Here is a 57,671-nt window from a genome sequence, read left to right as displayed (position 1 = left end):
GCCGGCTAGACCCACTTCACCAAATACCACGACATCTTTTGGCAATGGTCGGTCACGGAAACTGGACAGCAGTGCCATAACCAAAGCAAGGTCGGCGCTGGTTTCTGTTACCTTCACGCCCCCCACTACATTAACGAATACGTCTTGATCCGCCATTTGTAATCCGCCGTGCTTATGCAGCACTGCTAATAACAAGGACAAACGGTTTTGCTCGAGGCCAACCGCCACTCGGCGCGGGTTCGCCAGTTGGCTATAATCCACCAGCGCTTGGATTTCAACAAGCAGCGGACGAGTCCCTTCCCAAACCACCATGACTGAGCTGCCCGAGGTTTCTTCTTCACCACGAGATAAGAAGATAGCCGACGGATTGCTCACTTCTTTTAAGCCCTGCCCTGTCATTGCGAATACACCCAGCTCATTCACCGCGCCAAAACGGTTCTTGTGGCTACGAAGTGTTCTAAAGCGGCTATCAGTACCCCCATCCAGAAGTACGGAACAGTCAATAATGTGTTCGAGAACTTTAGGGCCCGCCAACGTACCATCTTTGGTTACGTGGCCAACAATAAATATCGCCACGTTGTTTTGCTTGGCGTAGCGCGTTAACGCAGTCGCAGACTCACGAACTTGAGCCACACTACCTGGGGACGATTGAACATCGGCCACATGCATAACTTGAATCGAGTCGATGACCATCAGCTTTGGCTGTTCTTTTTCAGCGATTTGGCAAATACGATCAACATTGGTTTCAGACAGCATTTTGAGATGCTCTTTAGGTAGCCCTAAACGAGAAGCTCGCATCGCTACCTGCTGAAGCGACTCTTCGCCAGTGACATAAAGCGTCGGCATTTGCGAAGACAACCAACACATCGCCTGCAAGAGCAACGTCGACTTACCCGCACCAGGGTTACCACCAATCAGAATCGCAGCGCCTGGTACAACGCCTCCACCTAGCACTCTGTCTAGCTCCTTGAAGCCACTGGTAAAACGAGGGACTTCTTGCAAGTCTATCTCAGACAAGGTTTGGATCGTCGATTCGTTTGCACCACCAGCATAGCCCGTTAGTCGCTCGTTGCGCGCCACTTGAGGAGATGCCGCTAAACGTACCTCACTGATGGTATTCCAACTGCCACAAGCATTACATTGCCCCTGCCAGCGTGGAAAATCTGCGCCACAATCGTTACACACATAAGCTCTTTTCGCTTTTGCCATATTTTAAACTAACCTACTTACTCTGGTGCTCTAAATGCACTGGTTTGCATTAATGATTGATTAACCTATTAGTTTTGAGCTTCCAAACGCTCAAAGTATTGTCAAGATATGACAATACACAAAGAATAAGGTGAAAGAATACCTTATCTTTCTTGTACATACCGTTAAGGTTTTCGGCATGGTAGCCGATATAAGGCATTACGCTGTACTTATTTTGATGACATCCATCATCGCAGGGACACTTTAACAAAACTCATGCAGCAAACAGAAATACTTTCCATCACAGAGCGCTTGATCACAGCCTATCACGCAGAAGACTTCGATCTGGTGCTGAATCAAGTCACCGAAGGTGAATCTCCTTCTACCAAATTATTGGTAAAGATGGAGCTCAATCGTCTTATGGCCCCTTGTCATAAGCGCATCGATCTACGTGGCCGCGTATCGACTAACTGTCACGAATATCAATTGGACGGACTGTCTCACTGGCTCGACGATCGTGCATTTGACTCCTATCATCGACTAACCCGAAAATATGGCAGTTATACCGAAGGCGTGTGGGAGCTTTTGGTCGACAAAAAAACACTCAGTAACTTGGGTGATGAGCAGCGCAACGCCAACCGAGGCGATCTCACCGATCCTCAAAGCCCATATGCGGCGAGCCCAATAAACTTAGGTTATGACCTGAAGCGTAAAGAGTGTCGATTAAAAGTTGAATCGCAAGTTTCAATCACGCTAGAAAATGGAGAAAACGTTATTGGTCTGAGCGTTGACCTATCGAGCTCCGGAGCCAAGTTCAAAGTCCCAGGTACCTTTGACTACGATTTGGGCCAGATCATTAGCGTGAGTTTCGATGAACTTGCCGAAACCAGTCAGCTAAAAGAGATCACCAAGCCAATAGAGTATCGCGTACTCGGTGTCGATGGACTGCATGGCATCTCACCTGTGAAGTACTTACGTACCTTGAGACTGACTCGTACTAACGCCGTTGAGCTCGTGGTCAACAAAATGCTCAACACTGAGTCTAAAAAAGTTCGCCACGACAACCAAGACCGTATTACTCGTGCCCGAACACGCGGCTTTGAACACACCTACCTTAAGCACGCCTGCAATCTACCGCTATTTTTCAGCGGCAACGATCTTAAGGTCGCCCTGCTTACCGAAAACAACCAAGATATCTGGCGTTATTGGAACGACGAGCGTAACCAGCAATCACTAGCCTCATTATTCTCCACTGAGCGTATGGAAATGTTGGTAAAAGCCGGAATCAAAGGTTGTAGCAACGTTCTTTATACCTTTACTCATGAGCACAACGGCATGAAGCTGTTTTACTCAATGATGATGCCAGAAGCCGAGCGCCAAGAACGGCAACTGTTCTGGCATGTCGGTGGACGACGAGCTAGTTGGCGCGCATTCCGTCTATCGGTGTTTGAACTTTCCACCGATGACATGCTGACTATTTCGAAACATTACGGCGAACTGGTCGGGCACGATGAAAAACTGACCCATTTTGGCATTTTGCAAGAAATCAGTGACGATAAGTCGGCCAGCGACTACCTGTTTACAGAAAAGCCGCGTCTACCAGCGAGTACCCTGAACCGATTTAGGCACCCAAGAAATGTTAGATCTCAGCCACGCGGACTTTATTTTGATGCCAAATCTCGCCGCAAAGAGCCTAGATATCAGTTTCGTTCTCCATTAGTCATGACAACGCCGGAAGGTAGCACTCTATCTGGTGCCACAGTCGACTTATCCAAACATGGCGCCAGCATTCAGCTAAGTGAACCGCTCAACATCCCCTCGGGCTCGATTATCTCTGTCGACTATCTAGAGCTAAAGCGATACAACCAACGCATTCCGCTTAACCAAGTGCCATATGAAATCGTTCGCTTTTCGGCAGATCGAAAAACGGCGCACTTAAAGCTCGTCGAGTCCGGTAAGACCTTCAAAACCATCGCATTTTTCCGCGGCATTATTGAAAGTAATCAGGACAAACTGGTCGCTCAACAAGAGATATTACCAAGCTCATCGCTACTTGAAGCGCTGCATAATGTGCTGCTTGGAAAAATGGTGTCGACACCGGTTTATGTCGACAAACGAGGTACGTCTGTAAAATGCCGATCGGTTGGTGTTAACTTCCCACTACCTGGTTACTTGCAGTTTTTTGAACGCATTGGTCACGATCAAAAGCTCGCGCTCGAGCCTATTTTTAAAGGTCGCAGCAATTCACTATTAGCGGAACCACTGAAACGCAAACCGGGCGCCAAGCCTGTCGCATTCGAACTTTACATAGGTGTACTTAAGCTTGGAGACAGGATCCAATCGATTCACACCAAGGTACGCGACGAGTTTGAATCTACTCAGCAACGCATCAAGTTCATTAAAGATGCCCTCAATATGGGCGAACTCTATATTCTGCGTGTGACTTCTGGTCCCGTGTATGATGCGTTGACTACGCTGATGAAGAAAGACATTAATGAACTCTTGTCACTGAGTCTCAGTCACGCACGAAATCTCGAAAATGAAATGACTTCTATTATCGGCTACTGCGAGTTGGTGGATATCACGGAAGAAGTGTTGATTCGTTTAGAAATGAATAATAGCTAACTAAGAAGACGAATAGCTGTCAGAAAAACGGCCCTTACTCTAAGGGCCGTTTTTTATAATCGCTTCTATTTAAACTCAGCCTACCAGCCAATTTTTTTCTGCCTTGCCAGCAGTCCCGACAAGATACAAACAATCCCGCCCAAACCAGCATGCTTAATCGCAACTTGTGCCTGCGCTTCCACTTTCGGTTTCGCGTGATAAGCGATACCAAGTCCAGCAGCACCCATCATCACTAAGTCATTGGCGCCATCTCCAACCGCGATAGTGTTATGCGGCTCTATGTCATACTCTTCCGCAAGTTCTAGCAAGATGTCTGCTTTAGTTTGTGCCGATACCACATCACCTAAAACTTCACCTAACAGCTTACCGTCTTTGATTGCTAGTGTATTTGACTGGGCAAAATCCAAGCTCAACATCTCTTTGAGATGATCCGAGAAGTACGTGAAGCCACCGGAGGCAATCGCCGTCTTCCAGCCATAGCTTTGCAGCGTTTTTATCATCTCTTGCAGCTCTGGCATCAATGGCAGCGACTCACGTACCTCAGCCAAAATCGACTCATCCGCACCTTTGAGCGCAGCAACGCGTTGACGTAAGCTTTGCTCAAAGTCCAACTCCCCCTGCATCGCGCGCTCTGTCACTTCAGAGACCTGCTCACCAACGCCAGCGAGTATGGCGATCTCGTCAATACACTCAATTTGAATCGCAGTAGAATCCATATCCAGCACGATGACGCCAGGCTTGTTAAGATCGGGGACATCACACAAGCGCGCATAATCGACATTCAACTCATCCAATATTTGGCTATGCTCGGCGGTTAAGTTGCCTTCCATCAGTGCAACCTCATAACGACCGACTTGCCAAATATCTAAAATGCGTGTGGTTTCTCCAACGTAAAAGTCCAAATCGTTGAACACGTCTGTCGACAAGTACGGTGCGTACACAATCCATGTTGCTGTGCGTCGCTCTAAAGAATGAGCGAGAAGCGTCTCTGGGAATCGTTGTTTAAGTGGAATACGCTTACTGATTGCAAGCGGCTTAATAGCATCCATGGCTAATCCTTCCTTTAAATGTGCTCCCAAAACGTTACCTATTGCAATTTAGTTGTGCAAGCATCAATATGAACCAATTCGTCATTTCTTAGTACTTTTGCACTTTTATGGATGGTTCACTGTTTTCGTTTAGAAACTTTTTACGCTTAGTCGCGCTTTGTCTGATTGGTGCCATGGTGTTTTTTATCACCACCAACAGTGTGCTGATCAGTAAAGGCAACGAGCGTATTCAAGCCAATCAGCTCGAAGTTCTCTCTAAAGTTCTGATTTCTCAAGCCTCGCAATCGGCAAGACAGATGCTGATCGACCAAGATCAAGAGCGGCTTGGTGCTTTGACCAACCAGCTTGCTAGCGAACGCCTAGTACTTGATGCGACCGTGTATGATTCGGAAGGGGTCAAAGTTGCAGCCAGTGATGCAGAAAAAACGGTTCGTGACGTGTTAGGGCTCGATACCCCGCTGTCCACTGCGAGCATCGGCCGCCAGCAACTCGTCGAGCCAATCATTAACGACCACACTATCATTGGCTTCGTGCGCATTACCTTTGAAACCGGTAAAGTGACCGCCATCTCTGATCATCACTACCGCAAGAGTGATCGCTTTATGTACATGATGATCTTAATGAGTTTCTTATGTGGGCTACTGCTGATGGTACTGCTTCGCAAGCAGCCAAAGAACAAAGGCGAAAACCTACTGCTTAAGCAGCCCTAACGAAACAGTTAGCCAAAACTAAAAAAGCCTCGCATTCGCGAGGCTTTGTCTATTCACAAGGAGCGCTAAATTACTCAGCGTCACCCAGAAGAACAGAATCCAGTGCAATTTCCATCATTTCATTGAACGTAGTTGCACGCTCGTCAGATGTGGTTTGCTCACCCGTTTTAATGTGGTCTGAAACCGTACAGATAGCCAGAGCTTTCGCGCCGTACTCTGCTGCAACACCGTAGATGCCTGCCGCTTCCATTTCCACGCCAACAATGCCGTATTTGTCCATCACGTCGAACATCTCTGGATCTGGCGTGTAGAACAGCTCTGCTGAGAACAGGTTACCCACTTTTACGTCGATACCACGAGCTTTTGCTGCTTCTTCCGCATTTTTCACCATTTTGTAGTCAGCGATTGCTGCAAAGTCATGGTTCTTGAAGCGAATACGGTTCACTTTTGAGTCGGTACATGCGCCCATGCCGATAACAACGTCGCGTACTTTAATGTCTTCGTTTACCGCGCCACAGCTGCCCACACGAATGATCTTTTTCACGCCAAAGTCTTTGATAAGTTCAGTCACATAGATTGAGCACGAAGGAATACCCATGCCGTGACCCATTACAGAGATACGACGACCTTTGTAAGTACCTGTGTAACCGTACATATTACGAACATCACACACTTGTACAGCGTCATCTAAGAAGGTATCCGCGATGTATTTTGCACGTAGTGGGTCACCCGGCATCAATACTACGTCAGCAAAATCACCCATTTCCGCGTTAATGTGAGGAGTTGCCATTATTTTTTCCTTTATGTTGTTCGTGTAAATTTTAGGATTGGAGCAAGATACAGCTGAGTACCTAAGGTGCTCAGATGCTATTAATTATAGGAAGTTCTTCCCGTAATCCATTGAGGATGTACCAAAGTAGCTTGCAAGGCTTTGACCAATATCAGCAAAGCTGTCACGAAGGCCCAAAGAACCTGCTGGTACTTTCTGACCGTAGACGATAACAGGGATATGCTCACGAGTATGGTCAGTACCCTGCCATGTTGGATCGCAGCCGTGGTCAGCCGTCAGAATCAGTACGTCATCTTCTTGCATCAGTTCAATCACTTCATGAATACGAGAATCGAAGTATTCAAGCGCCGCAGCGTAGCCCGCCACATCACGGCGGTGGCCGTATGCTGAATCAAAGTCTACAAAGTTGGTGAAAACGATGGTGTTATCACCCGCTTTTTGGATTTGCTCTTTCGTCGCCTCGAAAAGCGCAGGAATACCGGTTGCTTTTACTTTTTGAGTGATACCGCAGTTAGCGTAGATATCGGCAATCTTACCGATGGACACCACTTCACCTTGCTTCTCTTCAACAAGCTTAGACAGCACAGTCGGTGCTGGCGGCTCAACAGACAGGTCGCGACGGTTACCAGTACGCTCAAATTGACCTTTACCTGCACCAATAAATGGACGCGCAATCACGCGGCCAATGTTGTAATCCTCTAGCTCTTCACGTGCAATCTGGCAAAGCTCTAGTAAGCGGTCAAGGCCGAAAGTCTCTTCATGACACGCAATTTGGAATACCGAATCTGCAGAGGTATAGAAGATAGGTTGACCTGTTTTCATGTGCTCTTCACCTAGGTCATCCAGTACTTGCGTACCTGACGCATGGCAGTTACCAAGGAAACCATCAAGGCCTGCACGCTCTAGAATACGGTCAGTCAGCTCTTTCGGGAAGCTGTTCTCTTTGTCAGTGAAGTAACCCCAATCAAACAGAACCGGAACACCAGCAATTTCCCAGTGACCTGACGGAGTATCTTTACCAGAAGATAGCTCAGCCGCGTGACCGTAAGCGCCGATGATCTCAACGTCGTCACGAAGACCCAAAGCTAGCTTACCTGTTGATTCTTTATGAGCCATCGCTAGACCTAACTTAGATAGGTTTGGTAGCTTCAATTCGCCGCTACGCTGGTCGTTGTCTGCCAGACCTTTCGCGCACTGCTCTGCAATGTGACCCATAGTGTCTGAGCCAACATCACCAAATTTGTCCGCATCCGCGGTAGCGCCAATGCCAAAAGAATCCAACACTAAAATAAATGCACGTTTCATAACTTCTCTCCGTCCTTATGCCAAGTCTTCCGCACGAATATGGCGGTACACACAAGGAGTTTCTGTATAAGATTCATCTGAGACAGTAATCGCTGCTTTCAGCGCATTTGCCGCCTCTTGCCACTGAGCTTCACTGCGAGCATGAATCATCGCAAGTGGCTTGTCTTGATTTGCCGTTTCGCCAAGTCTAATGAACTGGTCGAAACCAACTGCGTAATCGATAGCATCGGTAGCGACACGACGACCACCGCCCATACCTACTACAGCCATACCGATTGCGCGCGTATCCATAGCAGAAACGATGCCCTCAGCATCCGCAAACACCGGTTTAATGATTTCTGCTTTTTCTAAGTAGTTGTCGTAGTTTTCAACAAAATCAGCCGGGCCACCAAGACCTTTGACCATTTTGCCAAAACACTCAGCCGCTTTGCCGTTATCAAGTGCTTCGTTAAGCATAGCTTCTGCTTGCTCTGTATCTTCTGCAAGCTTAGCCAGCACTAACATTTCGCTACATAGCGCCATGGTCACTGCGTACAAACGTGGGTTACGGTATTCACCGGTTAAAAACTGCACCGCTTCGCGCACTTCAACAGCATTACCCGCAGACGATGCCAGTACCTGGTTCATATCGGTCAAGATAGCCGTCGTCTTAGTGCCCGCACCGTTAGCAACAGCAACAATAGAATTCGCCAGCTCTTCCGATGCTTCATAAGTTGGCATAAACGCGCCTGAACCCACTTTGACATCCATAACCAGAGACTCTAGGCCTGCGGCAAGCTTCTTCGACAAGATAGACGCTGTGATTAGCGAAATGTTATCCACTGTCGCAGTAATATCGCGAGTCGCGTAAACGCGCTTATCTGCTGGTGCAAGATCGCCAGTTTGGCCAATGATCGCCACGCCCGCATCCTTGGTCACTTCACCAAACACGTCGTTGGTAGGCGTAATGTTGTAACCCGGAATAGATTCCAGTTTATCCAACGTGCCACCAGTGTGGCCGAGACCACGACCAGAAATCATAGGGACAAAACCACCGCAAGCGGCAATCATAGGGCCAAGCATTAGCGAGGTCACATCACCAACACCACCGGTTGAGTGCTTATCGACAACCGGACCGCCAAAGTTCATATGGCTCCAGTCGATAACCATGCCAGAGTCACGCATAGCACAAGTCAGTGCAATACGCTCTGGCATGGTCATTTCATTGAAGAAGATAGTCATCGCAAATGCTGCAATTTGACCTTCCGATACCGTGTCTTTCGCAACACCTTGAATGAAGAAGTTGATCTCTTCTGCGCTTAGTTCATGACCGTCGCGTTTTTTACGAATTATCTCTTGTGGTAAATACATTAGTGCCTCCACAGCGAAGTGCTGAAGTACAGAATAAGTGTAGGGTAGATGTAGCGGAGGCTAGGAGTGGTGGGTTTTACCCCTCCTAGCCTCCCCTTATCAAGGGGAGCTAGAGGGGGTGAAGCGCAGAACCAACGACCTACACTCCCGCAAAGTAACTTAGTAAGCGCTTGGGTCCGCTGTTTCGTCAGTTACTTCTAATGTATTCAGTAGGTTCGTCAGTAGGCTTGATGCACCAAAGCGGTAGTGCATGTTGTCTGCCCAGTCTGCGCCTAGGATCTCGTCTGCCATTGCTAGGTATGCAGCTGCATCTTCTGCAGTACGTACGCCGCCAGCTGGTTTGAAACCCACTGTTTTTGCAACGTCCATATCACGGATAACTTCTAGCATCATGCGAGCGTATTCTGGCGTTGCGTTAACTGACACTTTACCTGTAGAGGTTTTGATGAAATCTGCGCCTGCTTTGATACAGATTTCTGATGCTTTCTTGATCAGTGCTTCTTCTTTTAGCTCACCGGTTTCGATGATCACTTTCAAAAGAATGTCGCCGCACGCTTCTTTACACTGTTTCACAAGCTCAAAGCCCAGTTCTTCGTTGCCAGCGATAAGTGCGCGGTATGGGAATACTACGTCTACTTCGTCTGCGCCGTAAGCAACTGCTGCTTTGGTTTCTGCTACAGCAATTTCGATGTCATCGTTGCCGTGTGGGAAGTTAGTTACCGTCGCGATACGCACTTCTGGTGTACCTTGTTCGCGAAGGGTTTTCTTAGCAATAGGAATAAAGCGAGGGTAAATACAGATCGCTGCTGTGTTGCCCACAGCGGTTTTCGCGTCGTGACATAGTGCGATCACTTTTTCGTTTGTGTCGTCGTCATTTAGCGTGGTTAGATCCATAAGTTTAAGTGCACGTAGAGCTGCTGATTTTAAATCGCTCATTTCTATCTCCGGTCAATATATTCAATTAATTATCTGACAAACACGTCAGCAATAAATGAACGGACTTGGTTCCTTGAAGACTCGGTATGGCAAACTCAATGCCTTACCAATTGCTATCCTTGTCACCGCACAGTACCTGCTCGTTAATATCACCTGATTCCTATCTGGGTGAGAACTGGCTCTGGCTGCATAACCCATGAGTCTACAATAAAGAGAAAACATCACGAGTTACTGAGTAGCCTATACAGTATAGGAGCAATATCTAAAACGGTAGTACTGATTAAAACGCAAACGGTTTGTATCTCAAAAAAGTTCCGTTGTCTATTCATATCCCAGAGTCCTATCTGGGTCATTGGAAGGTTCACCCCTCCAAATAACAAAAAAGCCCCGCAGCAATCTCTTGCTACGGGGCGATTTATAATGGCGTCTATATACTGTTTAACCTAACGCGAGCAATTACATGCCAGCTAGGGTTAGACAGAAGCCTGCAATCGTTGCAGCCATCAAGTTAGATAGCGTACCAGCGATTACTGCTTTCACACCCATGCGAGCGATATCACCGCGACGCTTAGGCGCAAGGCTACCCAGACCACCTAGTAGGATTGCGATAGAAGATAGGTTCGCAAAACCACATAGAGCGAATGAGATGATTGCCTTAGTTTTCTCAGAAAGAACAACTGGCGCAGCTTCGCTTAGGTAAGGGGCAAACTGAGAGTATGCTACGAATTCGTTAGCAACGGTCTTCATACCGATGAACTCACCTGCGATAGTCGCTTCAGACCATGGCACACCTAGTAGGAATGCTAGTGGCGAGAACAACCAGCCTAGAATCATTTCTAGACGTAGTTCAGGCATACCAACCCAGCCACCGATGCCACCAAGCATACCGTTAACTAGTGCGATAAGGCCGATGAATGCGATGAGCATTGCACCAACGTTAAGTGCTAGTTGAAGACCTGCTGATGCACCGCCCGCTGCTGCGTCGATAACGTTAGCTGGCTTGTCTTCGCCTTCTGCGCTCATGTCGTGTAGCTGTTCAACTGGCTCATCAGTTTCTGGCTTGATGATTTTAGCAAATAGAAGACCACCAGGAGCTGCCATGAATGATGCTGCAACTAGGTACTCGATTGGCACACCCATTGATGCGTAACCTGCTAGTACACCACCAGCGATAGAAGCTAGACCACCACACATTACTGCGAATAGTTCAGATTGCGTCATCTTAGGTACGAAAGGACGTACAACTAGAGGTGCTTCTGTTTGACCTACGAAAATGTTAGCTGCTGCTGACATAGATTCCGCACGAGAAGTCCCTAGTGCTTTTTGCAGGCCGCCACCAAGAATCTTGATAACCCACTGCATAACACCTAGGTAGTAAAGTACAGAAATAAGCGCAGAGAAGAAGATTAGTGTAGGTAGTACACGGAAAGCGAAGATGAAACCGCCGCCGCCGAATACTTCAAACATTTTACCTGATACTAGGCCACCAAATAGGAATGACGTACCGTCATTACCGTAGTTGATCACGTTAGATACAGCGTCAGAGAAGCTGCGTAGTACTTCTTGTCCCCAAGGAACGTAAAGAACGAATGCACCTAGTGCGAATTGGATAGCAAATGCGCCACCCACAGTTCTGATATTAATAGCTTTGCGGTTGTCTGAAAGCAGTACTGCGATTGCAATAAGTGCGACCATACCAACCAGGCTCATAAACAGGCTCATAGTTTATGACTTCCTTATAATTAATAATTTGGCGTGTAACAAAATTTGAAGCTCAAAAGCGGGGGCGATTATACAAACCCACAGAAAAGAAAGTAGTACCCCTCTCACACTTTCGTCCTGAACACATGGGAGATACACTAAAGTTTGCGATCTAGATCACACAAAGCAAGTGCAAACGATTTCGAATTCACAATTTAACGCATTTTTAATCACAAAATTTAAACGTCAATTTGCCATTAATTGACAGTTGTGAGGCAACCGTTTGCCCAGATTCATTTCGCAACTCAATTAAAGACGTTAGCACCATGTTTACCATTTTTGGTTCGTTCGCAAGCCCTTGATAGCCACTTAATGGCATATCAGGGGCATCCGTTTCTATTAACAAACTTTCCAACGGCAGAGCGGCGATAGTAGCGCGTGTTTTCTTAGCTCTTGGGTACGAGATCACACCGCCGACACCGATTTTTAACCCCATTTTGATGAAGTCCATCGCCTGTTGAACGCTGCCGCTAAATCCATGAACCACGCCACCGTATTTGGGAGGGTTGCGTTTTAATAACACCACGAGATCCTGATGCGCTTTTCGGCAATGGAGTAAAATCGGCAATTGGCTCAGGTTAGCAATATCAATTTGAGCGTTGAGATACTGTTTTTGCAGTGTTTCATTTTCTCGGCCGTGATAAAAATCCAGACCGCACTCCCCAATGGCGACACACTTTTGAGGCACCGCAGAGCCAATTCTCGAAGCCAAATTATCCAGACTGTGTTCACTCAGCTCATCGAGAAACTGTGGATGAAAGCCGAGAGCGTAATAGATGTCATCATTCTGCTCACTGAGCATTTGAACCGTTGCCCAGTTACTTTCATTAATAGCAGGGACAATAATTTTCTCGACCCCTTGCTGTCTCGCATCGCTGAGCACTTGTTGCAAATCTTTTTGCTGTGCGAGCAAGTCAAGATGACAGTGACTATCTATCATCGTCTTGTGGCTCTTTCTTGTATGGCACACAACTGCGCTTATTTTCTGGCGTTAAGCCTAGTGACTCACACCATTGGTCATATTTAGCAAGCCATCTCTTGAACAACTTCAACATGATGCTCCGTTCCTTCGTCAAAAAACATTGTAATCGATTGCAATAACAAGATGTTGCGCACCGATATACAAAGAATAGCTGTAATAGTTAGTGTTTTGTCACTAAGTTGTGACTTACACCTCAATGCTGCCATGCAAGGCGTTTTTTTTGCACACGCAAACGATAAAATGTCGCACATTGTTTGTAAACTGAACGGTTTGCTATCAGCATGACTGTTCGGATATTTACAAGCGACTACTTTCTAGGCACGAGTAATTTGGACATCGCCTAGCCTATCGAAACGTCAATGATGCCCCATCATTCGACACTATAAGGGAATTGATCGTGAAAAAAACTATTCTAAAAATGTCTGCACTCGCAGTGGCAGTAACTTCTTTTGGTGCATTCGCAGCAAAACCAGCAGTGGTTTACGATACAGCCGGTAAATTCGACAAATCGTTTAACGAAGCTGTATTCCAAAACGGTGTTAAAGTTTTCAATGCAGACAAAGGCATCAAAGTACGTGAATTTGAACCGCAGAATGAAGCACAGCGCGAGCAAGGCCTACGTCGTCTAGCAAGCCGTGGTTTCACTCCAATCGTGGCGGTCGGCTTTAACATGGCATCTGCTGTTGAAAAAGTCGCGACTGAATTCCCAGACATTCAATTCACTATCATCGATATGGTAGTAGACAAGCCAAACGTTCAATCTATCGTCTTTAAAGAGCACGAAGGTTCATTCCTAGTGGGTGCGCTTGCCGCTAAAGCGTCTAAAACAGATAAAGTAGGCTTCGTTGGTGGTATGGATATCCCACTGATTCGTAAGTTCGAGTGTGGCTACCGCCAAGGTGCGAAATACGCAAACCCACAAATCGAAACCTTCCAAAACATGACTGGCTCTACGCCAGCAGCATTTGCTGACCCAGCAAAAGGCTCTGAGCTTGCAAAATCTCAGTTCTCTAAAGGCGCAGACGTTATCTACGCAGCAGCTGGCGGCACAGGTATGGGTGTTTACCAAGCAGCGAAAGATGCGGGCAACTTCGCTATCGGTGTTGACTCAAACCAAAACCACCTACAACCAGGCACTATGCTGACTTCAATGGTTAAGAAAGTAGGCGTTGCCGCTTACAACACATGGGAAGATGCAGAGCAAGGCAATTGGGAAGCTGGCATCAAGGTACTAGGTCTTAAAGAAGGTGCGGTTGAGTGGGCATACGATGACTACAACAAAGATCTGATCACACCAGAAATGAAGACTTACCTAGACGGTCTTAAAGCTGACATCGTATCAGGCAAAATCGCCGTTCACGACTACATGTCTGACAACACATGTAACATCTAACGACTTCTCATTCAGAATGAAGGCCTAGGATTGGTATTTTTATCAATAACCTAGGCAACCATAACAACGCCGTTGCCCTCAAGCAGCGGCGTATAATTATAAGGCAGTATCTAGTGACACATGGACAACCTATTGCCATCGAACTCAAGCAGATCGATAAGCGATTTGGCGCGGTGCACGCCAACAAAACTATCGACCTCAAAGTTCCGCAAGGCACGATTCACGGCATCATTGGTGAAAATGGTGCAGGCAAGTCCACTCTTATGAGTATTATTTACGGTTTTTACCACGCAGATGCAGGCGAGATGACCGTCAATGGCGAACGTTACAAGCCTGCGAACTCTCAAGAAGCCATCAAGGCAGGCATCGGCATGGTGCACCAACACTTTATGTTGGTGGAAACTTTTACCGTACTCGAGAACATTGTTCTCGGCGCTGAAGATGGATGGAAGCTACAAGAGAGTCTTGGCAAGGCTAAGAAGAAACTCAAAGCACTGGCCGAAGATTATGGTTTGGAAGTCCCTTTAGACGCCATTGTTGGCGAGCTTCCGGTAGGTCTTCAGCAGCGAGTGGAAATCTTAAAAGCGCTCTATCGCGGAGCAAAGATCTTGATCCTCGATGAGCCAACCGGCGTGCTTACTCCTCAAGAAGCGGATCACTTATTTAAGATCCTCGACAAACTGCGTCAGCAAGGCACCACTATTATGATCATCACGCACAAGCTGCGTGAAGTATTGGCGATCACCGATAACATCTCCGTTATGCGCCAAGGGGCGATGGTAGAGCATGTTGTTACCGCCGACACCAATAAAGAGCAACTGGCTGAGCTGATGGTGGGACGCAAAGTTCGCCTCAAAGTCGATAAGTCAGAAGCCACTCCAAAGAAAGAGCTGATCAAAGTCGACAACTTACAGTACTTCGATGACGCAGGCGTCGAGCGCGTGAAAAGCGTGAGCTTCGGAGTGCGTCAAGGCGAAGTCGTCGGTATCGCTGGTGTTTCTGGCAACGGGCAATCAGAAATACTCGCCCTGCTTTCCGGCATCCTCCAGCCTTATTCTGGGAGCATTGACATCAACGGCAGCCACATTGATAAGCACACCATGCTCGATCCGCAGCAAGTTCGCGCGATTGGTGTGGGGCATATTCCAGAGGATCGCCACAAGCAAGGGCTTATCAACAAGTTCGAAGCGCAGGAAGCCTATATCCTTGGCTACCATCACCTGCCGCAATACAACAAAGGTCTTTTGCAAGACAAGCAGGCCATCAAAGAGAGCTGTCAGGCGAGCATGGATAAGTGGGATGTGCGTCCTAACGACACCACTCTGAAAACCGCTAACTTCTCCGGTGGTAACCAGCAAAAACTGGTGATTGCCCGTGAAATGGAGCAAAACCCGGATGTGCTTTTGGTCGGACAGCCAACCCGTGGGGTTGATATCGGCGCCATTGAATACATCCACCAGCAAATCATTGCAGCGCGTGATGCCGATAAGGCAGTACTTTTAGTCTCGGTAGAGCTTGATGAAATCTTAAGCCTTTCTGACCGAATTCTGGTCGTGTTCGATGGCGCGATTGTCGGCGAAGTTTCGATTAAAGATGCCGATGAGAAAACCTTAGGTCTTATGATGGCAAACATCATGCCTGACCACCTTAAATCGGCAGCCGCCGATCAGCCACAAGGAGAAAGTGCATGAGCCAAGCAAAAGTTCCAGCTTGGGTAACCGTGGCTCTGCTACCAGCGATTAACGTGTTGGTGGCGTTCCTAGTGTCTGCCCTGCTGTTTATGTATATCGACATCAATCCGATTGATGCCGCAAAAGTGATGTGGACGGGTGCCTTTGGCTACGCCGAAGGCTTTGGCTACACCATGTATTACGCCACAGGCTTTATTTTTACCGGACTTGCTGTTGCCGTCGCGTTTCACGCGGGTCTGTTTAACATCGGTGGTGAAGGTCAAGCTTACATTGGTGGCCTCGGTGTCGGTCTTATCTGTCTCACCTTAGGCGAATATGCCCCTTGGTATATTGTGTTTCCGGTAGCGATTGTTGTCGGCGGCTTATTTGGCGCAGCTTGGGCATTTATCCCAGCTTACTTACAAGCCAAACGCGGCTCACACATCGTGATCACCACCATCATGTTTAACTTTATAGCCTCATCGCTGATGGCGTATTTGTTGGTCGATATCCTCAAGCCAGAAACGACAATGGCAACAGAAAGCCGTGTCTTTGCGGTTTCAAGTTGGCTACCAAAGATGCATGAGATCCTCGCGGTCGTTGGGATTGAGATGGCACCAAGCCCAATGAACCTGAGCTTTATCTTTGCTCTTTTATGCTGTGTGTTTGTGTGGCTACTGATGTGGCACTCACGCTGGGGTTACGAAATCCGCTCTGTGGGCTCTAACCCATCAGCTGCTGATTACGCAGGCATCAAGTATGTGAAAATCATCATCTTAACCATGCTTATCTCTGGTATGTTGGCAGGCTTCTTTGGCCTCAACGTACTTCAAGGTGAACTGCACCAAATCAAGCTGAACTTCGTTGAAGGCTTTGGCTTTACCGGTATCGCTGTCGCACTTATGGGTCGTAACCACCCGGTAGGTGTACTGCTGGCAAGCTTGCTGTTCGGCTTCTTATACCAAGGCGGTGCGGAGCTGAGCTTTGAGTACGGTGTTGACCGAAACATCGTTGTGGTACTGCAAGGTTTGGTGATCCTATTCTCTGGCGCACTGGAGCACATGTTCCGTCCTTCTCTAGAGAGAACCTACCTCAAACTGTTCGGCAAAAAACAAGCTGAACAACAAGCAGAGAAAGGAGTCGCTTGATTATGTTTGAAACGATTATTCTCATGCTTGATGCCACAATGCGTGTGGCAACCCCGCTTATCCTTGCCTCACTTGCCGGTATGTTTTGTGAACGCTCGGGTATCGTTAACATCGCTCTAGAAGGCAAGTTGCTCGCGTCGGCGTTTGCTGGTGCAGCTATGGCACATATTACTGGCTCGGCTTGGCTTGGTCTGTTTGCAGGCATTGGCGTATCTGTGTTACTTGCCCTGCTCCACGGCTTTGCTTCGATCACCCACCGCGGCGATCAAGTGGTCAGTGGTATGGCAATCAACATCCTCGCTGCCGGTCTCACCATTACCCTTGGTCGTCACTGGTTCCAACAAGGTGGTCAAACACCAGCACTATCTGGCGACGCACGATTTGCGCCTATCACCTTCCCGGGTGCTGATGCGGTTGCGGATGTGCCTGTGCTTGGTCTGCTTTACTCAGAGCTTATCAGTGGTCACTCGATTCTGGTTTACATGGTGGTGTTCATCGTCCCAGCTTGCTGGTACCTGCTATTTAAGACGCGCTTTGGACTTCGTCTGCGCGCGGTAGGCGAGTCACCATCAGCCGTTGATACCGCGGGTATCTCAGTGGTTCGTATGCGTTATGCTGCGGTCGCTATTTGTGGCGTACTGGTGGGTATCGGTGGCGTTTATTTGTCTGTAGCACAAACGGCGCAGTTCATTCCTAACATGAGTGCAGGTAAGGGCTATATGGCTCTGGCGGCGCTTATCTTTGGTAAATGGCGACCGTTTACGGCAATGGCTGCGTGTTTGCTGTTTGGCTTCTTAGACGCATTAGCGATTCGTATGCAGGGTGTATCGATTGGTGATTTCCCAGTTCCTGTACAAGCGATTGAAGCGATTCCGTATGTGTTGACGGTGTTCTTGCTGGCTGGATTTATTGGTAAGGCGGTAGCGCCTAAGGCGATTGGGGTGCCTTATACTAAAGAGCGTGAATAGATAACGCTTCGCGTTGCCGTAAAATTCAAACACAAAAAAGCCGCTCTCCTGAGCGGCTTTTTCATTCAATTAACCAGTATTAGTGCTCACGCGTCGCACGGAACTTAATATCTGGGAAACGCTCTTGCGCTAGATTCAGGTTCACCATAGTCGGCGCAACATAGCTTAGGTTGTCGCCACCATCCAGCGCTAGGTTGGTTTGGTTCTTACGCTTAAACTCTTCTAGTTTCTTATCGTCGTCACACTCAATCCAGCGTGCTGTCGCAACGTTCACGCTCTCGTAGATCGCTTCAACGTTATACTCAGACTTCAGACGCGCAACAACCACGTCAAACTGAAGCACACCAACCGCACCAACGATCAGGTCGTTGTTTTGTAGCGGACGGAATACCTGCACAGCGCCTTCTTCTGATAGCTGAACCAGACCTTTCAGTAGCTGCTTCTGCTTCAGTGGATCTTTTAGGCGAATACGACGGAATAGTTCTGGTGCGAAGTTTGGAATACCAGAGAACTTCAGTGATTCACCTTGAGTGAAGGTGTCACCAATCTGGATAGTGCCGTGGTTGTGAAGACCGATGATATCACCTGCGTACGCATTTTCTGCGCGCGCACGGTCACCCGCCATAAAGGTTACTGCGTCAGAGATGCTGACGTTTTTACCTGTACGAACGTGGTTCATCTTCATACCTTGCTTGTAGGTACCTGATACGATGCGCATGAAGGCAATACGGTCACGGTGTTTAGGGTCCATGTTTGCTTGGATCTTGAACACGAAGCCAGAGAACTTGTCTTCTGTCGCTTCAACGTCGCGCTCATTCGCTTGACGTGTTTGTGGCGCTGGGGCCCACTTAGTTAGACCATCTAACATGTGGTCAACACCGAAGTTACCAAGTGCAGTACCGAAGTAAACTGGCGTGAGTTCACCTTTTAGGAATGACTCAAGATCAAACTCAGGGCATGCGCCCATCACCAGTTCAAGCTCTTCACGTACGCTCTCTGCAAGATCAGCGCCTACAGCTTCATCAAGATCTGGGTTATCAAGACCTTTGATGATGCGTACTTCTTGGATTTCGTGACCGTGGCCAGATTCATAAAGAATCGTTTCGTCACGGTGGATGTGATACACACCCTTAAACTCTTTACCACAACCAATTGGCCAAGAGATTGGCGCACACATCATGCCAAGTTCGCTTTCTACTTCGTCCAATACTTCCATTGGGTCACGAACGTCACGGTCGAGTTTGTTCATGAAGGTAACGATAGGCGTATCGCGAAGGCGGGTAACTTCCATCAGTTTACGAGTACGATCCTCGACACCTTTTGCAGCGTCGATAACCATCAAGCAAGAGTCAACTGCCGTCAGTGTACGATAGGTATCTTCCGAGAAGTCTTCGTGTCCTGGGGTATCGAGAAGGTTAACCAAGCAGTCGTTGTATGGAAACTGCATCACGGAAGTTGTTACCGAGATACCACGCTCTTTTTCCATTTCCATCCAGTCCGATTTCGCGTGCTGTGCACTGCCACGGCCTTTTACTGTACCTGCTTTCTGAATCGCGTTTCCGAATAACAGTACTTTTTCAGTAATGGTGGTTTTACCCGCATCCGGGTGAGAGATGATCGCAAACGTTCTACGTTTAGAAACTTGTTGCAAAAATTGAGGATTTGACATGAATCTCGATCTTCTTGATTTGTAGAATAGCGTTTGAAGGCATTGACCCAACCACTACTCGAAGGCGTCGAAAAAATAATGGGCGCTATTTTCACCGATCTAGCTTCGATTCTCAATCACTAGTTTCTAATTACGCTTAACTCAAAAAACGGACCCTATAAAAGTAGACTGGATAACTCCAGTCTACTTTTGTTTAAATCACTGCTGCCAAGCATGACCAACGGTAATATAGTACGCCCACTCTTCCGGGCCTTTGGCTGCATCGACACCTACTCGCATGTTGAGTTGGCGCGCCACTAGATAACGAAAGCCGCCCCCAACAACACTTTGATAGTCGGCATCAGAAAAGCTTTGTCCATCCTCTACTGCTTTACCTGTTCCGGTAAATCCAACAATCGACCAACGCGGCGTCACATCATAACGAGCTTCAAGCTCAGCCAATGCCATATCTTGGCCTTGGTAGCGCATCGCGGCAATGCCACGCATGTTAATAAATGGCCGTGCATAGTATGGCGCATCATCGCTCACCGTTTGATAGTCGCCACGCACACCGATAATGAGATCCTCTCGCACTGGCGCAAAGTAATTCACCTGAGCTCGCGCTTTTTGGTAATCCACATCGCCGCCAAAGGCTTTATTGTGAAAATCCGTACTGAATTTCGCTTTTAGACCATCATTGGGTGTGAAGATTGTGTCACGACTGTCGTAAGTCACTTTAAGCTCGACACCAGCGTCTTCGAGATCAAAATCAATCGGTGGAATACCTGAAATAGAGTTGCCAATATCAAACGTACTCTTTGAAGAAAGAAGTGAGTATTTCGCACCAACAAACCAATTACTGCCAGCAATCCGATAGTCGATGTCCTGCATAAAGTAGAGACCATCGATATTGAAATCGAACGGCACATCGCCAGCGTAATACTTTAAGTTAAACGAGCCGTAAAACAGGCCGCCTTGGTAGCGCCAAGTATCTTCCTGCCAAGAGCCAAAGTGAAACGCTCCGGTAAGCCACGAGCCATTTTCGGTGCCTGCGGCTGCGACCGCTGTTACGCTAGGTGGCAATCCAACCACTTCATCAGGGTTTTCTTCACGAAGCTGCTTGCGCTTTTCAGACTCATGAAAAAACATCAATGCGGCACCACCACCAACACCAACCGCAGGGTCCGTGATGATAATAGGCACAGGCATAAAGCCAATGGCATTGTCCAGCACCCATTGACTTGCATCAAACATACCATCTTTAGGATCGATGAATTGCTGCATCGCATCCGTAGCGTACGACACACTTAAAAGTGACAGCACCGTCAGTAACTTCTTACACCTTGCCTTTTCCATAACAATTCCTTTTGAAAAGCACATCAAAAAACCAATGCGCATATGGATAGTTACACAATAAGTATTTTTAGGTAACAAAAAAACTGCTAATGTGTAACTTTAAGTGGGTATTGTTAGCAAATTTTTTCAGGAGAAGGAACTTCAGATGACCACAACCATCCGTCTTACCACACCCTCACTTCACGCCGAGCACGTCCCTGAAGATATCTTAGCTATCCTAGACAAAATGAATGGTTGCCGCGGTTTTCGCTCCACTAAATGGCCAAGCAAGATCCTTAACTACCTGATAAATAGTTACTTCAACGATCCTACCCAAAAGATACAGCAGTACGATCTCGCTTTTGATGTGTTTGGTAAAAACGCCGATTTCGATCCATCTCATGATCCATTGGTTCGCATTCACATGGGTAGACTGCGTCGCACGTTAGAGGTGTATTATCAAAATGAAGGGCAAAACGATTCTCTTCGATTGAGAGTACCTACAGGTCAATACAATCTGCATATTGAAACTTCAACATCAGACAACTCTGACAATACCGATACCAATATCATTAAAAATGAAGCGACCCACACCAAGTCCTGCGTTCCTTCCGTTTCGGTTACTGTTAACAGTGAAAGCTACGAGTTCTTAGCGAAACTGCTCTGTACAACACTGCACCCCTTCGCCACCTTAAATGTGGCACCTTTCGGGCTGCGACAGAACACCCGCTACACGATTGATCTCACGCTGAACAAAACCAGCCTTGAACGCGGCATTTTGCTGGCAAGTCTGAATGACAATCTAAACCAACATCAGTTGTGGTCACAGAGTTTTCAGATCCAAATGAGTAACGTGTTCGATAATGTTGAACTTAAAATCAACAAGATTGCCAACCAAATCGCTGATGAGACGGGGGTAATTGCAACACTTGCCCATCGCCACTCACACCTGAATAGCGAAGTGTTTACACTAGGTATGTCACTGAGTCCTCTCATGGGCAACCCAAGAACCATTGAGCAATTTACCCAGCGTTTAAACCACTACATTCCCGCACCTGCCAATTGCTCTATCTCAAAGGCAAGGCAAAGCATTGTGGCACTAGATGCGTTTACCTTGAATACGCCACTAGCCGACAGCTACTATATTTTGGCCTACAACTTAGCGCAGCAAGCCATCAATGCCGATCCGCATTGCATCTACGCACAAATGGCGATGTGTTACTTGTCTTTGATCAACCGAGACATTGACGACTTACAAAGCAACGCTCGGCAGATCCTTGAAAGTAAACCTTACTCCGCCTTTGCCAACATGGTCTGTGGGTTTTGGCTCTATCTAAGTGGTGCAGTAAACGAAGGGTTAAGACTCATTGACCATGGTGCTACGCTCAATCCCCACTACCCATCATGGCTCAATATGGCTTACTTTATCGATAGCTATCGCAACGGTAATTACCGTAATGCTTATCAGATAGCCAAAACCATCGACAGCCAAAACCTCTACCTTGGCCCTATGATGCGAGCAATCAGCTGTACTAAGCTGAATAAGCGCCGCTTTGCTCTGATTGAAGTGCAAAAACTCCAATCCATCGACAAAAACTTAGCCACCAATATTGAACTGCTACTAAGCCAATACTTACTCGATGACGACTTAGTCCAGGCCATGAGCCAAGATTTACGCCAGGCATTAGAGCACTACAAACACAGCCAGCTGTCCAATGAACGCTTAATGCTAGTAAAGTGATAACTGGGCTAATCAAGCTAAGCTCTACTATAGTTAACAATAATAAGTGACTGGTTTTGAGTAGCATTTTCATAGCATACGTTACTATTCTCTACGCAAGTCAGCAACGAAGATGAGTTTTTAGCTAAGAAGTGAACTCGTTACTATTTTTCAATGTCCTAAAGTGGCAAAATACTCAGATCCTACAAAAAGAGAGTCAGAAACGGTGTCAGAACAAGCTCCATTAGATATTCGAATCGAAGAAAATCAAACACGTGTGAAAGATCAACTTAATCGTATTCTTTCCAGTAAAGCGTTCGATCAAAGCCCGAAGATGAAGCAGTTACTCTCTTTCGTCGTCGAACAGACTTTGGCGGGCAATGGAGACCGACTCAAGCAGTTCACCATCGCGACCGAAGTGTTTGATCGTGATGCCGACTTTGATCACCAAGCTGACCCTATTGTGCGTATTCAAGCGGGGCGTGTTCGCCGCACACTTGAAACCTATTACCTGACAGAAGGGGTAAACGACCCGTTAGTACTGTCGATCCCTAAAGGTCGTTATAGCCCGATTTTCACCCCTCAGGTCCCTCAAGCGGCTCGTCAATCAACCACGCTGGCACAAATCGTGGGTGACACCAATAAGGCACTAAACCCAACTCTGACTGTTCTACCTTTTTTGTCGCTCTCCGATGATGCCGAGAAGCGCTTCTTCGCCGAAGGTTTTGGTGAAGAGCTTGCCACTGAGCTCGCTCGTTTTGACATGCTTAAAGTGGTATCGATGCACGCGCTGGGTGACACCAATATCGACCCTCGCACCTCTGCTGACGTAAAAGGTCTGGGCGAAAAACTCAATGTCTCTTTTATCACCTCAGGCACTATGCAAGCCCTTGGCAACAAAGTACGCATTTACGCTAAGCTTTATCGCACTGACAGCGGTGAGCAGATCTGGGCTGAAAAGTACACCTGCGATTTAGCCACCGACGATCTGTTCTCTGTGCAAGATGACATCATCGCTGAAATCGTCGCTGAGCTTGCTTCGAGCTTTGGCATTATCCACCGTGAGATCTACGCCAGCTGCAATCAGAAAAAGATTGAACACCTGTCAACGTACGAGGCAACCTTACGCTATCGTCACTATCTTATGACGCTGACCGAAGATACCCACCTGCAAGCCATGCAGGCACTGCTAAGTGCAGTGCAGAATGAACCAGATATTGCCCTGATACATGCGATGCTCGCTGTGCTCTATTTCGATGCCGAGATGCTAGGCATGGGTCAGGTCGACAACGCGGTAGAAACTGGCCTGAATCACGCTCGTCGAGCCGTGGAACTTGAGCCAAGCAACCAAGAAGCACAAATGGCTATGCTGATGGCATATCAGCTAAAAGAAGATGTCAGCGGAATTATCGAAACCGTTGATAAAGTACTCGCCATCAACCCAAATGCAGCCTATCAAATTGGCCTGTGTGGCTGGGCGTTGTGCATGGCGGGAGAGTTTGAACGCGGCCTTGAGCTACTAGAAAACTCCAAAGCGCTTAACCCATTCCGCCCACCTTGGTTCTCATTGGTTTCTGTGGTGCACAAAATCATGCAAGACGACTTTGACGGCGCAGAAAAATCCATCAGTAAGCTGTCGCTACGCCGCCTATTCTGGGTACCGATGCTGAAAGCTGTGATTCAAGTTTACAAAGGCGAATTCAAACAAGCGCAAGCCAGCTACAAAGAGATGCTGCAGATCCGTCCTGACTTTGAGGGCAACGAAGAGCGCTACCTAGGTGCGTTTATCTCCAGCCCCGCGATTAAAAACAAGTTGCTTGAAGGGCTTGCTCGTTTGTAATCCAAAGGAAACAAATAGTAGATAGCAAAAGAGAGCCAAACGGCTCTCTTTTTAGTTTACGCTTCATTAGATGACAGTCAGTACAAACTAGTAATCGTAGATATCATCGTCATACGCCTCTTCAAGGTAGTCCTCTTCGATTTGCTCCTCGACTATTTCTTCTGCGATGTATTCTTCTTCGATGATCTCTTCCGCCACCACTTCCTCAGCAATGTACTCGTCTTCAATGATCACATCAGTTGCCACTTCACACTCAGCTTCATAGTAAGCGCCATCAATTGCACCGCCAACCGCGCCAGCGCCGCCGCCGATCAAGGCTCCAGTTTTTGCACCATCACTACCATCAACAATGCCGCCAACAATCGCACCGGTAACCGCACCATCGACGGCACCGACGACAGCACCTTCCGCTTCTTGATCGCAGTAGTAACCAAAGCTCATCGAGCTTAGCATCATCAAACAGGCACCAATAATTAGACTTAACTTGTTCATTCTACTCTCCTACTGCGCAAGCTGATTGTACGCATCGATACTCATGCCTGCGCTAAATCCGCCATCGACACCAATTGACTGACCGTTCACAAAACTGCTGTCTTCTGACGCTAAAAAGTGCACCACTGCCGCAACTTCTTCTGGCTTCGCAATGCGCCCGAGTGGTACCGCACGTTTTTCCATTCGCAGTTGAGGTTCACCGCCCGAAGCGTAAGCGCGCGGGGTATCAACAGAGGTTGGGCACACGGCATTAACACGAATTTGCTTCGTGCCAAGCTCAAGTGCCGCTGTTTGGGTAATGCCTAACACCGCCCATTTAGAGCTCGCAAGCGCGCCAAGATAGGGCACCCCTTGAGTTCCCGCCACCGAGGCAATATTGATAATGCTGCTGCCCTTTGGCATATATGGCACCGCATGCTTAATGGTGAGTGCGGTACCCAGCGCGTTGACTTCAAAGTTGGCGTTATATTCGGACTTTTTCGATTCCATTATGGTGCTGTAACCATTGGTCGAGCCCGCACAGTTCACCAGTACATCGATTTGCCCAAAACGTTCAAACGCAATCGCCATCAACTCACTTAATGAAAATTCATCGGTGACGTCGGCATAAACATAGTGTGCCTCTAGGGTTTGCAATGCAGGTTCATTGGCATTGATGCCAGCAATCATCAGTTTGGCGCCAGCATTGATTAAGCGTTTGGCTATCGCTTCGCCGATACCTGAAGTACCACCAATTAACACCACGACTTTATCTGTGAGCTGAAAAGGCATAGACATTGTTCTGCGTCCTCATCGATTAAACAGGGTTAGAATTTCACTGTGAACCAGTGTAACGATTGAGCGCATTAAGCAGCAGTTAGTAACTGGAAACGATCCAGTAACAGGCAGTAAATAAGTTGAAAAATAAAGGGATTTGATTAATGAAGGGATTTTTAGAATATGAGACTAAGGCATCCTTGCCTTAGAGTTGAGAGGAACTGTTTTGGCTACCGGGTTAGAAGAACCAAGTCGCACCAATGCGAACTTCACGGTTGCCATCAAGGTGTTTCATGCGTGACTCGCCACCCGCTTTGAAGAAGTGCTCAGAGTAAGTCAGGTTACCCCAAATACTACCGTCAGATGTTAGCGGCACACCACCTTCAAAGTTAAGCTCAAGCGACTGCTCGTTTTTACCAAATGCGTTGTTGTAGTTAGCATATTGTGGGTTTACCGTTACGTAGTGACCTTTCTCTGATAGGTAGAACGAGTTGAACCAGTTTGCTTGCCAACCGTTCTCTGAACGACCGTTGTCGTACTCGTTACGCATCACTGCCACATTTGGGTACGAAACCCAGTTTTCAAATGGGGTGATCACTTTCGCGACCGCACCGATTGCAGCTGTTTGCTCAGTACCGCTTTGTTTCGCTACCCAGTTAGAACCGTAGCTAATGTAATCAAGCGAGAAACCAATTTCAGGAAGCACTTCTAAGCCCGTCGCGTGTACTTGGAAGTAACGTGCGCGGATACGAGATAGACCAAAATCCTTCGACTTGCCTTCTTGTCCGTCTAGGTTGGTTTGAAAATCAGTTTCAAATTGACCTAGGTAACCGATGTCCTCGTTGTAAGAACCTGCCATGTTCAGTTGCAGGCGAGTCAGGCCATCTTTGCCTTTCGCGCCAGAATCGACTTTAAGGTAAGTTTGTGGGCGAGTCACGTCAGCTGGATCATTCGTTTGCTCTTCCGTCGCTTGCGCATTGAACGCTAGCGCGGCAAGAACTGCTGCAGAAAGAGTTGAAAAGTGCTTCATGTTTTTAATCCCATGATTATCAATAATTACTGGGAAGTATGAAGCACTGGTAGGGTAATCGAAGTAACTCTGGGTAATGTAACCTATATGCAAATCAAAAGGCTAAATACCCCTTCTATCGCTACATTTTATACAAGATGGACAATAGCACTACCTCGGCGTCCGACCGTCACTAAACTGAAAACATGAAGTGATAACACATGATGACGGCGTCTTCGCGCCCTTGCTCCGTTGGGTAATAATCTCGGCGTCTGTCTACTTCGTTGAAGCCTTCTGATAGATAAAGCGACACTGCGGTATTATTACTTTCACGCACTTCAAGCCACACACTGTCAGCTTGGCAAGATTCACAGTAGGCCAATAGGTGCTGAATTAATTGACGACCATAACCTTGCCCTTGATGACTCGGCGACACTGCAACATTAAGTAATGAAACTTCCCCTACCACATTCTGGGCGTAGAAGTAGCCCACCACTTTATCATCTTCAAGCATCACCACATTGTGGGCACCACGTCCATTTAGCTCAGTGAGCATAGACGTTTTCCAAGGGTGGCTGTGTGCTTGCTGCTCAATAGCGATAACATCATCAAGGTGTGTTTCGCTCATCTGAGTGAAGCTAATATTATTGTTTGGCACGGATTTGATTCCAAAGTTGACGCTTGTGGGCATCTTGACCTTCTATCTCTGCCAGCGGTGGCGAGATTAAAGTACGTGGCGATTGGTTTAGCTGATTGGCGTGTTGCTCTGTCCATTGTTCCAGTCGCTGTTGCGCCGATTCGACACCACAAAGCCAAATCCAATCCGGCATCGGCTTTGCGTCCAATTGACTCAGCATGTCCGGCGTAATATGCAGCGCCTGTGACAGTTCAAGCTTCATCGCTTTGAGGATCTTTTCAAAAAAGGCAACCTTGTCGTCCTGTGGTTTCATAGGCGAAACAAGTAACAACTGACAAGATTCGGGCAAAGAAAAGCGAGCTTGAGCACTGTGCGGTAGTCGCTCAGGGTGCGTCAATTCCCAGGTCTGGATCCCCATCAACTGTAACGTAGTGCGGTTATGCATAGATTGGCCTGTATCTCAGGTTTGAGCAAAGGTGTTGCGCCGTTTGAGGCAATTGAGCGAAGTGTAACAGAGCAGGTAGGGTTAGCCAAACGGCAAGCCATTCTAAAAACGGACGTAAGTCAAAAACGTATGTAGGCCATAAGGGTATGGCCTACGATAGACGACAAGTTTGAGCTGAGTTCAATTACAACTCTAAAAATTCAGGACTGTACTCAATGGTGCCAGTTTTGCCTTCCAATAAGCCTGGAATCGTCTGCTCGGTTAATGATTGCACTTGGAATGCGCCTTCTGGCACTTCCCACTGGCACTTTAGGCCAAACTCACTGGCTGAAGTAAAACCAAATTTCGAGTAGTAACTCGGGTCACCAAGCACTACACATGCGGGATAACCAAAATCGAGTAACGTTTCGAATGCCTCTTTAACCAACGCTTTCGCGATGCCCTGCCCTTGGTATGACGTCGCCACTGAAAGTGGTGCAAGCCCTTGCCAAGACAGCTCTTCGCCATCTATCGATACTGGTGTAAACAGTACATGACCAATCACCTCGCCTTCATCACTGCACGCAACCAAAGAGAGCGTTAATCGGCTGTTTTCACGCAGCACCATGACCAGATTGGCTTCGGCGTCGGTTTCAAACACCGACTTCAGTAGGCGGTCAATCGCCAATATGTCGGCAGGTGCCTCAGTTCGAATAAGCATTGGACACCTCTTTCACCTCAGAGTCGGGTTGCAACCCTTTATGTACAAATTCAGCTAAGTGCATGAGTGCAGATAGCATCGGCTTTGGCAGCGCATCAAGATCGACACTGTCCATCAAGTTTTTCACTTCTAAACCCAACTCAGTATCGCCCTCGATACTTAAGCGGCGTTGGAAGAATAGCGTATCCGGGTCTTCTTTACGACCGGCGATCAAAACTAAGTCATTGAGATTACCACTGAAGCTGACATCTTCTTGTGGCTCGAAATCGGCAATAATCAGCGATTCATCACTGTAGGAAATATACCAACTGAGGTTTAGATCACGAATATGGACTTTCAACCACTTATCTTCCAGAAACTCGAAGTCACCGTCCTCAAGTGCTTCTTTAAAAACGGTTTTTAGTCCTTCAAGCAAGGCTCGATTCTGAATTTTGTTCGGCAGAAAATGGACTGGAGATCGCAAAATTTGTGCTGCGTTTTTAACTAGTTGACTACGAATCTTGTCTAACACGCGGTTTTTCCGTTAGTTTGTACTTAAGAAACGCCATAATACGGTATTCGTACAAAAAAAATCCTGTTGTGCGTCAAAAACTTTTTGCTTTTGTCTTAACCCTTTCCTAACTGATAAATCACAGTTATAGTGTGTGGGTTACTGATATATAAGCGCTTCAGAGAACTGGTAGTACATTGATGTCATCCAAATTGTTAAAGGAATACTTTGCTAAGTTAACGTCTAATAGCCCCTTCTTTTTTGCTATTTTAGACGACGAGCACCGTTATTGGATGGTCAATGATCGCTACTGCGATGTGGCCGGTCTTACCCACAGCGACCTCGTTGGTATGAATGATCATGAGGTACTTGGCACCCGTTTGTACCACCAGCTCAAACCTTATTACGAACGCGCCTTTCTTGGTGAGTCGATTGAAGCTGAAGTGACTCTCGACGAATCCGACATCGAATCCAGCCTGCATTTTAGTGTCTCTCCCATTGAGCTCAATGGTGTGGTCGAGTATGTGGTTTTTCATGCCATTGATACTTCTGAAAAGCAGATCATTACCCGTTCACTCGAAGAGTCTGAAACTAAGTTTTTAAAGCTGACGGAACTGATTCCTGACGGACTATTATTGGTCGAAGACGGTTGTATTATCTCAGCTAACCCAGCTTCAGCGCGACTATTTGGTTATTCAAGCCAAAGTGATTTACTAGGCGAGTCACTCACGCGTTTGCTTCGCAGCGAAAGTGATAACCAACGAGTGCAGCTTGATCTGTATCAGGTCAACGCCAAAGAACCACTGCACTTTATGACCAGTGAGTATTGTGGCATCCAGCGACGCTTGGCGTTGCATGTCGACACTGCGAATTTATTTGGTGCCAATGCGCATTTGATCTTAGTGCAAGATCTCGATGAAAAGCCAAGCCCAGTAACACAAACCAGTCACGAAGATGCCAACATTGATGCGTTAACGAAACTCTATAATCGACTTGGTTTTACCCGCTGCCTTGACCATTTTATTGAGGCTGGCACACCGTTTGTCATGCTCTACCTGGACATAGACAACTTTAAGAATATCAACGATTCACTTGGTCACCACATTGGCGACCGAGTGATCCAAGAAGTGTCGGCACGCCTTAAGCGTTACTTACCACAAGAGGCGGTATTAGCTCACTTAGGCGGCGATGAATTTGGTATCATTTTACCTGAGCCCGATAGCAATATCGCTGCCGACGAACTGGCAGAAAAAATCATCGGCTTGATTAACCAGCCCTTCGATCTACACCACTTTAGCAAACGGCTCGCTTGCTCCATTGGTAGCGTACAATCACCGAACGATGGCAATGATGCGCGTATCCTGCTGCAAAATGCCGACACTGCGATGTACGAAGCCAAAGCGCGCGGTCGTAACCGATTAGTCAAGTTTAACGACCAGATGAACAAAGAGGCGCGAATGCGTCTATGGCTGGAAATTGAACTGCAAAAAGCGCTGCAACAAAATGGCCTCGAGGTTTGGTATCAGCCTAAAGTTAATGCGCGCGATTTCAGCATCAATGGCGCAGAAGCTCTGGTGCGATGGAAGCACCCTGTAGAAGGCTACATCAGTCCAGCCTCTTTCATCCCAGTTGCTGAGCAAGCGGGCTTAATTGAAAGCCTCGGTCGCGTGGTCATGCGCGATGTGTTCACCACGGTAAAACGCTGGAAGCTGCAAGGTATTCTACCTGGACGTGTCGCCATCAACCTATCTCCAGAGCAATTTGGCAACCCTAAGCTCATTGATTACATGGAGCGCTTACTGCGCAGCACTGGGCTCGATCCTAGCTGCATTACCTTCGAGCTGACCGAAAGTGCCGTTATGAGCAATAGCGAACACACGCTGCAGATGCTGAACTCCATTAAAAAGCTTGGCTTTGCACTGTCGATTGATGACTTCGGTACGGGTTATTCTTCGCTATCGTATCTGGCTCATTTCCCTATTGATGAACTTAAGATCGACCGCGCTTTCATCATGGATATTGATACCCTGCCCAAGCAGCTCACGGTGATTGAAAACATCATCAACTTGGGCAAATCACTCAACTTATCTGTGGTGGCCGAAGGGGTGGAGACGCGTCATCAGGCGACGCTGCTGTCAAATCTCAACTGTAACTCTATTCAGGGCTTCCACTTCCACCGTCCGCAGCCTAAACACGAAGTAGAAGCACTATTTGCCCAAAATCGTCGCCACCGAAACTAGTTATAATTGTTATCCAAAGAGGGCAGATGTTGACCTTCCAGTAAACTTACCTCTTTGGTGTTAATTCATTGCTTATTAAGCGAAACCTGCCTTATATCAAACTCGCCTACAGTAACTTTTCATAAAATGCGCTCTACTGACAGAATTATGGTATTGAGCATATGGAACTCTTATGCCCAGCGGGTAACTTACCTGCATTAAAAACGGCAATTGATTGCGGTGCCGACGCCGTCTATATCGGCTTTAAAGACGACACCAATGCCCGTCACTTTGCGGGTCTTAACTTTACAGGTAAGAAGCTTGAGCGCGCGGCTCAATATGTTCACGACCACAACAAGAAACTGCACATTGCACTGAACACGTTCGCTCACCCGAATGGATTCGAACGCTGGACTAACGCGGTTGACCAAGCCGCCGATCTCGGTGTGGATGCGTTGATCGTTGCCGATATCGCCGTGCTTGATTATGCAGCGAACAAATATCCGGACCTTGAACTGCACCTTTCAGTTCAAGCCTCTGCGACCAACGTGGCGGCCATCGACTTCTATCACAAGAACTTCAACGTCAAACGTGTGGTACTGCCGCGCGTGCTGTCGATCCATCAAGTAAAACAGCTCTCTCGAAACATGACATCTGATGTCGAGTTAGAAGTGTTTGCCTTCGGCAGCCTTTGTATTATGTCTGAAGGTCGCTGCTACCTTTCGTCTTACCTGACAGGCGAATCACCAAACACAGTAGGTGCATGTTCTCCGGCAAAATACGTTCGCTGGCAAGAAACAGAAACCGGTTTAGAATCACGTTTAAATGACATTCTGATTGACCGCTATGCACAAGGTGAAAACGCCGGCTACCCTACTTTGTGTAAAGGCCGATTTGAAGCGGAAGTCGATGGTGAGCGTAAGCGCTACCATGCTCTTGAAGAGCCAACCAGCCTGAACACCTTATCAATGCTACCTGAGCTGTTTGCTGCCAATGTTGCATCAGTGAAAATTGAAGGCCGTCAACGCAGCCCAGCCTACGTCGAGCAAGTAACTCGTACATGGCGTGAAGCGATTGATATGTACCAACGCAATCCAGAGCAATATCAAGTGAAACCAACTTGGGACAGTGCACTGGCGAACGTTTCTGAAGGTACGCAAACAACACTCGGTGCTTACCACCGCAAGTGGCAATAAGGAGCAAATCACATGAAATATGCATTAGGTCCGCTGCTGTACTTTTGGCCAAAGCAAGATGTAGAGAGCTTCTACGAACAAGCGAAATCAAGCTCTGCGGATATCATCTATCTGGGTGAGAGTGTTTGTTCTAAGCGCCGTGAGATGAAACCTGCTCATTGGTTTGATATTGCTAAAGAGCTCAGCGCATCTGGTAAGCAAGTGGTGCTGTCCACTATGGCATTGCTCGAAGCACCGAGTGAAGTGAATATCATGAAGAAGTACATCGACAACGGTGACTTTGCGATTGAAGCTAATGACGTGTCTGCTGTCCAACTTGCCAGTGAAAGTAAGGTGCCATTTGTCGTAGGACCTGCGGTCAACACCTACAACGCACGCACGCTGCAGCTGTTTGCTAAACAAGGCATGATCCGTTGGTGTATGCCGGTTGAGCTATCACGAGAGTGGCTTGAGAACGCGATGAACCAAGCCGAAGACTTAGGTATTCGCGGTCAATTCGAGGTAGAAGTGTTTAGCCACGGCTACCTGCCATTGGCTTACTCTGCACGCTGCTTCACTGCTCGCGCGGAAAACCGAGCAAAAGATGACTGCGAAACCTGCTGTATTAAATACCCAACAGGCCTTCAAGTAGAGAGCCAAGAAGGTCAGTCAGTATTTAATCTAAATGGAATCCAAACCCAGTCAGGTTATCAGTACAACCTAATCAACGATCTTAAATCGATGGAAGGCTTGGTCGACGTTGTGCGTCTTAGCCCACTTGGACTGGATACCTTTGCCGAAGTGGATCGTTTCAGAGCCAATGAAGACGGCAGCAATCCGCAAGCGTCGCTCGATCGTCAGTGCAACGGCTACTGGCATCAGATTGCTGGTCTCGATATCAAGCAAATCTAAACAAACGAGCCTCGCCAATCAGCGAGGCTCTTTTTTAATGGCAATGTTCGGATTCAGTGATGTTAAACCGTTGCCGTCTCATAGCCGTTCGCACGCAGCTTGCGAATGTCTTTCCACATCATGGCTCCAACCACCAAACTCAACGCGATGTTTGACAGAGGATACGCTATCCACACACCGTTCACTCCCCAAAGCTTTGGCATAACGTAGAGGAATGGCAGTTGGATCAGCATGTTTCCTAATGTCACGAACAGAGCTTTTCGGTTATGACTGATCGCTTGATAATATGCGGCTGCCACAACGATGAACCCATCAAGGAACATTGAGAACAAATGCAAGCGGATACCGACCACCGTATATTCGATAAGTTGTGGTTCACTGGAGTTAAACACTGAAACTGCCTGGTAAGGAAACAAGTTAAGGAGCCCCACAAAAACCGCACCACCAAGTACGGAACTGAACATAGCGACATTGAACAGCTTACGCATGTTGTCTTCACGACGAGCACCATAGTTGTAGCTCAATAGTGGCTGCATCGCATTAGCGATGCCTTCGGCAATTAGGTAATAGAAAGCAACGATATAACCTAAGATAGCGTAGGCGCCGACTAAGGTCATCGAGCCATACTCCGCAAACAGTGCGTTATGCAGTGCTACCATAAAAGAGCCGTAGGCGTACATGAAGAAGCTTGCGATACCAATGGAGAATATCTTAGGTAGCAGTGGCCATTGGAACCTAAAATCACGCAGTGATAGGCGCATTTTCGCTTTTGAGGTAAAGAAGTATCCTACCCCCAACACGGTCACCACAGCTTGAGCTATCGCTGTTGCAAGCGCTGCACCGGTGAGTTCCCAATCGAGAATTGCGATAAACCAGTAATCGAGGACGATGTTAATCACCGCGCCAAGTACCATCAAGATAGTCGCCATATTTGGGCTGTCGTCATTTCTCAATAAAAACGGCACTGCAATTGAGCCTAGAGTGAACACACCGCCTACGATCAAGATGTCGAGATACTGCATCGCGAGATCGTACATACGTCCCTGTGCACCTTGAATCAGGATCATCTTGTCGGCGTATTGCCAAAGTAGGACAGCAACGACTGGACTCAACGCTAGCAATGCCATTAAACCGGTTGCCAAAGCTTGCTTGGCACCAACAAGATCGCTCTCACCTTGTTTAATCGATGCCAGCGCTCCAGTACCGACACCAATCATCATGCCAAGGCCAAGAATGACACTAATCACTGGCCAGGCGACATTGATGCCCGCAAGGCCATCGCCTCCCATATACTGTCCAATAAAAATGCCGTCTACCACTTGGTATAAACCGTTGACCAGCATAGCGGCTACGGTAGGTACGGCATAACGCCAAAACTGTTGGTAAATTGATTTTTGATTCATCACGACGTTGCTACGATTATTTGTTATCAAATGACTCTTCAGAGTCTTACTGTTGATTAAGAACTAGCAGGAATTAAAGCTTTAGCGCTTTAGTCAGAAGGTGGTTGAGGGAGGTAAACTCGCTGTCTGTTAGGTTCACCTTTAATTTATCAGCAACCACACTATAAATTTCCAACTCTGACGCTAGAGGGATACGTGCCTTCTCTGTCAAAACTACCCGTTTAGCACGAGCGTCTTCTGGACACGCTAAACGTTCCACTAGCCCCTTCTTCTCCAACCGTTTGACCATATTGGTGGCTGACGGCTTGGACACCTCTAACTCTCGGGCCAAGTCAGTGAGCCTAATCGGCTCCTCGAAAGCTTGCACGGTTTTGAGATAGTCATATTCATTAAAGCTAAGGTGAGACAGTGGATCTTCTTTACTGTAACTGCGCCAAACCTTAGCAGTGAGGCGTTCCAATCTCTCTAAATTGACTTCTATAGACATTCACGTCACTTATTAATTAGCCTAGCTAACTATTTTAAGGGTATTGGAAGTAAACTGCAACGCATAAAAAAACACCAGCGTAACGCTGGTGTTTTAAAGTCTTGGATTTATTAAGAGAAACTATGCGTCGCTTGGTTCCGCGCTCGCTTGTTCTTCTTGCTGTTTCTTCGCTTCTTCTGCTTGCTGAGCGCGAACAATTTCAAAGATTTTGGTGAGCTCTAGGAATGCGTACTTATGCTCTGCAAAATCATACACATTTTGTGCGATAGCTAGCTTGTAGAGCGAGACGGCGGTTGGGTAGTCACCGTCGATTTGATGACGCTTAGCAAGGTAGAAGTACACCTCTGTCAGACGCTCTGCCAATACATTGTTATCTCGGCTGCTCGCTAGGATTGCTTGAAATGCTTGCTCTTCTGACACTTGTTCAAGCATCAATGCGACCAAAATCCAGCCCCAGTCGTTATTGCGAGCAAGATACTGTTTATTTAACGTAATCGCCGCTTCCGATGGGCTCGCTTGGCGAGAAATGATGTAAAGCCACAGCGCTCGGTACGGATCGGATGGATTCTCTTGGTAGTAACGCGTCATTCCTTCAATCGCTAGAGGAATACGGTCGCCGTAGTACAGTGCGATAGAACGGTTACGAAGTGCATAAGAGTTAGCTGGATCGAGCTCTAGGCTTGAATCAAACGCTTCATACGCAGAGTCAAAATCACCAATCTGAGTGAAGTATTGACCGACTTGGTTGAACACCACTGGCTGAGCAGGGTTTAATTGAAGCGACTGGTTGAAATCAAGCTGCGCCAAATCGCGCATACCTAGACTATTGAAATAAGAACCACGCTCGAAATGCATTTTGGCGCGCACATCGTTATCGAGATCGCTGCGCTGAAGTAGCTGAGTCAGTCTTGCAACCTGGACTTCATATTGAACGTTGGCTTGTAAAGGCACAGCCATCGGTGGATTCAACCACTGCTGATCTTGCGTTGATGAGTTGGATGCACAACCCGTCACGACGGCCACTAAACTCAATCCTAAGATTCGAAACCACTTCACTATATTCTTCTCCTTAATGCCTGCTATCGCTAAGCGTAACTGACGGCTTTTATTAAATTTTTTTGCCGTGCTGCTTTAATGGTATAGCAGGTAATTTCCTTCGCGCACTAAAAAAGGGGGCGATTGCCCCCTCTTTATAGCATGCTTTTAGACGCAATGGTCTAGAAATGCGAATTATTCTGCGTCAGGTGCCGCTTTTTCATTCGCAGCTTCAGCTGGCTGTTCTACCGCTTCTTTCATGCTTAGACGTACACGGCCTTGGCGGTCGATTTCAAGTACTTTAACTTGAACTTCTTGGCCTTCTTTCAGGTAGTCAGTCACTTTCTCAACACGCTCTTGAGCGATTTGAGAGATGTGTACTAGACCATCTTTACCTGGAAGAACCGTTACGAATGCACCAAAGTCTGCTAGACGAGCAACTTTACCCGTGTAGATCTTACCAACTTCAACTTCTGCAGTGATAGCTTCGATACGAGCAATCGCATCTTTCGCTTGGTCACCGTCAGTCGCAGCGATCTTGATAGTACCATCGTCTTCGATCTCGATAGTCGTACCCGTTTCTTCAGTTAGCTGACGGATAACTGCGCCACCTTTACCGATAACGTCTTTGATCTTGTCTGAGCTGATCTTCATTGTGTGGATACGAGGAGCGAACTCAGAGATATCTTCACGAGCACCAGAGATAGCTTCATCCATTACAGATAGGATGTGCTTACGTGCACCTTGCGCTTGGTTAAGAGCAATTTGCATGATCTCTTTAGTGATACCTTCGATCTTGATGTCCATTTGAAGTGCAGTGATACCAGTGTTAGTACCTGCTACTTTAAAGTCCATGTCACCTAGGTGGTCTTCGTCACCAAGGATGTCAGAAAGAACAACGAAGTCATCGCCTTCTTTCACAAGACCCATTGCGATACCCGCAACAGAAGACTTGATTGGAACACCCGCATCCATAAGTGCTAGAGACGTACCACATACAGAAGCCATTGAAGATGAACCGTTAGATTCAGTAATTTCCGATACAACACGTACTGTGTATGGGAATTCTTCAACAGAAGGCATTACTGCTGCGATGCCGCGCTTAGCCAGTTTACCGTGACCGATTTCACGACGCTTAGGAGAACCTACAAAACCTGTTTCGCCAACACAGTACGGAGGGAAGTTGTAGTGTAGTAGGAAGTGATCTTTACGCTCACCTGTTAGCTCATCGATGATTTGAGCATCACGCTGCGTACCAAGAGTCGCAGTTACGATTGCCTGAGTTTCACCACGAGTGAACAGTGAAGAACCGTGAGTACGTGGAAGAACGCCAGTGCGCACGTCTAGTGCACGAACCATGTCTTTTTCACGGCCATCGATACGTGGGTTACCCGCGATGATGCTGCGACGAACAACTGTCTTCTCTAGATCGTGGAAGATAGTGTGGATTTCTTTCGTGTTCGCTTCTGGATCTTCAGCAAGAAGAACATCGTTCACTTCTGCTGCAATCGCGTGAATGCGGTCGTAACGAGCCATCTTCTCAGTGATTTGGTACGCTTCAACAAGCTTAGCTTCTGCTAGTTCAGCGATGCGGTTGTTAAGAGCAGTGTTCTCTTCTGGAGCAACCCAATCCCAAGCTGGAGTAGCAACTTCTGCTGCAAACTCGTTGATTGCTTTGATAACAACTTGCTGTTGGTCGTGGCCGTAAACCACTGCTGATAGCATCTCTTCTTCTGTTAGGTTGTCTGCTTCAGACTCAACCATAAGAACAGCGCCTTCAGTACCCGCAACAACTAGGTCTAGTTTAGAGTTTTCTAGCTCAGTGTTGCTTGGGTTTAGTACTAGTTGACCGTCGATGTGACCAACACGTGCAGCACCGATAGGACCGTTGAACGGGATACCAGAGATAGCAAGAGCCGCTGAAGTACCGATCATTGTTACCATGTCTGGTTGAACGTTCGGGTTTACAGACATTACTGTCGCGATAACCTGAACTTCGTTTTTGAATGCGTCTGGGAATAGTGGACGAATTGGACGGTCGATTAGACGTGCAGTCAGTGTTTCGCCTTCAGAAGGACGACCTTCACGCTTGAAGAAACCACCTGGGATTTTACCTGCCGCGTAAGTACGCTCTTGGTAGTTTACTGTTAGTGGGAAGAAGTCTTGACCTTCTACCGCTTCTTTTTTACCAACAACAGAAACGAATACTGACGTATCGTCCATTGTTACCATTACAGCTGCAGTAGCTTGACGTGCGATAACGCCTGTTTCTAGCGTCACAGTGTGGTTGCCGTATTGGAACGACTTAACAACTGGTTTTTCGAACATTGTATTTCCTTTTTTCTGGAGCGAGTCCAGATCATTTGATTGTGCGCTCAATGCATTACAAATCGCGACTAGTTCAAACAAACTTAGCTCTTTGCTCTAAGCAGCTAGTTCTATGCCCCTAAAAGCGAGCAAATGTGCTTGGAATAGTCGCGACCCTGCGGTCGACAAAATGGACTGTAATGTACTGAGCAGATTGTGACTAAACGAATGTACTTTAGACAACTCTGTTTAGACGGGACGTAGTATAAACTACTTAGTGGAAGTTTTGCCATTAACTAAAGAATTTAGCTAACAAAAAAGGGGCATATAGCCCCTTTTAACAAACTTTCTATGCAGACGCTGATTAGCGACGTAGGCCTAGACGTTTGATTAGGTCTTGGTAGCGAGCTAGGTTTTTACCTTTTAGGTAATCTAGAAGCTTACGACGACGAGAAACCATACGTAGAAGACCACGACGGCTGTGGTGATCGCCTTTGTGTGCTTTGAAGTGACCTTGTAGGTGGTTGATAGAAGCTGTAAGTAGAGCTACTTGAACTTCTGGTGAACCAGTGTCGCCTTCGCCTTGTGCGTATTCTGCAACGATTGCTGCTTTAGTTTCTGCATTCAGAGACATAATTCTCTCCTAATAAGAGTAAGTTTAAAAATTGTAGCAGCCAATCTCTGATTCAGCCGCTACGCGAAGCGCGAATTATAGGGAATAATTCTAGCTAGAGCAAGAGGTATTCGTCGCTCTATTGAGCACTTTCTTCCTCACGAAAAACAACCAAACGCTTAGGCGCCAGCTTACCATCGTCATTCATAGCCCCAACACCAATAAACAAACGCTCTTCACCCATGGTCATACGCACCGGCGCATCCACTGGCAAACCTGAAACTTGCACAGGCTGGCCATGCTGAAGCAAATCACCAAGTTCAGGCGTGACATTCGCTTCTTGAAGATCTTGTACTGCACTGTCCATTGGCATCAGCAGTGGGTCAAGCAACTCACGTGGCTGGCGCTCTTCGCGCTTTGCCTGCTCAAATAGCTCGTTTAGCTGCTCAAGAGTCACCATGTTCTCATAAGGGTACTTAGCAACCGCAGTACGGCGAAGCATAGTCACGTGCGCGCCACAGCCTAGCATTTCACCGAGATCATCAACGATAGTTCGGATGTACGTGCCCTTAGAGCAGTGTACTTCCATCTCCACTTCATCACCTTCAAAGCGATGTAGAACGATTTCATATACGGTGATCTTACGGGCTTCACGCGGCACTTCGATACCTTGGCGAGCGTACTCATAAAGTGGCTTACCTTGATATTTCAATGCTGAAAACATTGACGGAACTTGATCAGACTCGCCGCGGAACTTATCGATGCACTCGTCAAGAAACTCTGGAGTTACGTTGATATCACGAGTTTCAACCACTTCACCATCAGAGTCAGAGGTATTGGTACGTTCACCAAGTTTAGCGATCACGCGGTAGCGCTTGTCTGAATCTAATAGGAATTGAGAGAACTTGGTAGCTTCGCCCAAGCAAATTGGCAGCATGCCAGTTGCTAATGGGTCAAGAGCACCTGTGTGCCCTGCTTTCTCAGCGAAGTAGATACGCTTTACTTTTTGCAGAGCATCATTCGATGAGATACCGGTAGGTTTATCTAGAAGGATAACGCCGTTGACTGGACGTCCCTTGCGACGTCTAGCCATTACTGCTCTTCTCCCTCAGTACCGTTTTCTTCGCTGCGACCCGCTTCGTCTTGCTTACGCTTGTCTTCGCTAACCACTTCGCTCACTAGATTAGACATACGCATACCTTCAACAAGTGTGTTGTCGTATTGGAAACGTACTTCTGGTGTTAGACGCAGGCGAATGCGTTTGCCTAGCATCATACGAATATGAGCTTCGTGCTCACGAAGTGCCGCAATGCTTGATTCAGGGGTTTGCTCACCCACACATAGGAAAGTCACGAATACTTTTGCGTATGCTAGGTCACGAGACACTTCTACGTCTGAAATCGTCACCATACCTAGGCGAGAATCGCGAACTTCGCGTTGAAGGATAAGAGCAAGCTCTTTTTGTAGTTGCTGCGCAACACGTTGTGTGCGGCTAAATTCTTTTGACATTTCTTTTCTCACTATAGAAAGAATGGGGGGATGGTAATAACCAGCCCCCCATGGCGTATTCAACAACCATCAATACTCAAGTTAGAAACTGAGTAGCGATTTTGTCAATTAGTCTAGAGTACGTTTGATTTCAACGATTTCGAATACTTCGATTTGGTCGCCAACGCGAACATCGTTGTAGTTCTTAACGCCGATACCACACTCGTAACCGTTCTTAACTTCTTGAACGTCATCTTTGAAGCGGCGTAGAGATTCTAGCTCACCTTCGTAGATTACAACGTTATCACGCAGTACGCGGATAGGGTTGTTACGCTTGATAGTACCTTCTGTCACCATACAACCCGCGATAGCGCCAAGTTTTGGAGACTTAAATACGTCACGTACTTCTGCAAGGCCGATGATTTCTTGCTTGAATTCAGGAGCAAGCATACCGCCCATTGCTTGTTTCACTTCGTCAATCAATTGGTAGATGATTGAGTAGTAGCGTAGGTCTAGGTTTTCAGTATCGACAGTACGGCGAGCAGAAGCATCAGCACGTACGTTGAAGCCTAGGATGATAGCGTTAGACGCTGCTGCTAGTACTGCATCAGTTTCTGTAATACCACCAACACCAGAACCAACAATGTTCACTTTAACTTCGTCAGTAGACAGTTTCAGTAGAGAATCAGAGATTGCTTCTACAGACCCCTGTACGTCCGCTTTCAGTACTACGTTAAGCTCAGCAACGTCACCAGCAGTCATATTAGAGAACATGTTTTCTAGTTTCGCTTTTTGCTGACGCGCAAGTTTCACGTCACGGAATTTACCTTGACGGTAGTTTGCTACTTCACGAGCTTTACGCTCATCACGTACAACTGTTGCTTCGTCACCTGATGATGGAACACCAGATAGACCTAGGATCTCAACTGGGATAGATGGACCTGCTTCAGTTACTTCTTTACCTAGTTCGTCACGCATCGCACGTACACGGCCGTATTCTTGACCACAAAGTACGATGTCGCCTTTACGTAGCGTACCAGATTGAACTAGAACTGTAGCAACTGGACCACGGCCTTTATCTAGGAATGATTCTACAACCACACCAGATGCCATGCCGTCAGCAACCGCTGTTAGCTCAAGTACTTCTGATTGAAGTAGGATAGCTTCTAGAAGACCGTCGATGTTAGTACCTTGTTTCGCAGAGATGTGAACGAACATGTTCTCACCGCCCCACTCTTCAGGGATAACGTCGTATTGCGCCAGCTCGTTCTTAACGTTGTCTGGGTTCGCGTCTTCTTTATCGATCTTGTTCACAGCAACAATCAGAGGTACGCCAGCCGCTTTCGCGTGTTGGATCGCTTCAATTGTTTGTGGCATTACGCCATCGTCCGCAGCTACAACTAGAACAACGATATCTGTCGCTTGAGCACCACGAGCACGCATTGCGGTAAACGCCGCGTGTCCAGGAGTATCAAGGAAAGTGATCATGCCGTTGTCAGTTTCTACGTGGTATGCACCGATGTGCTGGGTAATACCACCCGCTTCGCCTGATGCAACGTGAGTACGACGGATGTAGTCAAGTGTCGATGTCTTACCGTGGTCAACGTGACCCATGATAGTTACAACAGGAGCGCGAGAAACCGCTTCTGAAGTTGCATCACGGTCAGATAGTACTGCTTCTTCGAGCTCATTCTCTTTACGCAGAACAACTTTGTGACCCATTTCTTCAGCAACTAGCTGTGCAGTTTCTTGGTCGATAACTTGGTTGATAGTCGCCATTGCGCCCATCTTCATCATCACCTTGATAACTTCTGTTGCTTTAACAGACATTTTACTTGCTAGCTCAGAAACAACTACTGTTTCGCCAATAACAACGTCTTGCTTAGCAACTTGAGCTGTCTTATCGAAACCGTGCTGCATAGACGTTGGCTTAGCCAGCTTACCTTTTCTGCCACGTTGGTTACGACCGCCGCGACCACCACGGTTGTCTTCTTGTGGGCTCGCTTTCTTCTTACGACGACGAGGCGCTTTCTCTTCTTTACGATCTTGAGCATCTTCTGCTTCACGAGCGTACGTAGAGGTTGTCGTGTGGTAATCAGCTTTTTCGTTGTCTTTAGATTTTTTCTCTTCTTCAGACCAGCGTGCGGCATTCTCTTCCGCTAGTTTGCGAGCTTCTTCAGCTAGACGAGCCGCTTCAGCTTCCGCCTTACGTTGCGCCTCTTCTTCTTGACGACGTTTTAGTTCGTCCGCTTCTTTCTTCGCTTCAGCATTCTTTGCGTTCATTTCTTTCTTGGCCTTTTCCGCTTCTTCGCGCTTAGCAGCATCTGCTTCAGGTTGCTCAGCCTCACGTGTAGCTTTTTCCTCTGCTAGACGTTTTTCTTCGGCTTCGCGCTGAGCTTTCTCTTCTGCTTCACGCTGTGCTTTCTCTGCAGCTTCACGTTTGGCTAGCTCTTCGGCTTCACGTTGGGCACGCTCTTCCGCCTCACGATTTGCTGCTTCCTCAGCTTCACGTTTTGCTTGCTCGTCGATCGCACTGCGCTTGACATAAGTGCGCTTCTTGCGCACTTCTATTTGTACATCTTTGCTCTTACCGCCACCGGCAGAAACAGACAGAGTGCTACGAGTTTTACGCTGCAGCGTAAGACGAGTAGGCTCTGACTCACCAGATGTATCACCATGTTCTTTCTTCAGGTGAGTAAGAAGCGTTTGCTTCTCTTCATCATTCACCTGATCGCTTTCTGATTTTTTCAAACCAGCATCAGCAAGTTGTTCAATTAGGCGTTCAACTGGCGTACCAATCTCTTCGCTAAGTGCTTTAACCGTAAGTTTTGTCATGCAACTACCTCCTTGCTGATTATTATTCTTCGTCGCCGAACCAACAGATGTTACGTGCAGCCATGATTAGCTCACCTGCGCGCTCTTCTGTTAGCCCTTCAATGCCCTCTAGCTCATCGACACCTTGGTCTGCAAGGTCTTCAAGAGTAGCTACACCTTTTGCAGCCAGTTTAAATGCCATCTCACGCTCTAGACCTTCTAGTGCCAGTAGGTCTTCAGCTGGCTCAACACCTTCGAATGATTCTTCCTGAGCAAGAGCAAGTGTCGTTAGGGCATCTTTTGCACGGCTACGAAGCTCTTCTACAAGCTCTTCGTTTAGGCCGTCGACTTCTAGAAGTTCGTTAACTGGCACGTATGCCACTTCTTCTAGTGTTGAGAAGCCTTCCTCAACAAGCATTTCCGCGAAGTCTTGCTCGATGTCTAGGTGCTTCATAAAGTTTTCGATAGAAGCTGATGCTTCTTCTTGATGTTTCTTCTGAAGGTCTGCAACCGTCATAACGTTCAGTTCCCAACCAGTTAGTTGAGAAGCTAGACGTACGTTTTGACCGCTACGACCGATAGCTTGCGCTAGGTTGTCAGCTTCAACCGCGATGTCCATAGAGTGTGCATCTTCATCGACGATGATAGAAGCAACGTCTGCTGGCGCCATTGCGTTGATAACGAACTGAGCTGGGTTATCGTCCCAAAGTACGATATCGATACGCTCGCCGCCAAGTTCACCAGAAACCGCTTGTACACGTGCACCACGCATACCTACACACGCACCAACAGGGTCGATACGCTTGTCGTTAGTTTTCACCGCGATCTTCGCGCGAGAACCTGGATCACGTGCTGCGCCTTTCAGCTCGATAAGCTCTTCAGCAATCTCTGGCACTTCCACGCGGAATAGCTCAGCTAGCATTTCTGGCTTAGAACGAGTAATGAATAGCTGGAAGCCGCGAGCTTCTGGAGCCACTTTGTATAAAAGACCACGTACACGGTCGCCTGGACGGAAATTTTCACGAGGAAGCTGGTCATCACGTAGGATAACGGCTTCAGCGTTGTTACCAAGATCTAGGATGATGGTGTCACGGTTAACTTTCTTAACCACACCTGTCACTAGGTCGCCTTCGTTGTCGATGAACTGCTCAACGATTTGCGCGCGCTCAGCTTCACGTACTTTCTGTACGATAACTTGCTTAGCTGTTTGCGTGGTGATGCGGTCAAACGTTACTGACTCGATCTGCTCTTCAACGAAGTCACCCAATTGGATAGACTCGTCGTCGTATTGTGCCGCTTCGATAGAAATTTCTTTCGTTGGGAATTCAACTTCTTCTACTGCCATCCAGCGGCGGAAGGTTTCGAATTCACCTGTTTTGCGGTCAATGGCAACACGTACATCGATTTCGATTTCGTGTTTTTTCTTAGAAGAGGTTGCTAGTGCAATCTCTAGCGCTTCAAAAATACGCTCACGAGGAACAGCTTTCTCGTTAGAAACTGCTTCTACTACCGCTAAAATTTCTTTACTCATTTATCTAGCCTCTAAGCTTTTATTATTAGGGACCTAAAATTTAGGGATAAGGTTAGCTTTGGAAATGTTGCTTAGCGCCATTTCTTCTTCGTTACCATCGGCAAGGATGGTTACTGTCTCGCCATCAATAGATTGGATTACACCTTTCCACTTACGACGGTTGCCGACAGCCATTTTCAACACGATGCTGACCTCGTGACCAATAAACTGTTGGTAATGTGCTGCTTTGAAAAGTGGTCTTTCTAGGCCTGGTGAAGACACCTCTAGGTTATAAGCCACCGTAATTGGGTCTTCGACGTCCATTACTGCACTTACCTGATGACTTACTTCTGCGCAGCCATCAACAGTAATACCATTTTCATGGTCGATATAGATTCGAAGGGTAGAATGCTCACCTGCACGGATGAACTCTAAACCAACAAGCTCGTAGCCAATTGCCTCTACAGGCGCTTCGAGCAATTCTGTAAGTTGTCTTTCTAAACCAGTCATTTAACCACTCCAGAAACAAAAAAAGGGCATATAGCCCAATTTAAATTCCAAGCACTTGTATTTGCTGCTTTTTAAAAAGCGCAAATAACAAAAAACCCCGAAAGTCGGGGTTTTTTGTTGCTGGACCCTGATCATCGAGAAAAAGTAACACCCTAAAAAGATAGTTGTTGTTTTCTCGATGTGCAGTGATTTTTTCACACTGCTAAACTTGCAATCCATCAACACTCAGAAAGTATTGGTTGCGGGGGCCGGATTTGAACCGACGACCTTCGGGTTATGAGCCCGACGAGCTACCAAGCTGCTCCACCCCGCGTCCGACTTGGTGTGCATTATACGCTCACCAAACTGTATTACAAGTTTATAAATAATGGTGCCGAGAGAGGGACTCGAACCCTCACACCAAAGGCACTAGCACCTCATGCTAGCGTGTCTACCAATTTCACCATCTCGGCATCTAAGCTTTTCGATTCGTTAGAATCAATCGACTTATTGAGGGATCTCGTCGCTGTTTTCAGCTGGAACATCACTCGCTGCATCAGCTGCTTGCTCAATTACTTGACCTTGAGTAGGGTCAACCCATTGAGACTCACCTTTGTGAGTGTACATGTTGCCAAGTACTAAGCTGATAACAAAAAATACGATTGCAAAAATTGCAGTCATTCGGGTTAGGAAATTTCCTGAGCCACTAGCACCAAACACTGTGTTTGAAGCGCCAGCACCGAATGAGGCTCCCATATCTGCGCCTTTACCTTGTTGAATCAACACTAGGCCAATAACACCAAGCGCAGCCAACAGGTAAATCACAAGTAGAACTTGAATCATATGTCCACCTATGTTCCTAATTGTTGAGCCAGCGCTGCTTTCCTTGCTGTACGCACTGAAAACCTGGCTATGGCCTCCTAAGCGAAGGCGGTGGCAATACTAGCGAATGCCGCACTGACTGACAAGAGAAAAATGACAAAAATCTTTCGCCGAGCAACTGAACGCTCAAAAAAAGGGCAAAAGAACAATTACCGATAAGAATAAGCGAGTAATCATATAAAAAATAAGCAAGAACCAAAAGAACTAATTTGATTCTTGCTGATGCTAAACAGTCGATATTTAGCAGTTTTCTTTTACGATATCAGCGATGTATTGTGCTGATTGATTAACTAACACGTCATCTTCGCCTTCAACCATGACTCGCAGCAAAGGCTCAGTACCCGATTTGCGAAGCAGCACACGACCTTTGTCGCCAAGATCGGCCTCTGCTTTCGCGACCGCCTGCTTCACAGCTTCCGCTTCTAGCGGGTTAGCGTCACCACTGAAACGAACATTGATAAGCACTTGTGGGTAAAGAGTCATACCACTTGCTAGCTCATTGAGCGACATCTTTGCGCCAATCACTGAAGCAAGCACTTGCAGTGCAGCTACAATCGCATCACCCGTTGTCACTTTATCCAGCAAGATAACGTGGCCTGAGTTTTCTGCACCAATACGCCAGTCACGCTCAAGCAGTTGCTCCATGACGTAGCGGTCACCAACAGCTGCGCGTACAAATGGAATGCCAAGCTGCTTAAGGCCGTTTTCCATGCCAAGGTTAGTCATTAGGGTTCCAACAACACCACCTTTTAGTTCACCACGACGAAGCGCGTCACGGGCAATAATGTAAGCGATTTGGTCACCATCTACTTTGTTACCTAAATGGTCAACCATGATGATGCGGTCACCGTCGCCATCAAAAGCAAGCCCAAGTGCGGCATTCTCTTCAACCACTTTTGCTTGCAGAGCACGCACATCTGTCGCACCCACTTCCGCGTTGATGTTAGTACCGTCTGGGTCAACACCAATTGCTACCACGTCTGCACCTAGCTCTTTAAATACCGAAGGCGCGATTTTGTAGGTTGCACCATGCGCACAGTCGATAACAATTTTTAGGCCCGCAAGGCTCAAATCGTGTGGAAATGTGCTCTTACAAAACTCGATATAGCGACCAGCAGCGTCGTTAAGACGGCTCGCTTTACCAAGCTCGGAAGACTCAACACATTCAATGTTTTTATCCAGCTCTTCCTCAATCGCAAGCTCAATGGAGTCTGGCAGCTTTGTACCTTCCGAAGAGAAGAACTTAATGCCGTTGTCATAGTATGGGTTGTGCGATGCAGAAATCACGATGCCCGCTTCCGCGCGGAAAGTCTGGGTAAGGTATGCCACTGCTGGCGTAGGCAATGGACCAGTGAAGATCGCTTTAAGCCCGGCTGCCGACAGACCCGCTTCAAGCGCCGACTCCAGCATATAACCTGAGATACGGGTATCTTTACCAATGATCACTTTTTTAGTGCCTTGCTTTGCAAGCACTCGACCAGCAGCCCAACCTAGCTTAAGTACGAAATCGGGTGTGATTGGGTACTGACCCACTTTGCCTCGAACACCATCGGTACCAAAATAACGTCGTTGTGACATTTTATTTCCTTATTCGTTTTTATAAATTTGATTGCATCATCTGAACGATCTTCACCGCTTCGACCGTCTCTACCGCATCATGAACACGGATAATTTGTGCCCCTTTTGCTGCAGCAAGGGTAGCGCAAGCTAAGCTCCCAGCTAAACAGTCGGCAGGTGCTTTATCAAGCAATTTAAAAATCATTGATTTACGCGACATACCGGCAAGCACAGGTAGTCCAAACTGATGAAACTTGTCCAAATGTGCTAGCAGATGATAATTGTGTTCCAGCGTTTTGCCAAATCCGAAGCCGGGATCCAAGATCAGTTTATCGCGTGTAATGCCTACCGCTTCACACGCTGAGATACGCTCTTGTAAGAATTGCGCCACATCTGTCAGAAGATCGTCATAGGTAGGATTCGCCTGCATCGTGCGCGGCTGTCCCTGCATGTGCATAAGACAGATTGGCACACCCGCGGCTGCGGCTACCTCCAGAGCACCAGGCTCTTGTAAAGCACGGACGTCGTTGATGATATCGGCACCGGCCTCCACAGCTTGGCGCATGACTTCCGCTTTACTGGTGTCGACGGAGATCCAAACATCAAATCGCTCACGTATCGCCCGAATCACAGGAATAACACGCTCAAGCTCTTCTTGCAGCTCAACATCAGGTGCTCCTGGGCGCGTTGACTCACCACCGATATCAACAATCGTCACACCTGAAGCGATCATCGCTTCAACCTGCTCAAGCGCAGCATCCACTGAATTGAATTTGCCACCATCAGAGAACGAGTCAGGTGTGACATTGACGATACCCATCACTTGTGGCGTATCGAGAGAGAGGGTTTTCTGGTTTGCTTGTAAAATCATAACTGCTTTAAACGACAAAAGCCCCGAGCAAGGCTCGGGGCTTAATCACTATTTGTTACTCTGAGTCTTTCTTAGTTGGCTCAGAAGACACATCTTCAGCCTTAGTTTCTGAGTCGGCAGCTGGCGCTGTAGGCTCATCGTCTTTAGGCTCAGGTTTCGCTTCTGCCTTTGGCTTATCCTGCTGAGCAGCCGCTTGGTCTGCCCAACCAGCAGGCTCACGAATATCACTCTTACGCTCCATCAGGTCATCAATTTGACCCGCATCGATGGTCTCGTATTTCACAAGCGCATCTTTCATGGAGTGCATAATATCCATGTTTGCTTCAAGGATTTTCTTAGCACGATCGTAGTTACGGTCGATGATATGACGAACTTCTTCGTCAATCAGCTTCGCTGTCTCACCAGACACATGTTTAGTCTGGGTCACACTACGACCTAGGAATACCTCACCTTCGTCTTCCGCGTACAGCAGAGGCCCCAGTTTTTCAGAGAAGCCCCACTGCGTCACCATCTTACGAGCAATATCAGTTGCACGTTCGATATCGTTGGATGCACCAGTCGATACTTTATCTTTACCGTAGATTAGCTCTTCCGCTAAACGACCACCGTAAAGACTAGAGATCATCGATTCTAGGTGTTGACGAGACATGCTCACACGGTCTTGCTCTGGCAAGTACATTGTCACACCAAGCGCACGACCACGTGGGATGATAGATACCTTGTACACAGGATCGTGCTCAGGAACCAAACGCCCAACGATTGCGTGGCCCGCTTCGTGGTATGCCGTCGACTCTTTGGTTTCTTCCGAAAGAACCATAGAACGGCGCTCAGCACCCATCATGATCTTATCTTTCGCTAGTTCAAACTCAACCATAGATACGTTGCGCTTGTTACCGCGTGCAGCGAATAGCGCCGCTTCGTTAACTAGGTTGGCAAGATCTGCACCAGAGAAGCCTGGCGTACCACGTGCAATCAAAGATGGTTCTACATCTGAAGCTAGAGGTACTTTACGCATGTGTACTTTCAAGATCTGCTCACGGCCACGTACGTCAGGTAGACCAACCACAACTTGACGGTCGAAACGACCAGGACGAAGTAGTGCAGGGTCAAGTACGTCTGGACGGTTGGTTGCTGCAATAACGATAATACCTTCGTTACCTTCAAAACCATCCATCTCTACTAGCATTTGGTTAAGGGTTTGCTCACGCTCATCGTGACCACCACCAACACCAGCACCACGCTGACGACCTACCGCATCGATCTCATCGATGAAGATGATACAAGGTGCTGCTTTCTTTGCTTGCTCGAACATGTCACGCACACGAGATGCACCAACACCAACGAACATTTCTACAAAGTCAGAACCTGAAATCGTAAAGAACGGTACCTTCGCTTCACCTGCAATTGCTTTTGCAAGTAGCGTTTTACCTGTACCAGGAGGACCAACCATTAGAACACCCGTAGGGATCTTACCGCCCAATTTCTGGAAGCGGCTTGGATCACGTAGATAGTCTACTAGCTCTTTTACGTCCTCTTTTGCTTCGTCACAACCTGCAACGTCAGCAAACGTGGTCTTAATCTGTTCTTCGCTCATCATACGAGCTTTACTCTTACCAAACGACATGGCGCCTTTGCCACCGCCGCCTTGCATCTGGCGCATAAAGAAGATCCAGACACCGATAAGAAGAATCATTGGGAACCACGAGATGAAGATAGTGCCAAGTAGACTCTGCTCTTCTGGTGGAGTACCCGAAACTTTTACGTTTTGGTTAATTAGGTCATCAAGAAGTTTTTGATCATAAACTGGCATGTAAGTCACAAAGCGACTGCCACCACCACGACGAGTAAAGGTTATCTCGCTGTCTTTGAATTGAGCTTCCTGAATCTGGCCATTGCCAACTTCCTGTACGAACGTGGTGTAATCTACCGCTCGACCGTTACTTTCTCCCGGTCCGAAGCTTTGGAATACCGACATCAACACAACGGCGATGACTAACCACAAAATTAAATTCTTTGCCATGTCACTCAAGGTGTCAGCCTCTCGATAACTAATTGTAATTAAAGGTAGGGTACTACAGTTTTTAGGCTGTAGCTACATTGTTAATTTTGTCTTTGTAAACTAATGTTCAGCCTTTGAAGCCATTAGCTACAATAAACACCTCACGAGAGCGAGCTCTAGATGAGTCCGGCTTGCGAATCTTCACCACTTTGAAGGCTTCACGCACCTGTTTTACGTATTCGTCAAACCCTTCGCCTTGGAACACTTTCACTACGAAACTGCCGCCAGGGGCTAAAGTTTGATGACACATATCTAATGCTAGTTCAACAAGATACATAGCTCTAGGCTGATCGACAGATAAGTTACCTGCCATGTTAGGAGCCATATCAGACATTACTACGTCGACCATATCCGGTTGGATTCTTTCTAGTAGTGCATCAAGCACCGTTTCTTCACGAAAATCGCCCTGAAGAAAGCTCACACCAGAGATAGGATCCATCGGCAGTAAGTCACAAGCAATCACTTGTCCCTCGTCGCCAACAACTTTAGCGGCGTACTGAGACCACCCGCCAGGAGCAGCACCAAGGTCAACCACAGTCATCCCAGGTTTCAGTAGCTTATCCTTGTTTTGAATCTCTTCAATCTTAAAGATAGCACGTGAACGATAGCCTTTTCTTCTGGCCTCATTAGCATATTTATCATCAAAATGCTCTTTTAGCCAACGGCCCGAACTGGCCGAATGTTTTTGCTTACTCATTCAATTTCCAACTCAATAAGGGCATGCCCTTAGAATAAAGTATAGTCTTCGTCATAAGATGGCGTTAAAATACGACTTTTCAACCCTAATAGTAAATAAATTTGGCCGCGTTATGAACCTAAGCACCAAACAAAAGCAGCACCTAAAAGGCCTAGCACACGCACTGAAACCCGTTGTGCTTATGGGCGCAAATGGACTAACAGAGGCTGTACTAGCGGAAATCGAAATCGCTCTTGACCACCACGAACTGATTAAAGTGAAAGTGGCGTCAGAAGACCGTGACACTAAACTGCTGATTATCGACGCGATTGTGCGCGAAACTAAAGCAGAGAAAGTTCAGGTTATCGGTAAGACACTTGTTCTTTACCGTCAGTCAGAGCAAAAGAAAATCGAACTGCCACGCAAGTAATTTGCCCAGCAGTTGGTTTTATAGAAACAATTTGTTTCAAAGTGGAAAAGGTCGCTTAGGCGGCCTTTTCATTTTTCTGACAAGATGTGTTTGCCAAACGAGTACGACGCCACCATCATGGAGACACAAAAAAAGCCGCCAAATTGGCGACTTCCTTTCGACCTTTCGGTCAACAGCGTTGCTTAAACGTAAGCAACCTTGTCAATTTCGAAGTCTTTTTGACCGCCTGGGGTCACGATAGTCACTTCATCACCTTCCATTTTACCGATAAGGCCACGAGCGATCGGTGAGCTTACTGAGATACGACCAGCTTTGATGTCCGCTTCATCATCACCGACAATTTGGTAAGTCTGCTCAGCATCGGTATCGATATCAATTAGAGTCACTGTAGAACCAAAGATGATCTTGCCCGTGTTATCTAGCTTAGTCACGTCAATTACTTGCGCGACAGATAGCTTGTACTCGATATCACGAATTTGCGCTTCACAGATGCCCTGCTCTTCACGAGCCGCGTGGTACTCTGCGTTCTCTTTTAGGTCACCAAGTTCACGAGCTTCTGCAATTGCTTCAGAAATCTGTGGACGAAGTTTAAGTAGACGATCTAGCTCTTCACGTAGCTGCTGTTCGCCACGTACAGTCATTGGAACCTTTTCCATTATAACAACCTCTTTTCCAAAGCATCCTTTGGACAATAAAACCCTACTCAAGCGAGCCTGAGTACAATTTGAAAAATAAACTGGATTAAGCCTAGTGTAATCAATCCGCGGATACAAATCACTGTGATTCGGATACTGAGGCAATAAGGAAGCACTTATTGCTGGCACTGGCTGTGGTGCTCTTTCTGATAGCAATCAGAGTTGTTCTTTTTGAGCAACGCAACAATATAGCCTAGTTGGCTTTGATTTCGCAAGGTAAACCACGCTGACGATAGTATGAAAGTGTGAGCAACCTTGCGTCCGTTTCGCCGCATCGTACAAAGACTATTCGAAGCGACTTTTTGCGAAAATTTAACGCTTTATCTCGACTTAATAGGTTGTTAGCCTACATTAAAAATTAAGCCCACCCTGATGAATTCGCTATGACAGCCAAACTCTCGCTCACCTGTTTACTTATTTTCTCCGCTGCGACGTTTGCAGATGGTGCCGATGCGACCAAACATCTCCCTTATGGAAGCCGCAGTGCGCAGCTCATCGCGCCTCTATCGGCTCCGCAGCAGGCACTAGTTGAGTACAATACTGAGCAATTTTTTCCCCCAGCTAGCACACTAAAAGTCGTGACAGCCTTGGCGGCCAAACTGGCACTGCCTGATAGCTTTCGCTTTGAGACGACACTCTATACTTCAGGTAATGACCTCATTATCAAATACTCTGGTGACCCTACGTTTAGCCGAGCTTCACTCACAACGATGCTAAAACAGGCCAAGTCAGAGGTAGGATCTCGGTTTAACAATATTTGGTTGGATGACAGCGTGTTTACAGGTTACCAGCGCGGTGTTGGCTGGCCTTGGGATATTCTTGGTGTTTGCTATAGTGCACCGGCCTCTGCGATTACGCTTGATGGCAACTGTGTTCAAGGCGCGCTATACACCAATAAAAATGGTACGACGCGCATCAATGTGCCTTCACATCAACCTATCAGTGCGTCAACGTCTGCAAAGAGCGTCTCTAAGGACTACCAAGAGCAGAGCCATTGTGATCTGCAACTGGAAGTGAGCCCTAACAATCAATACTCGCTGAGTGGCTGCGCGGTCGAGCGAAAGTCGCCAATACCGCTCAAGTTTGCCGTTTCGTCGCCTGAGCAATTTACCGTCGATGTCATCAAATCAGAGCTTCAGCGTATCGGCGTGACGTTATCCGGTGAAGTCAAATTGGGTGCGCCAAACATCAAGGGACAAAAGCCGCTGTTTGTTCAGCGCTCACGACCACTCAATGACTTGCTCGCTGTGATGCTACAAGACTCTAATAACCTCTATGCCGATAACATCACTAAAACCCTTGGAGCCAACTATTTTAACGAGCCAGGCTCCTTTATTAATGGCACCGAAGCGATAAAGGCCATTGTTAAGCAAAAGGCTGGTATCAACCTTGATCTCGCGGTGCTGGAAGATGGATCTGGGCTGTCCCGCAACAACCGCGTCACAGCCAGTCAAATGCGTGAGGTTCTGAGCTACATTCACCGCAACGACAGCACTCTCAAGCTCGCTCGACTCATGCCCGTTTCCGGTAACAACGGCACATTAAAGTATCGTTCAAGTATGCGTAAGGTACCGATTAAGGGCGCGCTAGTGGCAAAAAGTGGCTCTCTGTTTGGCACCTACAATATGATGGGATTTGGTCTTGGCAGCAAAGGAGAGCGTGAAAGTTTGTTTGTCCAATTTGTCACTGACTACCATCCAAAGAAAGCAACCACCAGCAAGCCAGTTGAGTCACCGTTGACACAGTTTGAGAAGGCCTATTACCGTCAAGTGGTTGACTACAGTTATTCGTTGGAGCGCTCAAACAACAAAGCGCAGCCATAGCTGCGCTTTATCATCATAATATCGACTTAGTAGATTGCGGTTAGTTAAGATAAACCCAGGAAGTGATTAACTACGGTAAAGTAAATCCACATACCCGAGATATCAACTATCGATGCCAGTACTGGGCTCACCAGCACTGCAGGATCGAGTTTAAACACTCGAGCAATGATAGGCAGAACACCGCCCAACGTTGTCGATACCGTGACCTGAATAAACAGCGCCACCGCTATCGCCATCGCGATAAGGTTGATATCAAAACCACCTGCAGAATTCACATCACCAAAGACCAGAATACGCCCAACCATGACCAGTGCCACTGCGGCAGCCAGACATACTGCGACACGACTTTCCTTCCAGAGCACCTCTAACCACTGCCTCTTGCGAAGCTCACCGGTTGCCAGTGCACGTATCACCAGAGTTGCGGCTTGGGTACCCGTATTACCACCAGCGGCGGCAATCACTGGCATATAAACGGCCAGTAGTACTAGTTGGCTTAAAGTATCTTCATACTGTGCAATGATAAGCCCTGAAACGATACCTAGCAGTGCTAAAGTAACAATCCACCCTATGCGCTGCTTGACGTGCTCGAGTACACCCGTCGTTAAGTAACCACCTGTGGTTTCTGCTTCTGAGTGAATCAAACCCAAGTGGTGAGCGTAAAGTCTTGCTCGTTTATCGTGCCCTTGCAAATCAAGCTCTTCAATTAAGTACTGAACTTGCCCCAAGGCGCAGTGTTGCAGCACACCTACCGCTTCATCGATCGGCATTACCGTTAGCAGGTTTAACTGCTGCTCTGTGTCGTATTGCAGAAATGCTTTCGTTGCAGCACTGATCTCCTCTTCAGAGAAACGAGGTGCTGTATTTTCAATATATGTATTGCTCATTACCGTCATGGCGAATCTCCCGATTAGCGTTGGTAACGACCATCAAAAAGTCGGCTCACTAATTGACAAAATAATGCCAAAAGCATGACCAGATGCTAAGTGCGATGACATAGTCTAGACACACCGATGTCAGGCCATGTACACAGCCAAAACACGCATCAAAAGACATACTCATTGAGTGACTCAATAGTAGTAAAGGAGAAAAATATCAGGATATTATAGAAGGGAAACACACCTACCTCAGCGGTAGGAACGAAGATCGCAATTACCGACGCGAGGCTATTTTTCTCCTTTCATACTAGGAGGATGGTCGGTATTGTTCATAGTTATCTCCGAAAAAACTACCCTACTGGTAGCGCGGCGTAGGATACCAAAATACGCCCATGAGTAAAGTCCATTTTCTCTATGGAAATCATTTTTTACGTTTGTTCATATAAGTGTCATATCACATGTCTCGTTCCACTCTTTTTGCATCCGTTTTGATGCTATGCGCCAGTGTTTTGCTCTCTGGCTGTGATTCTTCAAATAGCGGGGGAAATACGCCTTCGCAACCACCCAGTGCCAATCGCTGTGATGTCGATTGGCAACAAACCTTTACCGACCTCAACCGAGATTGGACTCGCTCTCAATACGATCACAACTGTGATGAAACGGCTCAACCTGCGCCTCAGTTCGCAACTAGTTCGGACGCCTCGTCTTCGGTTCAATACGCCAATATTTTTGATGGTGAGCGAGAACGCTACGGTTACAACCCAAGGTTCATCCCTGGCCGTCCCTATTTTGATGCCAACAACCTACCATGGATGATTGTCAACAACATGAACCAGTTCAACGTCGGTGACGGTCAACCAGGCCATCATCAAGACCCCGTGACTCTCGAGAAAACCAATAAGCCTTTGCACGCACTGACTTATGACGACCGTGTCTATTCATCACTGTATAGCGACGCCAATCCATGTACCGACTGTGACTCATACTTAGTAAGACTGACGCCAAGCGGCGAATGGATCAGCACATCACTGAGAGCCATGGAGCAAGAGTTTGGCTTTAGGCAAAACGCCGATGGGTTAGACGGCTATCGCTACCGCTATATAGAACAGGTGTATTTTCAAAACAATGGCGATGTGTTCTTCAAACTTGATCATGGTGCTATCCGCTATCAGGCTCAAACCCAGACTTGGCGGGGCTATAAAAAGAACTGGCTAGCTCAAACTGAAATGGTGGGGAATGGCAGCCAGCCACCGCTGTTCATCCGCACATCGAATAGCAATAGCGAATACGCCATCTCCCGCTTAATCGATATTGGCAATGATGAACTCGACTGGCAAGAAGAGACGCTATCACTGCCCATTCGCCTAGGTCTATATCGAGGTAGCAAGCCTGTCATTTGGGAAGGCAACACCTTACATATCGCAGCCATTAGCTACGATGAGAGCGCATTAAATCGTCTTGATTTCAACACGGGGCAATACTATGTTCGCTATCAGCTTGGTACTGAGCAAGCAGACGTTCTGTTCATGGGGTGGAGCGGTTCGACCTCTGAGGCAACACCGGATGGTCACAATCAACCCATCCTTTTACTCGATAGCCAAAAACGATTGCACTTCATCTCAGGCGCTCACAATCACCAGATCTGGCATCGTTACTCCTTAGCACCTGTCACCAACAGTGAATGGAGCAATGGCGATAATTTATGGGGCAACGTTGCAGCAAACGATAAATTTTCTTACGGACGAGAGACACCCGTTGACCGCACTCCAGAAGAGACATCAAGTGATAGCAAAGTCAATTATGTCGGTCAGCCTTTGGGACGCTATACCTACGTCCACGCTGCTATCCAAAGCGATGACACCATTGTGTTGGCGATGCGTAACACCGCGCCAGAGACCGATGCTCCGAGTGGCTATCGACTTGAGTGGATAACTGGTACGTCACAAGTAAGTGGTCAATACCAATGGCAAGACAAAGGGGTCATTGTGATGCCAAACTGGCAGCAGTATTCAAACTACACTCAGAAACTGCATCAGGATAAGCGCGGGAACTTATACCTACTGTATACCTATGAGATCCAAAACTTCAACGATGATACTTGGTTTAACCAAGCGCTGCGTGTTTCTAAATCGAGTCAAGAAGAGTGTGCACTGTTGTCTGATACCGAGGATTGTATCCATGTGGTTAGTGAGCATTATCGCCGCTGGCCTAATGAAATGCTGGCCGGTAGTCCAAGTCGTTACAGTCAGCAATTTCAGCACCACCCTGTATTGCTTGTGAGCTCTGATAAAGGAGTGTCTTGGCGTTTGGCGACTACAGAAGGATTGTTGTCGCAGAAGATGAGGTAGTTTGGTCCTTGGTCCTTGGTCCTTGGTCCTTGGTCCTTGGTCCTTGGTCCTTGGTC

At 47.2% G+C, this 57,671-nt stretch carries 49 protein-coding genes and 2 tRNA genes (1 of these 51 running past the window's edge); 14 read left to right on the top strand and 37 right to left on the bottom strand.

What is annotated here, in order from left to right; all coding sequences use genetic code 11:
• Positions 1–1,209, bottom strand: partial view of a DNA repair protein RadA gene (gene radA / locus ACJB0T_RS12340; protein WP_338165214.1) — the 5' portion only. The gene continues 171 nt to the left of window position 1, outside the view; only the first 1,209 of its 1,380 coding nucleotides appear in the window; its start codon is at positions 1,207–1,209; its stop codon lies off the left edge, out of view.
• Between the two features lie 255 nt (positions 1,210–1,464).
• Between radA and ACJB0T_RS12335 the strand changes: the two genes are divergently transcribed.
• Entirely contained in the window at positions 1,465–3,813 is a 2,349-nt protein-coding gene (locus tag ACJB0T_RS12335) for a PilZ domain-containing protein (RefSeq protein WP_479291233.1), read from the top strand.
• Between the two features lie 80 nt (positions 3,814–3,893).
• Here ACJB0T_RS12335 and serB read toward each other — a convergent pair whose 3' ends face one another.
• On the bottom strand, positions 3,894–4,862 hold the full coding sequence (gene serB / locus ACJB0T_RS12330; RefSeq protein WP_479291235.1) for a phosphoserine phosphatase: 969 nt from the start codon (positions 4,860–4,862) through the stop codon (positions 3,894–3,896).
• A gap of 107 nt (positions 4,863–4,969) precedes the next feature.
• Between serB and ACJB0T_RS12325 the strand changes: the two genes are divergently transcribed.
• Entirely contained in the window at positions 4,970–5,572 is a 603-nt protein-coding gene (locus tag ACJB0T_RS12325) for a YtjB family periplasmic protein (protein WP_479291237.1), read from the top strand.
• Between the two features lie 70 nt (positions 5,573–5,642).
• On the opposite strand, the gene deoD is transcribed toward ACJB0T_RS12325, so the two are convergent.
• The 7 genes from deoD to ACJB0T_RS12290 form a co-directional block, all read right to left on the bottom strand.
• A complete protein-coding gene (deoD, locus tag ACJB0T_RS12320) occupies positions 5,643–6,362 on the bottom strand; it encodes a purine-nucleoside phosphorylase (RefSeq protein WP_042496627.1) in 720 nt (239 codons plus the stop codon).
• 84 nt (positions 6,363–6,446) lie between these two features.
• Positions 6,447–7,667, bottom strand: coding sequence for a phosphopentomutase (locus ACJB0T_RS12315; protein WP_479291239.1), 1,221 nt, complete (start codon positions 7,665–7,667; stop codon positions 6,447–6,449).
• Positions 7,668–7,682: 15 nt separating this feature from the next.
• The gene (deoA, locus tag ACJB0T_RS12310; RefSeq protein ID WP_479291243.1) at positions 7,683–9,017 is read right to left on the bottom strand and encodes a thymidine phosphorylase; all 1,335 of its coding nucleotides are present in this window, start codon (positions 9,015–9,017) and stop codon (positions 7,683–7,685) included.
• A gap of 159 nt (positions 9,018–9,176) precedes the next feature.
• Complete coding sequence (deoC, locus tag ACJB0T_RS12305; protein WP_479291245.1) at positions 9,177–9,953, bottom strand: deoxyribose-phosphate aldolase; 777 nt, start codon at positions 9,951–9,953, stop codon at positions 9,177–9,179.
• Between the two features lie 456 nt (positions 9,954–10,409).
• Positions 10,410–11,675, bottom strand: a complete 1,266-nt coding sequence (locus tag ACJB0T_RS12300) for a NupC/NupG family nucleoside CNT transporter (RefSeq protein WP_479291248.1) — start codon at positions 11,673–11,675, stop codon at positions 10,410–10,412.
• Between the two features lie 205 nt (positions 11,676–11,880).
• Complete coding sequence (locus tag ACJB0T_RS12295) at positions 11,881–12,654, bottom strand: TatD family hydrolase (protein ID WP_479291250.1); 774 nt, start codon at positions 12,652–12,654, stop codon at positions 11,881–11,883.
• Positions 12,644–12,769: a DUF5363 family protein gene (locus ACJB0T_RS12290; RefSeq protein WP_112459605.1), complete on the bottom strand. Its 126-nt coding sequence runs from the start codon at positions 12,767–12,769 to the stop codon at positions 12,644–12,646. The genes ACJB0T_RS12295 and ACJB0T_RS12290 overlap by 11 nt, the downstream gene beginning before the upstream one ends.
• A gap of 324 nt (positions 12,770–13,093) precedes the next feature.
• Between ACJB0T_RS12290 and ACJB0T_RS12285 the strand changes: the two genes are divergently transcribed.
• The 4 genes from ACJB0T_RS12285 to ACJB0T_RS12270 all read left to right on the top strand — a co-directional run bounded on the left by ACJB0T_RS12285 (position 13,094) and on the right by ACJB0T_RS12270 (position 17,875).
• Positions 13,094–14,089 (top strand): BMP family lipoprotein, encoded by a 996-nt coding sequence (locus ACJB0T_RS12285; protein WP_353496960.1) that lies wholly within the window; start codon positions 13,094–13,096, stop codon positions 14,087–14,089.
• A gap of 113 nt (positions 14,090–14,202) precedes the next feature.
• Positions 14,203–15,780 (top strand): ABC transporter ATP-binding protein, encoded by a 1,578-nt coding sequence (locus ACJB0T_RS12280; protein WP_353496961.1) that lies wholly within the window; start codon positions 14,203–14,205, stop codon positions 15,778–15,780.
• Entirely contained in the window at positions 15,777–16,907 is a 1,131-nt protein-coding gene (locus ACJB0T_RS12275) for an ABC transporter permease (RefSeq protein ID WP_353496962.1), read from the top strand. Before ACJB0T_RS12280 ends, ACJB0T_RS12275 begins: the two co-directional genes overlap by 4 nt.
• Positions 16,908–16,909: 2 nt before the next feature.
• Positions 16,910–17,875 (top strand): ABC transporter permease, encoded by a 966-nt coding sequence (locus tag ACJB0T_RS12270; protein WP_418641981.1) that lies wholly within the window; start codon positions 16,910–16,912, stop codon positions 17,873–17,875.
• A 79-nt stretch (positions 17,876–17,954) separates the two neighbouring features.
• Here the strand turns inward: ACJB0T_RS12270 and prfC are convergent, their stop codons facing one another.
• Both prfC and ACJB0T_RS12260 read right to left on the bottom strand, forming a co-directional pair.
• On the bottom strand, positions 17,955–19,544 hold the full coding sequence (gene prfC / locus ACJB0T_RS12265) for a peptide chain release factor 3 (protein ID WP_042496616.1): 1,590 nt from the start codon (positions 19,542–19,544) through the stop codon (positions 17,955–17,957).
• A gap of 198 nt (positions 19,545–19,742) precedes the next feature.
• A complete protein-coding gene (locus ACJB0T_RS12260; RefSeq protein ID WP_479291254.1) occupies positions 19,743–20,879 on the bottom strand; it encodes a BamA/TamA family outer membrane protein in 1,137 nt (378 codons plus the stop codon).
• A 145-nt stretch (positions 20,880–21,024) separates the two neighbouring features.
• Between ACJB0T_RS12260 and ACJB0T_RS12255 the strand changes: the two genes are divergently transcribed.
• Together ACJB0T_RS12255 and ACJB0T_RS12250 are read left to right on the top strand one after the other, a co-directional pair.
• Positions 21,025–22,599 (top strand): tetratricopeptide repeat protein, encoded by a 1,575-nt coding sequence (locus tag ACJB0T_RS12255; RefSeq protein WP_479291256.1) that lies wholly within the window; start codon positions 21,025–21,027, stop codon positions 22,597–22,599.
• Between the two features lie 205 nt (positions 22,600–22,804).
• Positions 22,805–24,418, top strand: coding sequence for a transmembrane adenylate cyclase (locus tag ACJB0T_RS12250; RefSeq protein WP_479291257.1), 1,614 nt, complete (start codon positions 22,805–22,807; stop codon positions 24,416–24,418).
• Positions 24,419–24,505: 87 nt separating this feature from the next.
• Here ACJB0T_RS12250 and ACJB0T_RS12245 read toward each other — a convergent pair whose 3' ends face one another.
• The 7 genes from ACJB0T_RS12245 to ubiT form a co-directional block, all read right to left on the bottom strand.
• Complete coding sequence (locus tag ACJB0T_RS12245) at positions 24,506–24,910, bottom strand: YMGG-like glycine zipper-containing protein (RefSeq protein ID WP_479291259.1); 405 nt, start codon at positions 24,908–24,910, stop codon at positions 24,506–24,508.
• Between the two features lie 9 nt (positions 24,911–24,919).
• Positions 24,920–25,687, bottom strand: coding sequence for an SDR family NAD(P)-dependent oxidoreductase (locus ACJB0T_RS12240; RefSeq protein WP_042496601.1), 768 nt, complete (start codon positions 25,685–25,687; stop codon positions 24,920–24,922).
• Positions 25,688–25,904: 217 nt separating this feature from the next.
• A complete protein-coding gene (locus ACJB0T_RS12235; RefSeq protein WP_479291262.1) occupies positions 25,905–26,696 on the bottom strand; it encodes a hypothetical protein in 792 nt (263 codons plus the stop codon).
• 172 nt (positions 26,697–26,868) lie between these two features.
• Positions 26,869–27,303: a ribosomal protein S18-alanine N-acetyltransferase gene (gene rimI / locus ACJB0T_RS12230; RefSeq protein ID WP_479292313.1), complete on the bottom strand. Its 435-nt coding sequence runs from the start codon at positions 27,301–27,303 to the stop codon at positions 26,869–26,871.
• 16 nt (positions 27,304–27,319) lie between these two features.
• Positions 27,320–27,757, bottom strand: coding sequence for a DNA polymerase III subunit psi (locus ACJB0T_RS12225; RefSeq protein ID WP_479291264.1), 438 nt, complete (start codon positions 27,755–27,757; stop codon positions 27,320–27,322).
• Positions 27,758–27,941: 184 nt separating this feature from the next.
• Positions 27,942–28,457, bottom strand: coding sequence for a GNAT family N-acetyltransferase (locus tag ACJB0T_RS12220; RefSeq protein WP_479291266.1), 516 nt, complete (start codon positions 28,455–28,457; stop codon positions 27,942–27,944).
• Positions 28,441–28,968 carry a ubiquinone anaerobic biosynthesis accessory factor UbiT gene (ubiT, locus tag ACJB0T_RS12215; protein ID WP_479291268.1) on the bottom strand — a complete coding sequence of 176 codons (528 nt, stop codon included), beginning with the start codon at positions 28,966–28,968 and terminating at the stop codon, positions 28,441–28,443. The genes ACJB0T_RS12220 and ubiT overlap by 17 nt, the downstream gene beginning before the upstream one ends.
• Before the next feature lie 179 nt (positions 28,969–29,147).
• Here ubiT and ACJB0T_RS12210 point away from each other — a divergent pair, with 179 nt between their 5' ends.
• From ACJB0T_RS12210 to ACJB0T_RS12200, 3 genes are all read left to right on the top strand, one after another.
• Positions 29,148–31,187: a putative bifunctional diguanylate cyclase/phosphodiesterase gene (locus ACJB0T_RS12210; RefSeq protein WP_479291270.1), complete on the top strand. Its 2,040-nt coding sequence runs from the start codon at positions 29,148–29,150 to the stop codon at positions 31,185–31,187.
• Between the two features lie 161 nt (positions 31,188–31,348).
• The gene (ubiU, locus tag ACJB0T_RS12205) at positions 31,349–32,362 is read left to right on the top strand and encodes a ubiquinone anaerobic biosynthesis protein UbiU (RefSeq protein WP_042496591.1); all 1,014 of its coding nucleotides are present in this window, start codon (positions 31,349–31,351) and stop codon (positions 32,360–32,362) included.
• Between the two features lie 12 nt (positions 32,363–32,374).
• A complete protein-coding gene (locus tag ACJB0T_RS12200) occupies positions 32,375–33,253 on the top strand; it encodes a U32 family peptidase (protein WP_479291273.1) in 879 nt (292 codons plus the stop codon).
• 62 nt (positions 33,254–33,315) lie between these two features.
• Here ACJB0T_RS12200 and ACJB0T_RS12195 read toward each other — a convergent pair whose 3' ends face one another.
• The 17 genes from ACJB0T_RS12195 to rlmE form a co-directional block, all read right to left on the bottom strand.
• Positions 33,316–34,656 (bottom strand): MATE family efflux transporter, encoded by a 1,341-nt coding sequence (locus ACJB0T_RS12195; RefSeq protein ID WP_479291275.1) that lies wholly within the window; start codon positions 34,654–34,656, stop codon positions 33,316–33,318.
• Positions 34,657–34,729: 73 nt separating this feature from the next.
• Positions 34,730–35,143 carry a MarR family winged helix-turn-helix transcriptional regulator gene (locus ACJB0T_RS12190; RefSeq protein ID WP_479291277.1) on the bottom strand — a complete coding sequence of 138 codons (414 nt, stop codon included), beginning with the start codon at positions 35,141–35,143 and terminating at the stop codon, positions 34,730–34,732.
• Positions 35,144–35,263: 120 nt separating this feature from the next.
• A complete protein-coding gene (gene nlpI / locus ACJB0T_RS12185) occupies positions 35,264–36,199 on the bottom strand; it encodes a lipoprotein NlpI (protein WP_479291279.1) in 936 nt (311 codons plus the stop codon).
• A gap of 174 nt (positions 36,200–36,373) precedes the next feature.
• Positions 36,374–38,506, bottom strand: coding sequence for a polyribonucleotide nucleotidyltransferase (pnp, locus tag ACJB0T_RS12180; protein WP_479291281.1), 2,133 nt, complete (start codon positions 38,504–38,506; stop codon positions 36,374–36,376).
• Between the two features lie 343 nt (positions 38,507–38,849).
• On the bottom strand, positions 38,850–39,119 hold the full coding sequence (gene rpsO, locus ACJB0T_RS12175) for a 30S ribosomal protein S15 (RefSeq protein WP_005380094.1): 270 nt from the start codon (positions 39,117–39,119) through the stop codon (positions 38,850–38,852).
• Positions 39,120–39,237: 118 nt separating this feature from the next.
• Positions 39,238–40,191 carry a tRNA pseudouridine(55) synthase TruB gene (gene truB / locus ACJB0T_RS12170; protein ID WP_479291284.1) on the bottom strand — a complete coding sequence of 318 codons (954 nt, stop codon included), beginning with the start codon at positions 40,189–40,191 and terminating at the stop codon, positions 39,238–39,240.
• Positions 40,191–40,607, bottom strand: a complete 417-nt coding sequence (gene rbfA, locus ACJB0T_RS12165) for a 30S ribosome-binding factor RbfA (protein WP_479291286.1) — start codon at positions 40,605–40,607, stop codon at positions 40,191–40,193. Before rbfA ends, truB begins: the two co-directional genes overlap by 1 nt.
• Positions 40,608–40,715: 108 nt before the next feature.
• Positions 40,716–43,421 carry a translation initiation factor IF-2 gene (infB, locus tag ACJB0T_RS12160; protein WP_479291288.1) on the bottom strand — a complete coding sequence of 902 codons (2,706 nt, stop codon included), beginning with the start codon at positions 43,419–43,421 and terminating at the stop codon, positions 40,716–40,718.
• Positions 43,422–43,443: 22 nt separating this feature from the next.
• Complete coding sequence (nusA, locus tag ACJB0T_RS12155) at positions 43,444–44,931, bottom strand: transcription termination factor NusA (protein WP_479291290.1); 1,488 nt, start codon at positions 44,929–44,931, stop codon at positions 43,444–43,446.
• Positions 44,932–44,964: 33 nt separating this feature from the next.
• On the bottom strand, positions 44,965–45,420 hold the full coding sequence (gene rimP, locus ACJB0T_RS12150) for a ribosome maturation factor RimP (RefSeq protein ID WP_479291292.1): 456 nt from the start codon (positions 45,418–45,420) through the stop codon (positions 44,965–44,967).
• A 236-nt stretch (positions 45,421–45,656) separates the two neighbouring features.
• Positions 45,657–45,733, bottom strand: a tRNA-Met gene (locus tag ACJB0T_RS12145).
• 55 nt (positions 45,734–45,788) lie between these two features.
• Positions 45,789–45,872 (bottom strand) — tRNA-Leu (locus ACJB0T_RS12140).
• 34 nt (positions 45,873–45,906) lie between these two features.
• Positions 45,907–46,242, bottom strand: a complete 336-nt coding sequence (gene secG / locus ACJB0T_RS12135; protein WP_042473582.1) for a preprotein translocase subunit SecG — start codon at positions 46,240–46,242, stop codon at positions 45,907–45,909.
• A 279-nt stretch (positions 46,243–46,521) separates the two neighbouring features.
• The gene (gene glmM, locus ACJB0T_RS12130) at positions 46,522–47,859 is read right to left on the bottom strand and encodes a phosphoglucosamine mutase (RefSeq protein ID WP_479291294.1); all 1,338 of its coding nucleotides are present in this window, start codon (positions 47,857–47,859) and stop codon (positions 46,522–46,524) included.
• 19 nt (positions 47,860–47,878) lie between these two features.
• Positions 47,879–48,709 (bottom strand): dihydropteroate synthase, encoded by an 831-nt coding sequence (gene folP, locus ACJB0T_RS12125; RefSeq protein WP_479291296.1) that lies wholly within the window; start codon positions 48,707–48,709, stop codon positions 47,879–47,881.
• A gap of 55 nt (positions 48,710–48,764) precedes the next feature.
• Complete coding sequence (gene ftsH, locus ACJB0T_RS12120; protein WP_479291297.1) at positions 48,765–50,729, bottom strand: ATP-dependent zinc metalloprotease FtsH; 1,965 nt, start codon at positions 50,727–50,729, stop codon at positions 48,765–48,767.
• A 106-nt stretch (positions 50,730–50,835) separates the two neighbouring features.
• Complete coding sequence (gene rlmE, locus ACJB0T_RS12115) at positions 50,836–51,465, bottom strand: 23S rRNA (uridine(2552)-2'-O)-methyltransferase RlmE (protein WP_479291299.1); 630 nt, start codon at positions 51,463–51,465, stop codon at positions 50,836–50,838.
• Between the two features lie 112 nt (positions 51,466–51,577).
• On the opposite strand from rlmE, the gene yhbY reads away from it, so the two are divergent.
• On the top strand, positions 51,578–51,874 hold the full coding sequence (yhbY, locus tag ACJB0T_RS12110; protein ID WP_479291300.1) for a ribosome assembly RNA-binding protein YhbY: 297 nt from the start codon (positions 51,578–51,580) through the stop codon (positions 51,872–51,874).
• A gap of 182 nt (positions 51,875–52,056) precedes the next feature.
• Here yhbY and greA read toward each other — a convergent pair whose 3' ends face one another.
• Complete coding sequence (greA, locus tag ACJB0T_RS12105) at positions 52,057–52,530, bottom strand: transcription elongation factor GreA (RefSeq protein WP_252012377.1); 474 nt, start codon at positions 52,528–52,530, stop codon at positions 52,057–52,059.
• A gap of 422 nt (positions 52,531–52,952) precedes the next feature.
• Here greA and dacB point away from each other — a divergent pair, with 422 nt between their 5' ends.
• Positions 52,953–54,392: a serine-type D-Ala-D-Ala carboxypeptidase gene (gene dacB / locus ACJB0T_RS12100; protein ID WP_479291302.1), complete on the top strand. Its 1,440-nt coding sequence runs from the start codon at positions 52,953–52,955 to the stop codon at positions 54,390–54,392.
• A 44-nt stretch (positions 54,393–54,436) separates the two neighbouring features.
• On the opposite strand, the gene ACJB0T_RS12095 is transcribed toward dacB, so the two are convergent.
• Complete coding sequence (locus ACJB0T_RS12095; RefSeq protein ID WP_479291304.1) at positions 54,437–55,285, bottom strand: magnesium transporter; 849 nt, start codon at positions 55,283–55,285, stop codon at positions 54,437–54,439.
• Positions 55,286–55,725: 440 nt separating this feature from the next.
• On the opposite strand from ACJB0T_RS12095, the gene ACJB0T_RS12090 reads away from it, so the two are divergent.
• Positions 55,726–57,615 (top strand): hypothetical protein, encoded by a 1,890-nt coding sequence (locus tag ACJB0T_RS12090; RefSeq protein ID WP_479291305.1) that lies wholly within the window; start codon positions 55,726–55,728, stop codon positions 57,613–57,615.
• Positions 57,616–57,671 lie beyond the last annotated feature (56 nt).

It is taken from the genome of Vibrio sp. CB1-5, assembly GCF_059412285.1.
Note: the sequence above shows the minus strand (reverse complement) of the source record. Positions and strands in the feature narration are given on the sequence as shown.

What these genes read in the sequence shown, in the direction of transcription:
- ACJB0T_RS12335 (WP_479291233.1), top strand. Translation starts at nt 1,465, where the DNA reads ATGCAGCAAACAGAAATACTTTCCATCACAGAGCGCTTGATCACAGCC.
- serB (WP_479291235.1), bottom strand. Translation starts at nt 4,862, where the DNA reads ATGGATGCTATTAAGCCGCTTGCAATCAGTAAGCGTATTCCACTTAAA.
- ACJB0T_RS12325 (WP_479291237.1), top strand. Translation starts at nt 4,970, where the DNA reads ATGGATGGTTCACTGTTTTCGTTTAGAAACTTTTTACGCTTAGTCGCG.
- deoD (WP_042496627.1), bottom strand. Translation starts at nt 6,362, where the DNA reads ATGGCAACTCCTCACATTAACGCGGAAATGGGTGATTTTGCTGACGTA.
- ACJB0T_RS12315 (WP_479291239.1), bottom strand. Translation starts at nt 7,667, where the DNA reads ATGAAACGTGCATTTATTTTAGTGTTGGATTCTTTTGGCATTGGCGCT.
- deoA (WP_479291243.1), bottom strand. Translation starts at nt 9,017, where the DNA reads ATGTATTTACCACAAGAGATAATTCGTAAAAAACGCGACGGTCATGAA.
- deoC (WP_479291245.1), bottom strand. Translation starts at nt 9,953, where the DNA reads ATGAGCGATTTAAAATCAGCAGCTCTACGTGCACTTAAACTTATGGAT.
- ACJB0T_RS12300 (WP_479291248.1), bottom strand. Translation starts at nt 11,675, where the DNA reads ATGAGCCTGTTTATGAGCCTGGTTGGTATGGTCGCACTTATTGCAATC.
- ACJB0T_RS12295 (WP_479291250.1), bottom strand. Translation starts at nt 12,654, where the DNA reads ATGATAGATAGTCACTGTCATCTTGACTTGCTCGCACAGCAAAAAGAT.
- ACJB0T_RS12290 (WP_112459605.1), bottom strand. Translation starts at nt 12,769, where the DNA reads ATGTTGAAGTTGTTCAAGAGATGGCTTGCTAAATATGACCAATGGTGT.
- ACJB0T_RS12275 (WP_353496962.1), top strand. Translation starts at nt 15,777, where the DNA reads ATGAGCCAAGCAAAAGTTCCAGCTTGGGTAACCGTGGCTCTGCTACCA.
- ACJB0T_RS12270 (WP_418641981.1), top strand. Translation starts at nt 16,910, where the DNA reads ATGTTTGAAACGATTATTCTCATGCTTGATGCCACAATGCGTGTGGCA.
- prfC (WP_042496616.1), bottom strand. Translation starts at nt 19,544, where the DNA reads ATGTCAAATCCTCAATTTTTGCAACAAGTTTCTAAACGTAGAACGTTT.
- ACJB0T_RS12260 (WP_479291254.1), bottom strand. Translation starts at nt 20,879, where the DNA reads ATGGAAAAGGCAAGGTGTAAGAAGTTACTGACGGTGCTGTCACTTTTA.
- ACJB0T_RS12255 (WP_479291256.1), top strand. Translation starts at nt 21,025, where the DNA reads ATGACCACAACCATCCGTCTTACCACACCCTCACTTCACGCCGAGCAC.
- ACJB0T_RS12245 (WP_479291259.1), bottom strand. Translation starts at nt 24,910, where the DNA reads ATGAACAAGTTAAGTCTAATTATTGGTGCCTGTTTGATGATGCTAAGC.
- ACJB0T_RS12240 (WP_042496601.1), bottom strand. Translation starts at nt 25,687, where the DNA reads ATGTCTATGCCTTTTCAGCTCACAGATAAAGTCGTGGTGTTAATTGGT.
- ACJB0T_RS12235 (WP_479291262.1), bottom strand. Translation starts at nt 26,696, where the DNA reads ATGAAGCACTTTTCAACTCTTTCTGCAGCAGTTCTTGCCGCGCTAGCG.
- rimI (WP_479292313.1), bottom strand. Translation starts at nt 27,303, where the DNA reads ATGAGCGAAACACACCTTGATGATGTTATCGCTATTGAGCAGCAAGCA.
- ACJB0T_RS12225 (WP_479291264.1), bottom strand. Translation starts at nt 27,757, where the DNA reads ATGCATAACCGCACTACGTTACAGTTGATGGGGATCCAGACCTGGGAA.
- ACJB0T_RS12220 (WP_479291266.1), bottom strand. Translation starts at nt 28,457, where the DNA reads ATGCTTATTCGAACTGAGGCACCTGCCGACATATTGGCGATTGACCGC.
- ACJB0T_RS12210 (WP_479291270.1), top strand. Translation starts at nt 29,148, where the DNA reads ATGTCATCCAAATTGTTAAAGGAATACTTTGCTAAGTTAACGTCTAAT.
- ubiU (WP_042496591.1), top strand. Translation starts at nt 31,349, where the DNA reads ATGGAACTCTTATGCCCAGCGGGTAACTTACCTGCATTAAAAACGGCA.
- ACJB0T_RS12200 (WP_479291273.1), top strand. Translation starts at nt 32,375, where the DNA reads ATGAAATATGCATTAGGTCCGCTGCTGTACTTTTGGCCAAAGCAAGAT.
- ACJB0T_RS12195 (WP_479291275.1), bottom strand. Translation starts at nt 34,656, where the DNA reads ATGAATCAAAAATCAATTTACCAACAGTTTTGGCGTTATGCCGTACCT.
- ACJB0T_RS12190 (WP_479291277.1), bottom strand. Translation starts at nt 35,143, where the DNA reads ATGTCTATAGAAGTCAATTTAGAGAGATTGGAACGCCTCACTGCTAAG.
- pnp (WP_479291281.1), bottom strand. Translation starts at nt 38,506, where the DNA reads ATGTTCGAAAAACCAGTTGTTAAGTCGTTCCAATACGGCAACCACACT.
- rpsO (WP_005380094.1), bottom strand. Translation starts at nt 39,119, where the DNA reads ATGTCTCTGAATGCAGAAACTAAAGCAGCAATCGTTGCAGAATACGCA.
- truB (WP_479291284.1), bottom strand. Translation starts at nt 40,191, where the DNA reads ATGGCTAGACGTCGCAAGGGACGTCCAGTCAACGGCGTTATCCTTCTA.
- rbfA (WP_479291286.1), bottom strand. Translation starts at nt 40,607, where the DNA reads ATGTCAAAAGAATTTAGCCGCACACAACGTGTTGCGCAGCAACTACAA.
- infB (WP_479291288.1), bottom strand. Translation starts at nt 43,421, where the DNA reads ATGACAAAACTTACGGTTAAAGCACTTAGCGAAGAGATTGGTACGCCA.
- nusA (WP_479291290.1), bottom strand. Translation starts at nt 44,931, where the DNA reads ATGAGTAAAGAAATTTTAGCGGTAGTAGAAGCAGTTTCTAACGAGAAA.
- rimP (WP_479291292.1), bottom strand. Translation starts at nt 45,420, where the DNA reads ATGACTGGTTTAGAAAGACAACTTACAGAATTGCTCGAAGCGCCTGTA.
- secG (WP_042473582.1), bottom strand. Translation starts at nt 46,242, where the DNA reads ATGATTCAAGTTCTACTTGTGATTTACCTGTTGGCTGCGCTTGGTGTT.
- glmM (WP_479291294.1), bottom strand. Translation starts at nt 47,859, where the DNA reads ATGTCACAACGACGTTATTTTGGTACCGATGGTGTTCGAGGCAAAGTG.
- folP (WP_479291296.1), bottom strand. Translation starts at nt 48,709, where the DNA reads ATGATTTTACAAGCAAACCAGAAAACCCTCTCTCTCGATACGCCACAA.
- ftsH (WP_479291297.1), bottom strand. Translation starts at nt 50,729, where the DNA reads ATGGCAAAGAATTTAATTTTGTGGTTAGTCATCGCCGTTGTGTTGATG.
- rlmE (WP_479291299.1), bottom strand. Translation starts at nt 51,465, where the DNA reads ATGAGTAAGCAAAAACATTCGGCCAGTTCGGGCCGTTGGCTAAAAGAG.
- yhbY (WP_479291300.1), top strand. Translation starts at nt 51,578, where the DNA reads ATGAACCTAAGCACCAAACAAAAGCAGCACCTAAAAGGCCTAGCACAC.
- greA (WP_252012377.1), bottom strand. Translation starts at nt 52,530, where the DNA reads ATGGAAAAGGTTCCAATGACTGTACGTGGCGAACAGCAGCTACGTGAA.
- dacB (WP_479291302.1), top strand. Translation starts at nt 52,953, where the DNA reads ATGACAGCCAAACTCTCGCTCACCTGTTTACTTATTTTCTCCGCTGCG.
- ACJB0T_RS12095 (WP_479291304.1), bottom strand. Translation starts at nt 55,285, where the DNA reads ATGACGGTAATGAGCAATACATATATTGAAAATACAGCACCTCGTTTC.
- ACJB0T_RS12090 (WP_479291305.1), top strand. Translation starts at nt 55,726, where the DNA reads ATGTCTCGTTCCACTCTTTTTGCATCCGTTTTGATGCTATGCGCCAGT.